46 protein-coding genes and 1 riboswitch (2 of these 47 cut by a window edge) are annotated in these 57,222 nt (G+C 73.2%); of the genes, 19 read left to right on the plus strand and 27 right to left on the minus strand.

What is annotated here, in order from left to right:
- A protein-coding gene (locus ACZ42A_RS08635) for a hypothetical protein (RefSeq protein ID WP_468526443.1) crosses the window boundary here: on the plus strand, positions 1-470 show its 3' portion. The gene continues 271 nt to the left of window position 1, outside the view; only the last 470 of its 741 coding nucleotides appear in the window; the start codon falls outside the window, past its left edge; it ends in the stop codon at positions 468-470.
- Between the two features lie 13 nt (positions 471-483).
- On the opposite strand, the gene ACZ42A_RS08640 is transcribed toward ACZ42A_RS08635, so the two are convergent.
- A complete protein-coding gene (locus ACZ42A_RS08640) occupies positions 484-1,938 on the minus strand; it encodes a glycine hydroxymethyltransferase (RefSeq protein WP_468526444.1) in 1,455 nt (484 codons plus the stop codon).
- Positions 1,939-1,970: 32 nt separating this feature from the next.
- A riboswitch (ZMP/ZTP riboswitch) is annotated at positions 1,971-2,064 on the minus strand.
- Positions 2,065-2,167: 103 nt separating this feature from the next.
- Here ACZ42A_RS08640 and rocD point away from each other — a divergent pair.
- Entirely contained in the window at positions 2,168-3,376 is a 1,209-nt protein-coding gene (gene rocD, locus ACZ42A_RS08645) for an ornithine--oxo-acid transaminase (protein ID WP_468526445.1), read from the plus strand.
- A gap of 54 nt (positions 3,377-3,430) precedes the next feature.
- Here rocD and ACZ42A_RS08650 read toward each other — a convergent pair whose 3' ends face one another.
- The 3 genes from ACZ42A_RS08650 to pdxR all read right to left on the minus strand — a co-directional run bounded on the left by ACZ42A_RS08650 (position 3,431) and on the right by pdxR (position 6,488).
- Positions 3,431-4,615: a glutathionylspermidine synthase family protein gene (locus ACZ42A_RS08650; RefSeq protein WP_468526446.1), complete on the minus strand. Its 1,185-nt coding sequence runs from the start codon at positions 4,613-4,615 to the stop codon at positions 3,431-3,433.
- Between the two features lie 12 nt (positions 4,616-4,627).
- Positions 4,628-4,999 carry a hypothetical protein gene (locus ACZ42A_RS08655; RefSeq protein ID WP_468526447.1) on the minus strand — a complete coding sequence of 124 codons (372 nt, stop codon included), beginning with the start codon at positions 4,997-4,999 and terminating at the stop codon, positions 4,628-4,630.
- 106 nt (positions 5,000-5,105) lie between these two features.
- Positions 5,106-6,488: a MocR-like pyridoxine biosynthesis transcription factor PdxR gene (pdxR, locus tag ACZ42A_RS08660; protein WP_468526448.1), complete on the minus strand. Its 1,383-nt coding sequence runs from the start codon at positions 6,486-6,488 to the stop codon at positions 5,106-5,108.
- A 47-nt stretch (positions 6,489-6,535) separates the two neighbouring features.
- Here pdxR and ACZ42A_RS08665 point away from each other — a divergent pair, with 47 nt between their 5' ends.
- The 3 genes from ACZ42A_RS08665 to ACZ42A_RS08675 are packed head-to-tail and all read left to right on the plus strand — an operon-like array spanning position 6,536 to position 8,195.
- Positions 6,536-7,030 (plus strand): carboxymuconolactone decarboxylase family protein, encoded by a 495-nt coding sequence (locus ACZ42A_RS08665; RefSeq protein ID WP_468526449.1) that lies wholly within the window; start codon positions 6,536-6,538, stop codon positions 7,028-7,030.
- A complete protein-coding gene (locus ACZ42A_RS08670) occupies positions 7,027-7,479 on the plus strand; it encodes a carboxymuconolactone decarboxylase family protein (protein ID WP_468526450.1) in 453 nt (150 codons plus the stop codon). The genes ACZ42A_RS08665 and ACZ42A_RS08670 overlap by 4 nt, the downstream gene beginning before the upstream one ends.
- Positions 7,473-8,195, plus strand: a complete 723-nt coding sequence (locus ACZ42A_RS08675) for an isocitrate lyase/PEP mutase family protein (protein ID WP_468526451.1) — start codon at positions 7,473-7,475, stop codon at positions 8,193-8,195. Before ACZ42A_RS08670 ends, ACZ42A_RS08675 begins: the two co-directional genes overlap by 7 nt.
- A 3-nt stretch (positions 8,196-8,198) precedes the next feature.
- Here the strand turns inward: ACZ42A_RS08675 and ACZ42A_RS08680 are convergent, their stop codons facing one another.
- Genes ACZ42A_RS08680 through ACZ42A_RS08700 form a run of 5 tightly spaced genes read right to left on the minus strand, consistent with a single transcriptional unit; the run spans position 8,199 to position 15,387 of the window.
- Positions 8,199-9,155, minus strand: a complete 957-nt coding sequence (locus ACZ42A_RS08680; RefSeq protein ID WP_468526452.1) for an ABC transporter substrate-binding protein — start codon at positions 9,153-9,155, stop codon at positions 8,199-8,201.
- Between the two features lies 1 nt (position 9,156).
- A complete protein-coding gene (locus ACZ42A_RS08685; protein ID WP_468526453.1) occupies positions 9,157-11,097 on the minus strand; it encodes an ABC transporter permease in 1,941 nt (646 codons plus the stop codon).
- A complete protein-coding gene (locus ACZ42A_RS08690) occupies positions 11,097-12,275 on the minus strand; it encodes a quaternary amine ABC transporter ATP-binding protein (RefSeq protein WP_468526454.1) in 1,179 nt (392 codons plus the stop codon). Before ACZ42A_RS08690 ends, ACZ42A_RS08685 begins: the two co-directional genes overlap by 1 nt.
- Positions 12,272-13,804, minus strand: a complete 1,533-nt coding sequence (locus ACZ42A_RS08695) for a GMC family oxidoreductase (protein ID WP_468526455.1) — start codon at positions 13,802-13,804, stop codon at positions 12,272-12,274. The genes ACZ42A_RS08690 and ACZ42A_RS08695 overlap by 4 nt, the downstream gene beginning before the upstream one ends.
- 56 nt (positions 13,805-13,860) lie before the next feature.
- Entirely contained in the window at positions 13,861-15,387 is a 1,527-nt protein-coding gene (locus ACZ42A_RS08700) for an aldehyde dehydrogenase family protein (protein WP_468526456.1), read from the minus strand.
- A 146-nt stretch (positions 15,388-15,533) separates the two neighbouring features.
- Between ACZ42A_RS08700 and ACZ42A_RS08705 the strand changes: the two genes are divergently transcribed.
- On the plus strand, positions 15,534-16,316 hold the full coding sequence (locus ACZ42A_RS08705; RefSeq protein WP_468526457.1) for a hypothetical protein: 783 nt from the start codon (positions 15,534-15,536) through the stop codon (positions 16,314-16,316).
- A gap of 117 nt (positions 16,317-16,433) precedes the next feature.
- On the opposite strand, the gene ACZ42A_RS08710 is transcribed toward ACZ42A_RS08705, so the two are convergent.
- From ACZ42A_RS08710 to ACZ42A_RS08730, 5 genes are all read right to left on the minus strand, one after another.
- The gene (locus tag ACZ42A_RS08710) at positions 16,434-16,994 is read right to left on the minus strand and encodes a mycothiol transferase (RefSeq protein ID WP_468526458.1); all 561 of its coding nucleotides are present in this window, start codon (positions 16,992-16,994) and stop codon (positions 16,434-16,436) included.
- A 152-nt stretch (positions 16,995-17,146) separates the two neighbouring features.
- Complete coding sequence (locus ACZ42A_RS08715; protein WP_468526459.1) at positions 17,147-18,136, minus strand: malate dehydrogenase; 990 nt, start codon at positions 18,134-18,136, stop codon at positions 17,147-17,149.
- Between the two features lie 407 nt (positions 18,137-18,543).
- Positions 18,544-19,728: a helix-turn-helix domain-containing protein gene (locus ACZ42A_RS08720; protein WP_468526460.1), complete on the minus strand. Its 1,185-nt coding sequence runs from the start codon at positions 19,726-19,728 to the stop codon at positions 18,544-18,546.
- Positions 19,729-20,151: 423 nt separating this feature from the next.
- A complete protein-coding gene (locus tag ACZ42A_RS08725; RefSeq protein ID WP_468526769.1) occupies positions 20,152-20,586 on the minus strand; it encodes a DUF3017 domain-containing protein in 435 nt (144 codons plus the stop codon).
- 175 nt (positions 20,587-20,761) lie between these two features.
- On the minus strand, positions 20,762-21,619 hold the full coding sequence (locus ACZ42A_RS08730) for a bifunctional methylenetetrahydrofolate dehydrogenase/methenyltetrahydrofolate cyclohydrolase (RefSeq protein WP_468526461.1): 858 nt from the start codon (positions 21,617-21,619) through the stop codon (positions 20,762-20,764).
- 244 nt (positions 21,620-21,863) lie between these two features.
- On the opposite strand from ACZ42A_RS08730, the gene ACZ42A_RS08735 reads away from it, so the two are divergent.
- The 6 genes from ACZ42A_RS08735 (at position 21,864) to ACZ42A_RS08760 (ending at position 27,805) form a co-directional block, all read left to right on the plus strand.
- Positions 21,864-22,520 carry a hypothetical protein gene (locus ACZ42A_RS08735; RefSeq protein ID WP_468526462.1) on the plus strand — a complete coding sequence of 219 codons (657 nt, stop codon included), beginning with the start codon at positions 21,864-21,866 and terminating at the stop codon, positions 22,518-22,520.
- A gap of 146 nt (positions 22,521-22,666) precedes the next feature.
- Positions 22,667-23,419 carry an FHA domain-containing protein gene (locus tag ACZ42A_RS08740; RefSeq protein WP_468526463.1) on the plus strand — a complete coding sequence of 251 codons (753 nt, stop codon included), beginning with the start codon at positions 22,667-22,669 and terminating at the stop codon, positions 23,417-23,419.
- Positions 23,416-24,951, plus strand: coding sequence for a protein kinase domain-containing protein (locus tag ACZ42A_RS08745; RefSeq protein ID WP_468526464.1), 1,536 nt, complete (start codon positions 23,416-23,418; stop codon positions 24,949-24,951). Before ACZ42A_RS08740 ends, ACZ42A_RS08745 begins: the two co-directional genes overlap by 4 nt.
- 131 nt (positions 24,952-25,082) lie before the next feature.
- Positions 25,083-25,442 carry a hypothetical protein gene (locus ACZ42A_RS08750; protein WP_468526465.1) on the plus strand — a complete coding sequence of 120 codons (360 nt, stop codon included), beginning with the start codon at positions 25,083-25,085 and terminating at the stop codon, positions 25,440-25,442.
- Positions 25,443-25,577: 135 nt separating this feature from the next.
- Positions 25,578-26,318 (plus strand): FHA domain-containing protein, encoded by a 741-nt coding sequence (locus ACZ42A_RS08755; RefSeq protein WP_468526466.1) that lies wholly within the window; start codon positions 25,578-25,580, stop codon positions 26,316-26,318.
- The gene (locus tag ACZ42A_RS08760; protein WP_468526467.1) at positions 26,315-27,805 is read left to right on the plus strand and encodes a protein kinase domain-containing protein; all 1,491 of its coding nucleotides are present in this window, start codon (positions 26,315-26,317) and stop codon (positions 27,803-27,805) included. The genes ACZ42A_RS08755 and ACZ42A_RS08760 overlap by 4 nt, the downstream gene beginning before the upstream one ends.
- Positions 27,806-27,809: 4 nt before the next feature.
- Here the strand turns inward: ACZ42A_RS08760 and ACZ42A_RS08765 are convergent, their stop codons facing one another.
- Positions 27,810-29,939 (minus strand): FG-GAP-like repeat-containing protein, encoded by a 2,130-nt coding sequence (locus ACZ42A_RS08765; protein ID WP_468526468.1) that lies wholly within the window; start codon positions 29,937-29,939, stop codon positions 27,810-27,812.
- 31 nt (positions 29,940-29,970) lie between these two features.
- Complete coding sequence (locus ACZ42A_RS08770) at positions 29,971-30,453, minus strand: hypothetical protein (protein WP_468526469.1); 483 nt, start codon at positions 30,451-30,453, stop codon at positions 29,971-29,973.
- A 128-nt stretch (positions 30,454-30,581) separates the two neighbouring features.
- Here ACZ42A_RS08770 and ACZ42A_RS08775 point away from each other — a divergent pair, with 128 nt between their 5' ends.
- Positions 30,582-33,920 carry an ALF repeat-containing protein gene (locus ACZ42A_RS08775; RefSeq protein ID WP_468526470.1) on the plus strand — a complete coding sequence of 1,113 codons (3,339 nt, stop codon included), beginning with the start codon at positions 30,582-30,584 and terminating at the stop codon, positions 33,918-33,920.
- A 259-nt stretch (positions 33,921-34,179) separates the two neighbouring features.
- Complete coding sequence (locus ACZ42A_RS08780) at positions 34,180-34,761, plus strand: peptidoglycan-binding domain-containing protein (RefSeq protein WP_468526471.1); 582 nt, start codon at positions 34,180-34,182, stop codon at positions 34,759-34,761.
- A gap of 68 nt (positions 34,762-34,829) precedes the next feature.
- Here the strand turns inward: ACZ42A_RS08780 and purH are convergent, their stop codons facing one another.
- Positions 34,830-36,395 carry a bifunctional phosphoribosylaminoimidazolecarboxamide formyltransferase/IMP cyclohydrolase gene (gene purH, locus ACZ42A_RS08785; protein ID WP_468526472.1) on the minus strand — a complete coding sequence of 522 codons (1,566 nt, stop codon included), beginning with the start codon at positions 36,393-36,395 and terminating at the stop codon, positions 34,830-34,832.
- On the minus strand, positions 36,392-37,030 hold the full coding sequence (purN, locus tag ACZ42A_RS08790) for a phosphoribosylglycinamide formyltransferase (RefSeq protein WP_468526473.1): 639 nt from the start codon (positions 37,028-37,030) through the stop codon (positions 36,392-36,394). The genes purH and purN overlap by 4 nt, the downstream gene beginning before the upstream one ends.
- 293 nt (positions 37,031-37,323) lie before the next feature.
- On the opposite strand from purN, the gene ACZ42A_RS08795 reads away from it, so the two are divergent.
- Positions 37,324-38,079 (plus strand): hypothetical protein, encoded by a 756-nt coding sequence (locus tag ACZ42A_RS08795; protein ID WP_468526474.1) that lies wholly within the window; start codon positions 37,324-37,326, stop codon positions 38,077-38,079.
- A 59-nt stretch (positions 38,080-38,138) separates the two neighbouring features.
- Here the strand turns inward: ACZ42A_RS08795 and ACZ42A_RS08800 are convergent, their stop codons facing one another.
- The gene (locus tag ACZ42A_RS08800) at positions 38,139-39,929 is read right to left on the minus strand and encodes a cell division protein PerM (RefSeq protein WP_468526475.1); all 1,791 of its coding nucleotides are present in this window, start codon (positions 39,927-39,929) and stop codon (positions 38,139-38,141) included.
- A 96-nt stretch (positions 39,930-40,025) separates the two neighbouring features.
- On the opposite strand from ACZ42A_RS08800, the gene ACZ42A_RS08805 reads away from it, so the two are divergent.
- Positions 40,026-41,147 (plus strand): helix-turn-helix domain-containing protein, encoded by a 1,122-nt coding sequence (locus ACZ42A_RS08805; RefSeq protein WP_468526476.1) that lies wholly within the window; start codon positions 40,026-40,028, stop codon positions 41,145-41,147.
- Between the two features lie 91 nt (positions 41,148-41,238).
- Here ACZ42A_RS08805 and sucD read toward each other — a convergent pair whose 3' ends face one another.
- From sucD to ACZ42A_RS08840, 7 genes are all read right to left on the minus strand, one after another.
- The gene (gene sucD / locus ACZ42A_RS08810) at positions 41,239-42,123 is read right to left on the minus strand and encodes a succinate--CoA ligase subunit alpha (protein WP_468526477.1); all 885 of its coding nucleotides are present in this window, start codon (positions 42,121-42,123) and stop codon (positions 41,239-41,241) included.
- 27 nt (positions 42,124-42,150) lie between these two features.
- Positions 42,151-43,332: an ADP-forming succinate--CoA ligase subunit beta gene (gene sucC, locus ACZ42A_RS08815; protein WP_468526478.1), complete on the minus strand. Its 1,182-nt coding sequence runs from the start codon at positions 43,330-43,332 to the stop codon at positions 42,151-42,153.
- Positions 43,333-43,768: 436 nt separating this feature from the next.
- Complete coding sequence (locus ACZ42A_RS08820) at positions 43,769-46,078, minus strand: hypothetical protein (RefSeq protein WP_468526479.1); 2,310 nt, start codon at positions 46,076-46,078, stop codon at positions 43,769-43,771.
- A 150-nt stretch (positions 46,079-46,228) separates the two neighbouring features.
- Positions 46,229-47,185: a hypothetical protein gene (locus ACZ42A_RS08825; RefSeq protein ID WP_468526770.1), complete on the minus strand. Its 957-nt coding sequence runs from the start codon at positions 47,183-47,185 to the stop codon at positions 46,229-46,231.
- A 196-nt stretch (positions 47,186-47,381) separates the two neighbouring features.
- Positions 47,382-48,563: a VWA domain-containing protein gene (locus tag ACZ42A_RS08830; RefSeq protein ID WP_468526480.1), complete on the minus strand. Its 1,182-nt coding sequence runs from the start codon at positions 48,561-48,563 to the stop codon at positions 47,382-47,384.
- Entirely contained in the window at positions 48,560-51,046 is a 2,487-nt protein-coding gene (locus ACZ42A_RS08835) for a DUF5682 family protein (protein ID WP_468526481.1), read from the minus strand. Before ACZ42A_RS08835 ends, ACZ42A_RS08830 begins: the two co-directional genes overlap by 4 nt.
- 126 nt (positions 51,047-51,172) lie before the next feature.
- On the minus strand, positions 51,173-52,303 hold the full coding sequence (locus tag ACZ42A_RS08840) for an ATP-binding protein (protein ID WP_468526482.1): 1,131 nt from the start codon (positions 52,301-52,303) through the stop codon (positions 51,173-51,175).
- A 145-nt stretch (positions 52,304-52,448) separates the two neighbouring features.
- Here ACZ42A_RS08840 and ACZ42A_RS08845 point away from each other — a divergent pair, with 145 nt between their 5' ends.
- Together ACZ42A_RS08845 and ACZ42A_RS08850 are read left to right on the plus strand one after the other, a co-directional pair.
- Positions 52,449-53,801 (plus strand): SWIM zinc finger family protein, encoded by a 1,353-nt coding sequence (locus ACZ42A_RS08845; RefSeq protein WP_468526483.1) that lies wholly within the window; start codon positions 52,449-52,451, stop codon positions 53,799-53,801.
- Positions 53,802-53,921: 120 nt separating this feature from the next.
- Positions 53,922-55,574 carry a DUF5691 domain-containing protein gene (locus ACZ42A_RS08850; RefSeq protein ID WP_468526484.1) on the plus strand — a complete coding sequence of 551 codons (1,653 nt, stop codon included), beginning with the start codon at positions 53,922-53,924 and terminating at the stop codon, positions 55,572-55,574.
- A 199-nt stretch (positions 55,575-55,773) separates the two neighbouring features.
- Here ACZ42A_RS08850 and ACZ42A_RS08855 read toward each other — a convergent pair whose 3' ends face one another.
- Positions 55,774-56,190, minus strand: coding sequence for a cobalamin B12-binding domain-containing protein (locus ACZ42A_RS08855; RefSeq protein WP_468526485.1), 417 nt, complete (start codon positions 56,188-56,190; stop codon positions 55,774-55,776).
- Positions 56,191-56,777: 587 nt separating this feature from the next.
- Here ACZ42A_RS08855 and ACZ42A_RS08860 point away from each other — a divergent pair.
- A protein-coding gene (locus ACZ42A_RS08860; RefSeq protein WP_468526771.1) for an esterase/lipase family protein crosses the window boundary here: on the plus strand, positions 56,778-57,222 show its 5' portion. The gene runs 425 nt beyond the window's last position; only the first 445 of its 870 coding nucleotides appear in the window; the start codon lies at positions 56,778-56,780; the stop codon falls past the right edge of the window.

A 57,222-nucleotide genomic window follows, 5' to 3' on the forward strand; every position in this document is an offset into this window, starting at 1 on the left:
CACGGCAGATCAACGTGACGTGGCTGCTGCACGACGTGGACCCCTGGCGCATGGACCAGGTCTATCCGGACGCCGACTCCACGGCGGTCTGGATCCACACGGCGACGAACCTGCCGGCATCGAGGAACGGCCACTGGCATCGCGCCGAGCGGCCGACCGCGCTGCGCGCCCTGCTGAAGGAGCTGGGCGTGATGGGCCCCGGGGCCGAGGGTGATCGGCGTGCCGTGCCCGCCGTGCCCACGGTGGGCGAACCCGACACGCAGACCGACGGGGGCGGCGAGTCGCCCGCCGTCGCCCGCGCCGCCTCCTCGCCGTCGGACGCCGACAGCGGCTGGAGCTGGGCGATACCGGGGCTGGCCGCCGGGCTGGCTCTGGGGGCGGGCGGTTCGCTGCTGATACGCCGCGCGGCGGCCCGGCCGGAAGCCGGACCGCCGCGAGGGGAGCCACGTCAGGAGCTGATCGACCTCTGAGCCGGAGGCCGGGTCAGCCGAGGTCGATCTCCGGGTACAGCGGGAAGCCGGCCACGAGGTCGGTGGCGCGGCGGGAGATCTCGTCCGCGACCTTCGGGTCGAGGACGTGGGCGGCCTTGGAGGGCGCGCCGGACTTGGTGGTGCCCGGCTCGGTGGTGGTGAGGACGCGGTCGATGAGACCGGCGACCTCGTCCATCTCGGCGGTGCCCAGGCCGCGGGTGGTCAGGGCGGGGGTGCCGATGCGGATGCCGGACGTGTACCAGGCGCCGTTGGGGTCGGCCGGGATGGCGTTGCGGTTGGTGACGATCCCGGACTCGAGGAGGGCGGCCTCGGCCTGGCGGCCGGTGAGGCCGTAGGAGGAGGCGACGTCGATCAGGTTGAGGTGGTTGTCGGTGCCGCCGGTGACGAGGGTGGCGCCGCGGCGCATCAGGCCTTCCGCGAGGGCGCGGGAGTTGTCGACGATGCGCTGGGCGTAGTCGCGGAAGGAGGGCTGACGGGCCTCGGCGAAGGCGACGGCCTTGGCGGCCATGACGTGCGGGAGCGGGCCGCCGAGGACCATCGGGCAGCCGCGGTCGACCTGGTCCTTGAGGGAGTCGTCGCACAGGACCATGCCGCCGCGCGGGCCGCGCAGCGACTTGTGGGTGGTCGTGGTGACGATCTGGGCGTGCGGGACCGGGTCGAAGTCGCCGGTGAGGACCTTGCCGGCGACGAGACCCGCGAAGTGGGCCATGTCGACCATCAGGGTCGCTCCGACCTCGTCGGCGATCTCGCGCATGATGCGGAAGTTCACCAGACGGGGGTAGGCGGAGTAGCCGGCGACGATGATCAGCGGCTTGAACTCGCGGGCGGTGGCGCGCAGGGCCTCGTAGTCGAGAAGGCCGGTGGCGGGGTCGGTGCCGTAGGAACGCTGGTCGAACATCTTGCCGGAGATGTTCGGGCGGAAGCCGTGGGTGAGGTGGCCGCCGGCGTCCAGGGACATGCCGAGCATGCGCTGGTTGCCGAAGGCCTGGCGCAGTTCGGCCCAGTCGGCGTCGGAGAGGTCGTTGACCTGGCGGACGCCCGCCTTCTCCAGGGCGGGGAGCTCGACGCGCTGGGCGAGGACGGACCAGAAGGCGACGAGGTTGGCGTCGATGCCGGAGTGCGGCTGGACGTAGGCGTGGCGCGCGCCGAAGAGTTCCTTGGCGTGCTCGGCGGCGAGCGACTCGACGGTGTCCACGTTGCGGCAGCCCGCGTAGAAGCGGCGGCCGATGGTGCCCTCGGCGTACTTGTCGCTGAACCAGTTGCCCATGGCCAGCAGGGTGGCCGGGGAGGCGTAGTTCTCGGAGGCGATCAGCTTGAGCATCTCGCGCTGGTCGGCGACCTCCTGGCCGATGGCGTCGGCCACGCGCGGCTCGACGGCGCGGATCACGTCGAGGGCGGCTCGGAAGGCGGTGGACTCGGTGGAGAGGGGCGCAGACGTGTCAGACATCAGGGACCTCCGGACGTGGCGTTCGGCGTACACGGTTCGGCCCAGGCGCACGGCACAGTTTCTTCTCGCTCGGGCCGCTCCCCGATGGTCGGTCCCATCCCAAGCGCGCCAGTCACGGCCCGTGGCTCAGCCTACCGGGCGCGCCGGAGAGCGAAGTTCCCGCGTCCACCATGCGAGCGACGATAGGAAGGAGGGCGCCTCAGCTTCTGGTTCACCTTCTGGAGGTGCCATGACCGCCACGGACGACCTGATCGCCGCCGCAGAAGCCCACAGCGCGCACACCTACCACCCGCTGCCGGTGGTGGTCGCGGACGCCGACGGGGCGTGGATGACGGATGTGGAGGGCCGCCGCTATCTGGATCTGCTGGCCGGTTACTCGGCGCTCAATTTCGGCCACTGCAACCGGCGGCTGGTGGAGGCGGCGAAGGCGCAGCTGGACCGGGTGACGCTGACCTCACGGGCGTTCCACCACGACCGGTTCGGGGCCTTCTGCGCGCAGCTCGCCGAGCTGTGCGGAATGGAGATGGTGCTGCCGATGAACACCGGGGCTGAGGCGGTGGAGACGGCGGTGAAGACGGCGCGGAAGTGGGGGTATCGGGTGAAGGGGGTGCCCGCGGAGATGGCGAAGATCGTGGTCGCGGGCGGGAACTTCCACGGGCGGACGACGACGATCATCAGCTTCTCCACGGATCCGGAGGCGCGGGCGGACTACGGCCCGTACACGCCGGGGTTCGAGATCGTGCCGTACGGGGATCTGACGGCGATGCGCCAGGCGCTGACGGAGAACACGGTCGCGGTGCTGATCGAACCGATCCAGGGCGAGGCGGGGGTGCTGGTGCCGCCGGCCGGATATCTGCCGGCGGTGCGGGAGCTGACGCGGCAGCGGAATGTGCTGCTCGTCGCGGACGAGATCCAGTCGGGGCTGGGGCGGACCGGGCGGACGTTCGCCTGTGAGCACGAGGGGGTGGTGCCGGACGTGTATGTGCTGGGGAAGGCGCTGGGCGGCGGGATCGTGCCGGTGTCGGCGGTGGTGTCGTCGGCCGAGGTGCTGGGGGTCTTCCGGCCCGGGGAGCACGGGTCGACGTTCGGCGGGAATCCGCTGGCGTGCGCGGTCGCGCTGGAGGTGATGGCGATGCTGCGGTCGGGCGAGTACCAGGCGCGGGCGGCGGAGCTGGGCGAGCATCTGCACCGGGAGCTCGCGGCCCTGGCCGGGACCGGGCGGGTGACGCAGGTGCGCGGGCGGGGGCTGTGGGCGGGGGTGGATGTGCATCCGCGGTACGGCACGGCGCGGCAGGTGTCCGAGAAGCTGATGGACCGGGGTGTGCTGGTGAAGGACACCCATGGCGCGACGATCCGCATCGCGCCGCCGCTGGTCATCGGGGAGGAGGACCTGGACTGGGGGCTGGCGCAGCTGCGGGCGGTGCTGGACGTCCGGTGACCGCTGCCTCGGCTCCGGTCCCGGTCCCGGCTCCGGCTCCGGCTCCGGCTCCGGCTACAGGATCACGTGCGGCAGGAAGCGGGCGTACTCGTCCGTGATCAGGCCGGAGGACTCGCGGATGCCGAGGCCTGCCGCCTCGCCCTCGACGACCCAGGTGCCGAGGACGACGTGGTTGCCGTCGAAGTCGGGGAGCGGGGCGAGTTGCTGGTAGCAGCAGGGCTCGTCGCGGACAACGGGGGCGGTGCCGGGCTGGTGGACGGTCACGCCGGCGCCCTCGCGGCCGAGCAGGGGCTTGGCGACGTAGCCGGTGGTGGCGGCGAGGTCGCGGGGGCCGTCGAGATAGGCGGGGAGGAGGTTGGGGTGGCCCGGGTAGAGCTCCCAGAGGATGGCGAGGAGGGCCTTGTTGCTGAGCAGCATCTTCCAGGCGGGCTCGATCCACAGGGTGGTGCCGGTGCCGCCGCCGTTGTCGAGGGTGTCGAGGACGTGGTCGGCGAAGCGGTCGGTGGTGAGCCACTCCCAGGGGTAGAGCTTGAAGCAGCTGCGGATGAAGCGGAGCTGCTGGTCGACGAAGCGGCCGGAGAGACGGTCCCAGCCGATCTCCTCCATGGAGATCCAGCCGGTGTCGAGGCCGGCCTGTTCGGCGGTCTCCTTGAGGTAGGCGACCGTCATCAGGTCCTCGCCGAGTTCGTCGGCGCTGGAGTAGGCGAAGTAGAGGGGGCTGCCGGGCGGCAGCAGGGGGGCCTGCTTGCGCCAGGCGTCGACGAGGCGTTCGTGGAGGGAGTTCCACTGGTCGGCGCCGGGGAAGCGCTCCTCCATCCAGAACCACTGGGGGGAGGCGGCCTCGACGAGGGAGGTGGGGGTGTCGGCGTTGTACTCGAGCAGTTTGGCCGGGCCGCGGCCGTCGTAGCGGAGGTCGAAGCGGCCGTAGACGGAGGGGAGTTCGGCGCGGCGGTGCCAGGCCTCGGCGACGGCGCGGGCGATCCGCGGGTCGGTGATGCCCAGGTCGGCGAAGCGGTCGGCGCTGACGATGTGGTCGGCGGCCGCGAGGCACATACGGTGCAGTTCCTCGACGACGTCCTCCATGGCCTCGATCTCCTCCAGGGAGAAGACGTAGTAGGCGCTCTCGTCCCAGTAGGGGCGCAGGGAGTCGTCGGGGTAGCGGGTGAGCGGGTAGATCAGGCCCTGTTCCTCGACGGTCTGCTGCCAGCCGGGGCGGGGCTCGATGGTGCGGCGTTCCATCGGTACGTCTGCTCAGCCGCCGCCGCTGCCGGATCCGGAGCAGCCGAAGCCGCCGCGGTCGACGGCCTCCTCGCGGCTGAAGGTGCCGTAGTCGGCGTAGCCGCCGCTGACTTCGGCGTCGTAGTACCAGGCGGCGTCGACGCGCGTGCCGCCGCTCGTCTTGCCCTTGCCGGACTTCCCGGACTTGCCGTACGACGACGAGGAGGAACCGGACTTGCAGTTCTTGTCGGCGATGACCTTGTAGCCGTTGATGTAGTCGTAGCTGTCGCGGTCGACGCAGCGGCGGTCGGGGTCGGAGCCGCAGGAGGTGAGGGCCGCGGCGATCACGCCCATCCCGCCGAGCACGACGGTGCTGGAGCGCAGCCGTCGCCGGTTGTCTGCCATGTCGTTCTTCTCCCCGTTCCCCGTGCGCCGCGGTGCCCCTGGCATCCGCTGCCGTGTCCGTGGCATCGGCCCGCGATCATACGGGGCGTGACTGAGCACGGTCACTCTAGGGCAGGACGCTGCACAGGGCCTCCAAGGTTCCCGCCCATGCGTGGTCGGGTGGGGTGCCGTAGCCGACGACCAGGGCGTCGACGGGACGGGCGGGGGCGGAGGGGTGACGGTAGCGGGAGAGGCCGTGCACCGCGAGCCCGTGCCAGGCGGCCGCGCGGACCACGGACTGTTCGGTGCCGGGCGGGAGTTGGAGCAGGGCGTGCAGTCCGGCCGCGATGCCGGTGACGGTCACCTCGGGGGCCCGGGCGGCGACGGCGGTGACCAGGGCGTCCCGGCGGCGCCGGTAGCGCAGCCGGGCGGCGCGGACATGACGGTCGTAGGCGCCGGAGGTGAGGAACTCGGCGAGGGTGAGCTGGTCGAGGACGGCCACGGAGGAGTCGCCGAGTCCGCACATCTCGTCCACCAGCGACGGCGGCAGCACCATCCAGCCCAGGCGCAGTCCGGGGGCGAGGGACTTGCTGGCGGTGCCGAGGTAGACGACGTGGTCGGGGTCGAGGTTCTGGAGGGCGCCGACGGGCTGGCGGTCGTAGCGGAACTCGCCGTCGTAGTCGTCCTCCAGGATCAGTCCGCCGGTGCGGCGGGCCCAGTCGACGACGGCCGCGCGCCGCTCGGGGTGCAGGGCCACGCCCATCGGGAACTGGTGGGAGGGGGTCAGCAGGACGGCGCGGGCGTCGGTCAGGCCGCCCGGGTCGGTGCCGGACGCGTCGAAGGGCAGAGGCTCCGTCCGCAGCCCGGCCCGCTCGACCAGCTCCCAGTGCACATCGAGGCCGTACGACTCCACCGCCAGGGTGCGCAGCCCGCGCGCGTGCAGGACCTGGGCGAGCAGCCGCAGCCCGTGGGCGAAACCGGCGCTGACGACGATCCGGTCCGGGTCGGTGCGCACGCCCCGGGCGCGGGCCAGGTAGCCGGCGAGGGCGGTGCGCAGTTCGACGCGGCCGCGGGGGTCGCCGTAGTCGAGGGCGTCGTTCGGGGCCGCGGTCAGGGCGCGGCGGGCGGCCTTGAGCCACTGGGTGCGCGGGAAGGAGGCGAGGTCGGGGGTGCCGGGGATCAGGCTGTACGCGGGGCGTCCGGTGCGGCTCGGGGAGGGCGTCGGGCGCTGCGCGGGCGGCGGTACGGCGCGGTCGGCGACCCGGGTGCCGGAGCCCTGGCGGGCGGTGAGCCAGCCCTCGGCGACCAGGTCGGCGTAGGCGCCGGCGACGGTGTTGCGGGCGAGGCCCAGGTCGGCGGCGAGCGAGCGGGAGGACGGCAGCCGGGTGCCGGGGGCGAGGCGGCCGGTGCGGACGGCGTCTCGCAGGGCGTCCGTCAGGCCTCGGCGCACTCCGCCGCCGGCCGGTTCGAGATGCAGGTCGATGCCCAGAGTGGCCCATGGTTTCGGCATGGAAATGGACCATACGCCTGGGCAGCCTGGCTCCTAGGGTCGAGGGCATGACCACAGAGACCGTTGACTACGCCCCCGAGCCCACCGCCCGCCTCGACTGGGCCGCTCTCGCCCCCGATGTCTTCAAGGCGATGGTCCGGCTCGACGCGGCCGCCCAGCAGGGCCTGGACCCGAAGCTGCGCGAGCTGGTGAAGATCCGCGCCTCGCAGCTCAACCACTGCGCGCTCTGCCTCGACATGCACAGCAAGGACGCGCTGGCGGCGGGCGAGAGCGCCGAGCGGATCATCCAGCTGAGCGCGTGGGAGGAGTCGCCGCACTACTACACCGAGAAGGAGCTGGCGGCGCTGGAGCTGACCGAGGCGGTCACCGTCCTCACGGACGGCTTCGTCCCCGACGAGGTGTACGAGAAGGCGGCGAAGCACTTCGAGGAGGCCGAGCTGGCGCAGCTGATCGCCTCGATCACAGTGATCAACGCGTGGAACCGGTTCGGTGTGACCTGCCGCCGGGTGCCCGGCCACTACCAGCCGGGCGGCCACAAGTGACCACCGTGCGCACCACCCACCTCTCCCCCGACGTCCGCACCACGCTGCAGTCCCTGAGCGCCGCCGCAAGGCGGGGCCTCGGGGACCCGGCCCTCGCCGAACTGGTCCAGATCCGCGCCTCGCAGCTCAACCAGTGCGCGTTCTGTCTGGACATGCATCTGGAGATCGCCCGCGAGCATGGAGTGAGCGAGCGGCAGCTCGACCTGCTCGCCGTCTGGCGGGAGGCCGGGGACGAGGTCTTCGACGAGCGCGAGCGGGCCGCCCTCGCGCTGACCGAGGCGGTCACCGTCCTCACGGAGGGCTTCGTCCCGGACGAGGTGTACGAGACAGCGGCCAAGCACTTCGACGACGGCCGGCTCGCCCACCTCATCGCCCTGATCACCGTCATCAACGGCTGGAACCGGCTGATGGTCAGCCGGCGGATCCCCGCGGGGAGTACGGCATGGTGACCAAGGCGGAGACCTTCCGCGCGCTGCACCACGACCGCGCCCCCGGCGACCCCCTCGTCCTGCCAGGCCCCTGGGACGCCGCGTCCGCCCGCGCCCTCGTCGACGCCGGTTTCCCGGCCCTGGCCACGCCGAGCGCCGGTGTCGCCGCCTCCCTCGGTTACGCCGACGGCGAGACCCCGGCCGACGAGATGTTCGCGGCGGTCGCACGGATCGCGCGGGCGGTGGACGTGCCGGTGTCGGCGGACGTGGAGGACGGTTACGGGCTGGCGCCGAAGGAGCTGGTGGAGCGGCTGCTGGAGGCGGGTGTCGTGGGCTGCAACCTGGAGGACTCCGCGGACGGGGTGCTCAAGGACCCGCACGAGCAGGCCGGGTTCCTCGCCGAGGTGCGGGCCGCGGCGGGCGACCGGCTGTTCGTCAACGCGCGCGTGGACACGTTCGTACGGCAGGTCCCGGACGTGGCGGAGACGATCGAGCGGGCGCGGCTGTACGTCGCCGCGGGTGCCGACTGTGTGTACCCGATCTTCGCCCCGGTGGACGTCCTGCCGCTGCTGCGGGCCGGGATCGAGGGGCCGCTCAACGCCGTCGCGCAGGTGGGCGAGGGCCCCTCGTTCGCCGAACTCGGCGCACGAGGGGCCACCCGTATCACCTTCGGGCCGGGTCTCCAGCGGCGGGCGACGGCGGCCCTGAGGGAGATCGCAGCCGAACTCACCGGATAAGGGTCACGGCAGCCACGCCTTCCACGTCGACTCGTGCCGCTCCGCCCACTTCTTCGCCGCCTCCTCGGGGCTGAGCTTCTGCTCGGCGATCATCAGGGAGACCTCGTTCTGGTCCTCGGTGGTCCACTTGAAGTTCTTCAGGAAGGCCGCCGCGTCGCCGCCCTTCTCGGCGAAGTCGGTGTTCAGGTACTTCTGCAGCGGGGTGTGCGGGTAGGCGCAGGCGACCTTCGCCGGGTCCGCGTCGCAGCCCTCCTTGTAGGGCGGCAGCTTCACCTCGGTCATCGGGACCTTCTCGAACAGCCACTGCGGGGAGTACCAGTACGTCAGGAAGGGCTTCTTCTCCTTGGCGAACTGCTTGATCTGGGTGATCTGCGCGGCCTCGGAGCCGGCGAAGACGACCTGGTAGTCCAGGTCCAGGTTCTTCACCAGGGCCTTGTCGTTGGTGACGTAGGACGGCGAGCCGTCCATCAGCTGGCCCTTGTCGCCGCTCTCCGCGGTGCGGAAGTCGTCGGCGTACTTGTCGAGGTTCTTCCAGTCGGTGACGTCCGGGTGCTGCTTGGCGAAGTACGTGGGGACGTACCAGCCGATGTGTCCGGTCACGCCGAGGTCGCCGCCCCGGGTGACGGTCTTCTTGTCCTGGACGTACCGCTGTTCCTGCTCCGGGTGTCCCCAGTCCTCCAGGAGCGCGTCGACGCGGCCCTGGCTGAGCGCGTCCCAGGCGGGGACCTCGTCGACCTGGACGGTGTCGACGCGGTAGCCCAGTTCGTGCTCCAGCAGGTACTGGGCGACGGCCACATTGGCCTGGGCGCCCACCCAGGACTGCACGGACAGGGTCACCGTCTTCGCGCCCTGGGCGTTCGCGAACGGCGAGGCCTGCTTGGTCATGTCGGCGGCGCCGCAACCCGTCAGCAGCAGGAGTGCCGACGCGCCGGCCACCGCGGTGGTCGTACGCAGTCGCATGTCACGCTCCCTTCGTCGTACGGCGGTCGGTGGGCTGGGTCACCCGGTCGAGCATCAGCCCCAGGCAGACGATCGCGGCACCGGCGACCAGGCCGGTCGCGAGGTCGCCCTGGGCGAGGCCGAAGACGACGTCGTAGCCGAGCGCGCCGCCGCCGACCAGGCCGCCGATGATGACGACGGCGAGGACGAGCACCACGCCCTGGTTCACGGCGAGCAGCAACGAGCGGCGGGCCAGCGGCAGTTGGACCTGCCGCAGCTGCTGGCCGCTGGTCGCGCCGAGCGAGCGGGACGACTCCAGCGCGGCCGGGTCCACCTGGCGCAGGCCCTGGGCGGTGATACGGACGACGGCCGGCAGCGCGTAGACGACGGCCGCGGCGACGGCCGGCGCGCGGCCGACACCGGCGAGCGCGACGACCGGGATCAGGTACACGAACTGCGGCATGGTCTGGCAGACGTCCAGGACCGGCCGCAGCAGCCGTTCGACGCGGTCGCTGCGCGCCGCCGCGACACCGGTCGCCACGCCGAGGACGAGGGTGACGGCGACCGCGGCCAGCACCTGCGACAGCGTGTCCAGCGACGGCTCCCACACGCCGAGGACGCCGATCGCGGCCATGGCGAGCACGGCGGTCAGCGCGGTGCGCCAGGTGCCGATCAGCCAGGCGAGCGCGGCGACCACCAGCAGCACCGACCACCAGGGCAGCCACTGCAGGCCGTCGCGGAGCGGATCGAGTACCCAGGTGGTGAAACGGGCCGCCCAGTCGGCGGTACCGCCGATGACGGGCACCCCGGAGTAGAGGTGCGCGGTCATCCAGTCCACGGCCCGGTTGACCGGCTCGGCGATGTTCGCCGTCCATGCCTCGGGCCATTCGGCACGGCCGGTCAGCCGCCCGGCGACGGCCACGGCGACGGCGGCGGCCGCGGCCAGGGCGTACGGCAGGACGCCGCGTCGAGGAGCCGCGGCACCGGCGCCGGCCGCGCCCGTCACCCGGTCCAGCACGACCGCCAGCAGCACGATCGGGATGCCCGCGGCCAGCGCCGCGCCGACGTCGACCGAGGCCAGCGCCTGGTAGACGCGGTCACCGAGGCCGCCGGCGCCGATCACCGAGGCGATCACGGCCATGGACAGCGCCATCATGATCGTCTGGTTGACGCCGAGGAGGAGTTCCTTGCGGGCCAGCGGGAGCCGGGCGGTCAGCAGGCGCTGACGCGCGGTCGCGCCGAGCGACTCGACCGCCTCGAGGACGCCCGTGTCGGCACCGCGCAGGCCGAGCGCGGTGAGACGGGCCATGGGCGGGGCGGCGTAGACGACGGTGGCGAGGACGGCGGCGGGCACGCCGATGCCGAAGACCAGGACGACCGGCAGGAGGTAGGCGAAGGCCGGGAGCACCTGCATGGTGTCCAGGACGGGGCGCAACATGCGGTCCATCCGGTCCGACAGGCCTGCCGCGAGGCCCAGCAGGGCGCCCACGATCACCGACGCGAGCACCGCGACCGCCATCAGGGCCAGCGTCTGCATGGTCGGCACCCACATGCCGAGCAGTCCGCAGGCCAGGAACGCGGCCGCCGTGCCCAGCGCGAGCCGCGCGCCCGCGACCCGCCAGGCGACGAAGGCACCGAGCGCGGTCACACCCGCCCAGCCGACGGCGAGGAGGGCGAGGTAGACGGCGCGCACGGAGAGTACGACCGCGTTGCTGACGTGGCCGAAGAAGTACAGGAACAGCGGGTGGCTGTCCCGGTTGTCGATGATCCAGTCGCTGGTGTTCGTCAGCGGGCCGGAGAGGTCGACGGTGAGCGCGTCGGGCCAGGTGCCGCTGGCCCAGCGGGCGTGGGCGAGCGGGACGAGGACCGCCGCGACGAGGGCGAGCAGGGTGAGCTTGGCCGCCGCGCGGTTCTTCAGGAGTGCGGGGAGGGTGCGTGGGGGTGTTGCGGTGAGCGTTGCCATCAGACCGCCTCCGCGTGGGGGTCGGCGTCGGGGTGCGTCGTTCGCCCGCGCCGGCGTGGTGCCGCCGCCGTTGCGCCCACCCGTGCCGCCCCAGCGGCACGACTGCCCGCAACCGCCTGGGCCGTGGTCACGCCCGCCACGACATCCAGCAGCGCCTCCGAGTCCACGACGCCCACACAACGCCCCTCGTCCATCACCCGGGCCGGAGTCCCCGCGCGGGCGACGGCCTCGATGGCCTCCGCCACCGTCGCGTGCGGGGCGACCGCCGGGCCGGTGGCCGCCTCGTCCGCGGACGTCGGCCGCATGGCCGTACGGACGGTCATGACCTGTTCGCGCGGGACGTCCCGGACGAACTCACGGACGTAGTCGTCGGCCGGGGAGCCGACGATCTCCTCGGGGGTGCCGAGCTGGACGATGCGGCCGTCGCGCATGAGGGCGATGCGGTCGCCGAGCTTCAGGGCCTCGCTGAGGTCGTGCGTGATGAAGACCATCGTGCGGCCCTCCTCGCGGTGCAGCCGGACGACCTCCTCCTGCATGTCCCGCCGGATCAGCGGGTCGAGGGCGCTGAACGGCTCGTCGAACAGCAGCACTTCGGGGTCCACGGCCAGTGCCCGGGCGAGGCCCACGCGCTGCTGCTGGCCGCCGGACAGCTGCCCTGGGCGCCGGTGTTCCATGCCCGCCAGGCCGACCTTGGCGACGACCTCGGCGGCCTTCGCGCGCCGCTCGGCCTTGCCGACGCCCTGGATCTCCAGGCCGTAGGCCACGTTGTCGAGGACCGTGCGGTGCGGCAGCAGGCCGAAGTGCTGGAAGACCATCGCCGCGCGGTGGCGGCGCAGTTCGCGCAGCCGTGCCTTGTCCATGGCGCGGACGTCCTCGCCGTCGATGGCGATGGTGCCGGCCGTCGGCTCGATCAGCCGGGTCAGACAGCGCACCAGCGTGGACTTGCCGGAGCCGGACAGGCCCATGACGACGAAGACCTCGCCCTTGCGGACGTCGAAGGTCACGTCCCGGACGGCCGCCGTGCAGCCGGTGCGGGCGCGCAGTTCGGCGGGGGCGAGGGCGGTCAGCTCGGGGTCGGCCGGGACGCGGTCGGCCTTGGGGCCGAACACCTTCCACAGGCCCTCGACCGAGAAGACGGGAGGCGTGAGGGTTTCGGGGGTGGGGTTGGCGGTACTCATCGCGCATCACCACCGATCAGGTCGACGGCCCGCTCCCCGACCATGAGCACGCCGATCATCGGGTTGACGGCGGTCATGGTCGGGAACACGGACGCGTCGGCGATCCGGATGCCCTCCAGGCCGCGGATGCGCAGCTCGGGGTCGACGACGGCCAGTTCGTCGTCGGCGGCGCCCATCTTGCAGGTGCCGGCCGGGTGGTAGACGGTGTGCGCGACCTTGCGGGCGTACTCGCTCAGCTCGGCCTCGCCCACGACCTCGGGGCCGGGGCAGACCTCGCGCTTGAGCCAGCCGGCCAGCGGCTCGGCCTTGGCGATCTCGCGGGCGATGCGGATGCCGTCGACGAGGGTGCGGCCGTCGTAGTCGTCCTCGTCGGTGAAGTAGCGGAAGTCGAGGGCGGGCTTCACGGCCGGGTCGGCGCTGGTCAGGTACAGCCGGCCGCGGCTCTTCGGCTTGGGGATGTTGGGGGTCATCGACACCCCGTACCGCGGCCGCTCGTAGCCCAGTCGCTCGGGGTTGTCCGTGAAGGGGATCTGGTAGAAGTGGAACATCAGGTCGGGGCCCTGGTGTTCGGGGTCCCGCCGCACGAACAGCCCGGCATCCGAATCCATCGCGGAGTTCTCCGGGATCGGGCCGTGGGTCTCCCAGACGATCACCGACTCGGGGTGGTCGAGCAGGTTCTCGCCGACGCCGGGCAGATCGTGCACGACCGGTATGCCCAGCTCGGCGAGGTCGTCCTTCGGGCCGATGCCGGAGTGCAGCAGCAGCCGCGGGGAGTCGACCGCGCCCGCGCACAGCACGACCTCGTTGCGGGCCCGGATCAGCAGCTCCTCGCCGTCCTTGGTGCGCACGTGGACGCCCTCGGCGCGGGTGCCGGCCAGCTCCAGCTTGTACGCCCAGGTCTCCAGCAGGATCGTGAGGTTGGGGCGCTCGTCCATCACCGGGTGCAGATACGCCACCGACGCCGACGAGCGCTTGTTGTTCTCCGGGTGGTAGGCGAGGTCGAAGAAGCCGACGCCCTCGGTGAACGGCTTCTTGTTGAAGCCCTCGACGCGGGGGACGCCGAGCGCGGCCTGCGCGGCGTCGACGAAGTCGCGGGCGATGGCGTTCCGGTCCTTCTCGTCGACCGGGACGATGTTGTTCTTCAGGCGCGCGAAGTACGCCTCCATCTGGACCGCGCCCCACCCCTTGGCGCCCGCCTCCTCCCACTCGTCCCAGTCGGACGGCAGCGGCTTGAAGGCGATCAGGGTGTTGTGGGAGGAGCAGCCGCCGAGGACGCGGGCGCGGCTGTGCCGGATGTGCGAGTTGCCGCGCGGCTGCTCGGTGGTCGGGTAGTCGTAGTCCAGCTCGCCGCCGAGCAGGCCCATCCAGCGGCGCAGGGTGAGCACGTCGTCGCGGCCGACGTCGCTGGGGCCGCCCTCGATGACGGCGACGGTGACGTCGGGGTTCTCGGTGAGGCGGGAGGCTATGACGGAGCCTGCGGTGCCGCCGCCGATGACGACGTAGTCGTAGACAGGGGTGTTCTGGGACATGGGGGGTTACTCCAAGGAGGCTTGCGAAGTCTTGTGTGCCGGGCGGGAGTTGCGGATCAACCGGCGAACCAGCGGACCGGCTTCGGCGCCAGGTTCTGGTAGACGTGCTTGCTCTCGCGGTACTCGGCGAGTCCGGCGGGGCCGAGTTCGCGGCCAACTCCGCTCTTGCCGAAGCCGCCCCACTCCGCCTGCGGGAGGTAGGGGTGGAAGTCGTTGATCCAGACGGTGCCGTGGCGCAGGCGGCCGGCCACCCGGCGGGCCCGCCCGGTGTCGGCGGTCCAGACGGCGCCCGCGAGGCCGTACTCGGTGTCGTTGGCGAGGGCGACCGCCTCGTCCTCCGTGCGGAAGGTCTCGACGGTGAGGACGGGGCCGAAGACCTCCTCGCGTACGACGGTCATCTCGCGGTGGCAGCGGTCGAGGACGGTCGGCTCGTAGAAGTAGCCGCTCTCCGGCCGCTCGGGGGACGGCTCGGGGCGCTTGCCGCCGGAGCACAGCACCGCGCCTTCCCTGAGCGCGGACTCGACGTACGCCTCGACCTTGGCGCGCTGCTGCTCGGAGACGAGCGGCCCGCACTCGACGCCCTCTTCGGTGCCACGACCGGGGCGGATCCTGCCCGCCCTGCGGGCCAGTTCGGCGACGAAGCGGTCGCGGACGGACTCCTCGACGATGAGGCGGGCGCCCGCCGAGCAGACCTGGCCGCTGTGGATGAAGGCCGCGTTGAGGGCCTGGTCGACGGCGGTGTCGAAGCCCTCCTCGGTGGCGCAGGCGTCGGCGAAGACGACATTGGGGTTCTTGCCGCCGAGTTCGAGGGCGACCTTCTTCACGGTCGGGGCCGCCGCCTGGGCCACCTTGGTGCCGCTGACCAGGCCGCCGGTGAAGGAGACCAAGTCGACGTCGGGGTGCTCGGCGAGGCGGGCGCCGACGGTGTGGCCCGGGCCGGTCACGAGGTTGGCGACGCCGGCGGGCAGTCCGGCCTCTTCCAGCAGCCCGATGAGGGCGATCGTCGTCATCGGCGTGATCTCGCTCGGCTTGACCACGAAGGTGTTGCCGGCCGCGAGCGCCGGGGCGATCTTCCAACTGGCCTGGAGAAGGGGGTAGTTCCAGGGGGTGATCAGCGCGCAGACACCGACCGGCTCGTGGACGACGACGCTGTGGATGTCGGGCGAGCCCGCGTCGACGACCCGGCCGGGGGCCTCCGCGGCGACGAGGTCGGCGAAGTAGCGGAAGGCGTCGGCGACACAGTCGATGTCGATCCGGCCCTCCTCCACGGTCTTGCCCGCGTCGCGGCTCTCCAGGAGCCCCAGCTCCTCGCGGTCGCGCACGAGGAGGTCGGCGACGCGGCGCAGCAGGGCGGCGCGCTCGGCGACGGGGGTGCGCGGCCAGGCGCCGGCACCGCCGTCGAAGGCGCTGCGGGCGGCCTCGACCGCGAGGTCCGCGTCCTTCTCGTCACCCTCGGCGACCAGGGCGAACGGTGCGGCGTCCGCGGGGTCGAGGATCGCGCGCGTGGCTCCCGAGACGGCGTGCCGCCACTCGCCTGCCGCGTGGATGCTCTTCCGAGCCTGGAGTTCCGTACTGTCCGCCATGCCTGGTGTTGCCTCTCGTTCCTGTGTGTCCCCCCTCAGGACCGTGAGCGCCTGCCCCTGCCCCCCGGATGCATGCGCGATCCATGCCCGAAAGTGCGCTGCGTCACTGAACATGCGGGCATTTCGGGCAAAACCTAGGCTGGAAGGTGACGCGCACCACGGAGGTGACGCCCATGGCCCGGAAGGCGCTGATCTGCGCGCTCGCAAGCGCGGGCCTCCTTCTCTCCACCGTCCCGGCGGCCGTGGCGGGCGACGCCGACGACCTCTCCGCCCAGGAGCTCTCCGAGCAGGCCACGGACGGCCTTCTCGACGCGAAGTCCCTGCGGATGCGGATGACGGACCGGAGCACGGAGGCTACGGAAAGCAAGACGCTGCCGGTCTCGGCGGATCTGGCTCTGGACCGCAAAGGCAACTGCACCGGCAAGCTGAGGATGGGCGACGGCGGCGGCAGCCTGGAGATCGTCAAAAAGGGCGACAAGGTGTGGATGAAGCCGGACGCCGGGTTCTGGAAGGCGCAGCTGCCCGGCCCCGATGGCGAGGCTGCGGCCGATCTGTTCGAGGACCGGTATCTCCACGGCTCCACCAAGAACGAGATGCTCAAGGACATGGCCGGCGCCTGCGACCTGAAGGTCATCCAGGACGAGATCGAGGCCCTCGACACCGGCGACGCCGCGGTCACCAAGGGCGACGAGACGACCCGCGACGGACAGAAGGTGGTCCCGCTGACGGAGCGGACCGACGGCGAGACGGCCACCGTCTACGTCACCGCGGACGCCCCGCACCGCCCGGTCGAGGTGACCCTGAAGGGCGCCGGCATCGACTCGACCCTGCTCCTCTCGGACTACGACAAGCCGGTCCGGGCGGAGACCCCGTCCCCGGAGGACACGGTGAACGTCGACCGCCTCGAGGAGGAACTGCCGGAGGTGTGACCAGAGGCGGGGCGACGTGACCGGAGGCGGGCCGGCGCGACCGGAGGCAGGCCGGTGTGACCGGAGGCGGCCGGTGTGACCGGAAGCGGGCCGGTGTAACCGGAGGCAGCCGGTGGATCAGAAATCGGCCGGCGGATCCTCCCCCACCCGTCCGTCCACGAACTCCCGTATGAGATCCGCCTGCCCCACATGGCGCGCGTACTCCTCGATGAGGTCGGCCAGGATCCGCCGCAGGCTCGGCGACTCCCCCGTGGACGTGGTGTACGCCGCGAGGTGACCGGCGTCGCCGCCGCCGTCCAGCACCTCCCGCACGGCGGCCCTGGAGCGGGCCACGGCGGCCTCCCACAGCCCGCGCAGTTCCTCGGGGCTGTCCCCGGCGGCCGATGTCCAAGGCCAGTCGGGCTCGGCCTCCCAGTCCACGCCGTCCCACGGCGCGCCCGGCTGCCGCCCGAGCAGCCGCCGGGTGAAGTACTCGTCCTCGACCAGCGCCAGGTGCTTCAGCAGCCCGCCGAGCGTGATGGCCGAGGGCGCGAGCCGGGTGTTCAGACCGGCGGAGTCCAGGTCCGCGCACTTCCACGCGAGCGTCCTTCGCTGGCGCTCCAGGGAACCGATGAGGGTGTCGATCTCACTGCCGGCGATGGGCGGTTCCACCGGAACCGGCCGAGTGTCCAGAGTCATGGGCGAGAGGCTAGACCCCGGCACTGACAACGGCGCCGCCCACGCGATGCTGACGGAGGCTCAGACGATGTACCGGGCGGGCGGGACGACCCTGGAAACGCCGAAGGCCCCGTACGGGACGGGGCCTTCAAGCGAAGAAGCAGGACAGGGGCTCAGATGAGGCCGAGGGCGCGGACCGCCTCGCGCTCCTCCTCCAGCTCCTTGACGGAGGCGTCGATGCGGGCGCGGGAGAACTCGTTGATCTCCAGGCCCTGGACGATCTCGTACTTGCCGTCCTTGCAGGTGACCGGGAAGGAGGAGATCAGGCCCTCCGGGACGCCGTAGGAGCCGTCGGACGGGATGCCCATGGAGACCCAGTCGCCGTCGGCGGTGCCGTTGACCCACGAGTACACGTGGTCGATGGCGGCGTTGGCGGCGGAGGCGGCCGACGAGGCGCCGCGGGCCTCGATGATGGCGGCGCCGCGCTTGGCGACGGTCGGGATGAAGTCCTCGGCCAGCCACTTCTCGTCGTTGACGACCTCGGCGGCGTTCTTGCCGGCGACGGTGGCGTGGAAGATGTCCGGGTACTGGGTGGCGGAGTGGTTGCCCCAGATGGTCAGCCGCTTGATGTCGGCGACCGTCGAGCCCGTCTTCTTCGCGAGCTGGGTCAGCGCGCGGTTGTGGTCCAGGCGGGTCATCGCGGTGAAGCGCTCCGCCGGTACGTCCGGGGCGGCGGCCTGCGCGATGAGCGCGTTGGTGTTGGCCGGGTTGCCGACCACCAGGACGCGGATGTCGTCCGCGGCGTGGGCGTTGATGGCCTGGCCCTGCGGCTTGAAGATGCCGCCGTTGGCCTCCAGCAGGTCACCGCGCTCCATGCCCTTGGTGCGCGGGCGGGCGCCCACCAGGAGGGCGACGTTGGCGCCGTCGAAGGCCACGTTCGGGTCGTCGGTGATGTCGATGCCCTGGAGCAGCGGGAACGCGCAGTCGTCCAGCTCCATCGCGGTGCCCTCGGCGGCCTTCAGCGCCGGGGTGATCTCCAGGAGGCGCAGGCGGACCGGCACGTCCGCGCCGAGCAGCTGGCCGGAGGCGATGCGGAAGAGCAGGGCGTAACCGATCTGGCCGGCCGCGCCGGTGACGGTGACGTTCACGGGAGTGCGGGTCATGGCGTTCTCCGTATGACAGCTGGCGGTGGGGCGTCCCTGCCCCGGGGGTTCGGATGATCGATCTCTTGGCGTCAAGAGATATCCGCGGGTCAGGCTATCGCGCATCCGGGATGCCGGACGGCCGGGTCCGTGTGGCCCAGCCCACAGACCGCCCGACTGCCACAGACACACCATCCGACCCACGAGCAGACACACGAAAAAGGCGGCCGCCCGTCCGGGAGAGGGGAGACGAAGGCGGCCGCCGTGCGGGGGTACCGAATCGTGCCGGACTCCCGTGGGGGTACCTTCCGCCTGCCCCGGATCCGGGCGGCCATACCTGTTCTCCCCGGCCGATTTCCACCGGCCGGGATCCGCCGCCGTCCGCCCCGCCCGCCGGCGGTGCGGTTACCGGGTGCAGCCCTTCTCGCCTACTGGGTGCAGCCCTTCTCGCCCGAGGCCAGCGTGGCGCACGCGACCGCGTCGCCTGCGTCCTTGACGGCCACCATCGGGGTGTACGCGATGGTGTCGCCGACCGCGGTGATCGAGCCGTTCTCCCGGGCCTTGCCCGCGGTCACCTCGACCTGGTCGCCCTGGGCGGCCTGGGTGATGCGGCCCCAGGCGGCGCCGCAGGTCTCGCTGTAGCGGACCTCGACGACCGTGGTGCCGATGGTCGCGGTCTGCGCGGTGGTCACCAGGTCGCCGCTGCACCCCATGCTCTCCGCGTCCTTGCCGGTGCAGCTGTCGCCGCTGCACTTCACGCCCGGCGGCAGCGCGGCGTCGCTGGTGACGGAGGGCGAGGGAGAGACCTTCGCCCCGGCGTTGTCGCCGTCCCCGCCGGCCTGGGTGAGGTAGAAGGCGCCGGCCACCACGACCAGCACGCCGACGACACCCGCGGCGAACATCGACAGCCGGCGCTTGCCGCCACCGGCGGGCGCGGCCGGTGCGGCGGCCGGGGCCGACGGGCCTCCGGACGCTCTGCCACCCGCTCCCGCTCCGGCGCCGCCCGCTCCCGCTCCCGCGCCGGCCGCTGCCGCTCCCGCGCCGGCCGTGCGGCCGCCCGCCGGGGACGGTCCGGCGTATCCGGCGACGTTCCAGGAGTTGCCGCCGGAGGAGCGCTGCCCGGCCGAGGGCGCCGACGGCGTCCGTACGTCCGCGTCCGACGCGGTCGGCTGCTGCGGCACCGTCGGGGAGACACCCGCCGGACCCGCGATGCCCGGCGTCGCCGTGGCGGTGCGGCGGGCGGTCTTGCCCTTGGCGTTCGCGGGCGGCGGGCCGAACTCGCTGAGCGCGGCGCGCGCCTGGGAGATTCTGATGGCCTCCATGGTCATGTCGTGGCGCATCTCCGAACGGCTCCAGGCGCGTTCGGCGAGCTCCCACATGGTGGTCAGATGGATCGGATTGGTGCCGGTGACCTCGGCCAGGGCCACGATCGCGCCCTTGGGCGCGAGCAGCCGGCCGCCCAGGTAACGTTCCCAGGACGTCTTGCTGTATCCGGTGCGGTCGGCGACCGCGGCGACGCTCAGGCCGCTGCGGTCCACGAGCCGCCGCAGCTGACTGGTGAACTCCCTGATCTGCGGATCGAGTTCATCCGGCAAGGCCTTCCAACGAGGCATTGCTTCCCCCCTCTTCCCCCCGGGTAGTGCTGGCTGTTCCCCCGCCCACTGGGATGCGCGTCGTCAGGATCTCAGTTCCCCCGGCGGCGGCGCACCCCCGCACCGCCCTGATTGCCCGACCTTGTGGCCCGATGGGACACATTAGCCCCGCCGTGCCGTGCCTTGGCCGCACATCCCCGAACTTGTCAATACATCGACACAACGGGGACACATGGGCGGTCTCGTCCGTATCAGTCGTTTTCCGGTCGCTCACCGGCACCACCGTGTCGATGTGCGACAACGCGCGGACACCGTAGCGGAACGGTCACTTCCGTGCCACAGCGAACTGACAGACGTTGAACAGGCTGTTCGGGTACGGGAGGTTGGTCGTGGGCGGCGGCCCGTCTTCTCACGGGGGTGAGGACGGGCCGCCGTACCGCGGGGTCAGCCGCTGACCGTGAAGTGCAGCGCGTCGTTCAGGAACGGGATCCTCAGCAGCGGGTCCGGCTGCGCCATCAGCGCCAGCAGGACGATGGCGAGACCCAGCGCGCCGTAGGTCGCGATGTCCGTGAAGCGGGAGCGTACGGCGAGCATGCCGACGCTCGGCAGGAGCCAGCGCATCACGGCCCCGGCCAGCAGGGCACCGCCGATCACCAGCGTGCCGGCCCGGAACACGTCGAGCGCGGTGATCAGCAGGCCGAGGGCGACCGTGGCCAGCACGGCGAGCATCGGCCACTGCCGGGCGGGCGCCGGGGCGGCCCCGGAGGCGGCCCGGCCGCCGCCCTCCGGGCGGGCGGTGTCCCGGGTGAACAGCGGAAAACGACGGGTGACCCGGCGCGGCCGGCCCTCGGCGTCCGGCGCGCTGACCGGATCCCGCACCTCGACGGTCTCGGGCGTGTTCCCCGTGACCCGCGGCTCGACGGTCTCGGGCGTGTCACCCGCGATCCGCGGCTCGACGGCCTCGGGGGCGTCACCTGTGACCCGCCGCTCGACGGCCTCGGGCGTGCTGCCCGTGGCCCGCGGCTTCTCACCTGCGGCGTGCCCCGCGCCGCGGTTATCGGCCGACACTGCGCTCCGCCGCCTCGACCACGTTGACCAGCAGCTGCGCCCGGGTCATGGGGCCGACGCCGCCCGGGTTCGGGGAGATCCAGCCGGCCACTTCCGCCACACCGGGGTGGACGTCGCCGACGATCTTGCCCTCGGCGTTGCGGGAGACGCCGACGTCGAGGACGGCCGCGCCCGGCTTGACGTCCTCTGGGCGGATCAGATGGGCGGACCCGGCGGCGGCGATGATGATGTCCGCGCGGCGCAGGTGGGCCGACAGGTCACGGGTGCCGGTGTGGCACTGGGTCACGGTCGCGTTCTCGCTGCGCCGGGTGAGCAGCAGCGGCATCGGGCGGCCGATGGTGACACCGCGGCCGACGACCACGACCTCGGCGCCCTTGATCTCCACGCCGTAGCGGCGCAGGAGGGTGAGCACGCCGTTCGGGGTGCAGGGCAGCGGCGCCGGCTCGTTGAGGACCAGCCGGCCGAGGTTCATCGGGTGCAGACCGTCGGCGTCCTTGTCCGGGTCCATGAGTTCCAGGATCCGGTTCTCGTCGATGCCCTTGGGCAGCGGCAGTTGCACGATGTAGCCGGTGCAGGCCGGGTCCTCGTTCAGCTCCCGGACGACCGCCTCGATCTCCTCCTGCGTCGCCGTGCCCGGCAGTTCGCGCTGGATGGAGGCGATGCCGACCTGGGCGCAGTCCCGGTGCTTGCCGGCGACGTACTTCTGGCTGCCGGGGTCGTCCCCGACCAGGATCGTGCCGAGGCCGGGCGTGACGCCCTTCTCCTTCAGCGCCGCCACGCGGGCGGTCAGATCGGACTTGATCGCGGCTGCGGTGGCCTTGCCATCGAGAATCTGGGCGGTCATGGCCCCCATCCTCCCGGATGACCGGCCCCCGGTTCCAATCCGGGCCCCCCGTTCCCGAGCCGTGACCTTGTTGCACTTGCACAACACATGAGAAAGGCGGCTGGACAATCCACCCGTGGCTGAAGAACGATTGAGGCCACAGTGCCGCGGGCAGTACCGGGGGGACGAACCGCATCTGTAGAACATTCCTCCGCATCGCGCCGCGCGTCGTCCCCGCACTTCGGCAAACGGAGGAAAGACCGCCATGAGTTTCGGCGACCCGAACAACCCCTACGGGCAGCCGCCCCAGCAGCCGCCGGCCGGCGCTCCGGGCTACGGCTACCCGCAGCAGTCCCCGCCCCCGCCCGGCGTACCGCCGCAGCAGAACTACGGCTACCCGCAGCAGCCGGCGTACCCCGGCTACCCGGGCGCCAACATGATGGCTCCGCAGTCGATGCCGGGCCTGCTGGTCACCGCCCGGGTCTTCCTGTTCATCATCTCGGCGGTGCAGATCCTGGCGGGCCTCGCCTGGCTGTACGTCGCGGCCTTCGTCAACGACGTCACGGACGCCGCGGACGACCTGTCCACGTCCTCGGACGACCCGTTCAGCGTGATAGGCGACGGCGGTGACGCGGCGGCCGGCATGCTGGTGTTCCTCGCGCTCGTCGCGCTGGGCCTCGCCGCGCTGTCCATCACGCTGGGCGTGAAGTTCGGCAAGGGCGGCCAGGGCATCCGCATCACCACGGTGATCTACGGCGCCCTCGGCACCATCGTCGGTCTGATCGGACTGTTCGTCGGCCTGGACTCCGGGATGGCCTCGGCGGTCATCTTCCCGCTGCTGTGGGTGATCTTCGGCGCCATCATCACGGCCGCCCCGGTCGTCCCCAGCGGCACCGCCTGGTTCGCCCGCCCGCGCTACTGAGCGCACGGTTCGCGCCATTCACACCCAAGGGCCGTGTCTCACCCGATCGAGGGGGGACACGGCCCTGGTGCGTCGCCCTGACCTGGCCTGGGTAGCTGTCGAGGCCGACGGGCTGTCGGGCACGGGTCGGGCACGGGAGACGCACCTTGTACAGCATCATCGTGGTACCTCCGCCGGCCGAGGGGGACGCACGCCGCGACCGCCGGTTCCGGCTCGCCCCCGGCGAGCGGCTGGCCTTCGGGCGCGGCAGCGGCAACGACCTGGTGATCGCCCACGACGGGGTGTCCCGCAGAGCCGGTGAGATCGCCGCGCAGGGCGCGTTCTGGATACTGAGCAACCTCAGCCGGGAGCAGACGTACGTCGTGGAGAACCCGGAGGGGGCCGGCGAGCACATCAAGGTCGGCCCGGGGCGGCTGGACGCGCCCGTGCCCTTCGAGTTCTCCCGGATCGTGCTGCCCGCCGCCGGTGATCTGCTGCCGGTCGAGGTGTGGGCGCCGCGCCACGACTACCTGCGTCCCGAGTCCGGGCTCGACGGCGTGACCACCGCGCCCGCCTTCTCCCTGGACCGCACCAAGCGCTACTTCGCGGTGCTGGCCGCGCTGTGCGAGCCCCGGCTGCGCGGCGAACCGCACGCCCCGCTGCCCACCGTCGACCAGGTCGTCGACCGGCTGCGCCCCGGCTGGCCGGCCGCGTCGCGCACCTCCGTGCAGTGGAACATCGACTATCTCGCCGTGAAGCTCCGGCTGAAGCCGGGCCCGGAGACCGCCGACACCGGGCCCCGGCTCAACGGCAAGAAGGAGTCCCTGGTGTCGCTGGCGCTCCGCTTCGACCTGGTGCGGGAGGACGACCTGCGCGTTCTCGCCGCCGGGCGCACGGGCGCGGACCGGGCGGCCGGGTGACCGGACGGGACGGACCCTACGCGGTACCGGTGCCCCGCGGATACCGGGTGGGCGCGTGGGAGGTGCGGGGGCCGATCGCGACCGGGGCGTTCGGCAGCGTGTACGAGGGCCGGCGGACCGGCGGCGACGACGCCCTCCCCCGCACCGCCGCCCTGAAGTTCCTGCCCACCGGCACCAGCACCCCCCGACAACTGGCCCATCTGCGCGAACTGATCGACCGCGAGGTCGAGTTGCACCGCCGGGTGGCCCGGCCCCGGCTGATCCGGATGTACGAGACGCTGACCGTGGACGACCCCGGCCGCCCCGGGCTCGACGGCGCCACCGTCCTCGTCCTGGAGAGGGCGGAGGGCTCCCTGGCGGCCCTGATCGCCCGGACGCCCCGCCCGCCGTCCGGCCCGGCGCTGCTGGCGCAGATCTGCGAGGGCCTGCACCAGCTGCACTCGGCGAACTGGGTGCACGGCGACCTGAAGCCGGCCAACGTCCTGCTGATGAAGGACGGTTCGGCCCGGCTCGCCGACTTCAACATGGCCGCCGAGCTGGAGGGCACCCACGCCTACACCCCCGCCTTCTCCACCCCCGACTACACCCCGCCCGAGCTCCTCTGGTCGGAGATCGGCGAACGCGGCCGCCGGATCCGCCCCTCGGCCGACATCTGGGCCTTCGGCGTGCTCGCCCATCTCGTCCTCACCGGCACCTTCCCGCTGCCCGGCGGTACCCCGACGGCCCGCCGCGACGCGGCCGCCGCGTACGCGCGCGGCACCGACGAACTGCGCCTCTCCCCCGAACTGCCGGAGCGGTGGCGGGAGATCGTGCGGTCCTGTCTGACCCGTACGCACGAGGAACGGATCGGCGGGGAGGCGCTGCTGCGACGGGTGCGGGAGGCCGCGGGCGAGGCGGGACCGCGCCGCCTTCGCCGCCGTACCGCCGTCCTGACCGCGGCGGCCTCCACCGCGGTGGTGGCCGCGCTCGGCTACGGCATCGCCACCTGGGCGGGGGACGACGGTCCCGGCCCCGGGCGCCCGGGCGCCGCCGCGTCGGCCGCGGCGTACGGCGCCGAAGAACTCCGTACCGACAAGGGCATCCCGGTCGCCTACCGCCGGCTCATCGTCGACTCGGCGCACTCCTGCACGCAGCCGGAGATCACCCCGGCGCTCATCGCGGCGATGCTGAAGGCGGAGAGCGACTTCGACCCCGACCTCGCCGACCCGGAGCGGGACGAGTACGGCATCGCCCGCTGGACCCCGCGGGTGCTGCGCTGGTGGATCCGCGAGGACGGCCTCCCGGCCTCGGAGACGCCCAGGCCACCCATCACCCCAGCCGAGTCGATCCCGGCGATGGGCCGCTACCTCTGCTTCGTCGAACCGCGGCTGAAGTCCTCCCTCCCCGGGGACCGGCGGGTGCTGGTCGCCGCCGCGTACCGGACGTCGTACGGAACGGTGAACGAGACGGGCGGCGTCCCCCCGAAGTACCGCGACTACGCATACCGCGTCGCCCACTACCTCAAGGAGTACACGCCGCCCGGCCGGACGTGACCCTCAGAGTTCCGAGGTACCGGCGCGGCCGGGCAGGCGGCACGGTGGAGCACGACCGAGGACGGGCCCCGACTCCCTCGGGGGAGAGCCGGGGCCCGCCGCACCACCGGACCACGACTGGGGGAACAGTCATGACCACCGCGCTCCGCAAGGCCCTCGCCCTCGGCGCCGCCACCGTCACCGCCGGCGCCGCGCTCACCCTCTCCACCGCGGGCAGCGCCCAGGCCGCCGCGCCCTGCTGGCAGGACGGCTCCGTCTGGTACTGCAACAACGCCACCGGCGCCAACGTCTACGCGGGTGCGAACAGCAACCGGGTCGTCGGCCGGATGTACTCCAACCCGTCCTTCTTCGTCTGCAAGTTCGACGGCGGCCAGAACCACGGTGGCCCGCACCCCACCCGCTGGGTCTACACCCAGGCGGACAACGGGGAGTGGGGCTGGATGAGCGACAACGACATCATCTCGGAGACGGACCCGCTGCCGTCCTGCTGAGGCACCGACAGGGCTGTTCGGCCACTCGTACAGGATGCGGGTGGCCGACTCGCCATGACCGGCGAAAGCCTCGCGATCGGGGCGCGGGGCAACCTAACCTTCCCCCTCACGGTATGGAGGGGGAGGGGACGATCGGTGTACAGCATCATCGTCGTGCCGCCGGCCTGCGGCACACCCGACGACCAGATCAGAATCGCGACAGGGGACCGGCTCGCCTTCGGCCGGGCGCGTATCGACGGGGGACTCGCCCTCGCGCACGACGGAGTGCCCCGGATCGCCGGCGAGATCACCGCGCACCGCACCTACTGGCTGCTGAGCAACCTCAGCGAGAACCAGACCTACGTGGTCGAGAATCCCGAAGGCGCCGGGGAACACATCAAGATCGGCCCGGGACGGCTGGACGCGCCCGTCCCCTTCGAGTTCTCCCGGATCGTGCTGCCCGCCGCGGGGGACCTGCTCGCCTTCGACGTCTGGGCGCCGCGCCACGCCTTCCGCAGCGCCGGCCGCGCCGGGCTCTCCGGAGCCGCCACGGCACCGGCGTTCGCCCTGGACCGCACCAAGCGGTACTACGCCGTACTGACCGCCCTGTGCGAACCCCGGCTGCGCGGCACACCGCACGCCCCGCTGCCCGCCGTGGAGGAGCTGGTGGAGCGTCTGCGCCCGGTGTGGCCCACGGTCAGCCGGTCCGCGGTCTACTGGAACATCGACTACCTGGCCGTGAAGCTCCGCCTCCGGCCGGGCCCCGAGACGGCGGAACCCGGCCGGCGCGTTCACGGCAAGAAGGAGTCGCTGGTCTCCCTCGCACTCCGCTTCGACCTGGTGCGCGAGGACGACCTCATCGTGCTGGCCCCGCCCGTCGGCGAGGTGGCCCGATGACCGAGGAGCACCGCGAGGCGTACGCGGTGACCGTCCCCAGGGGCTATCGCGTCGGCCCCTGGGAGGTCCGCGAACCCCTCGCGTCCGGCGCCTTCGCCACCGTCTACGCCGCTCACAACGCCGCCGGGGACGACGGACTGCCGGCCCGGGCGGCCCTGAAGTTCCTGCCCACCGGCACCCGCACCCCGCGCCAGCTCAGCCATCTGCGAGAACTGGCCGAGCGGGAGGTGACGCTGCTGCGGCGGCTGCGCGCGCCGCGCCTGATCCGGATGTACGCCACCCTGACCGTCGACGACCCGGCCGACCCCGAACTGGACGGCGCCACGGTCATCGTCCTGGAGCGGGCCGAGCGCTCCCTGCAGCAGTCCCTGGACCGGATTCCGCAACCGGGTGTCCTGCTCACCCAGATCTGCGAGGGACTGCACCAGCTGCACGACGCCGGCTGGGTCCACGGTGACCTCAAGCCCGCCAACGTCCTGCTGATGAAGGACGGCTCGGTACGCCTCGCCGACTTCTCCCTGGCCGCCGAACTGGAGGACACCCACGCCTACGCGCCCGCCTTCGCCACGCCCGACTACACCCCGCCGGAACTCCTGTGGCCCGAACTCGACGAACGGGGCACCCGCGTCCGCCCGTCGGCCGACATCTGGGCCTTCGGCGTCCTCGCCCACCTGGTCCTCACCGGCACCTTCCCTCTCCCCGGCGCCACCACGGAGGCCCGGACGGACGTGGCGACGCGCTATGCGCGCGGTACCGAGGAGCTGCGTCTGTCGGGCGAACTCCCGGATGCATGGGCGGAGATCGTGCGGGCGTGCCTGGCCCGCGAGCAGGCCGACCGGATCGACGCCGGGACGCTGTTGCGTCGGGTGAAGGAGGCCTCCGGGGACGCCCGTCCATCCCGCCCGTCCAGACGGAGCAGGCCCCGCTTCCGGCGCAGGCACCCCGTTCTCGCGGGGTGCCTCGCGGCCGTGCTGCTGGTCACGTCGGGCCTCGCGGTCGCGGCTGTCGCGGCCCACCAGTGGGCGACCCGGCCCGACGGGACGCCGGTGTACGAGGCCCTGCCCAGCGCGTCGGCGTTCCCCACGGGCGCCGCGGGCGAGGTGGTCTACGGCTACCACCGCTGTCCGGCGGACCATGTGTGCTTCTTCAGCGAGTACAACGGCAACGGGAAGATCTGCCGCTGGCGGGAGAGCGACGCGAACTGGCAGGCGGGGAAGGTGACCTGTCCCTGGGCGGAGAGCAGCCCCGTCCGCTCGGTGTTCAACAACATCGCCGGCGAACGGGGTCTGCTCGGTGTCGTGTACTACCGCGGCACCGACTTCGAGCCCGCGGGTTACGACCGCCGCCGTCCGGCCCAGCGGACCGGCTGCAGCAACATCAACAGCCAGGGGAACCTGGCGGGGACGTACGCGCCGCTCTCGCACAAGCTGGTGGAGAGCTGTTCCTTCAGTCCCTCGGTGTGGGGGCTGCTGTCGTCGCTGTGGTGATCCGTCACGGCTGGGGGTAGCGGTCCACGGCCTGGACCCGGCTGAAGGTCCACGTTCCGCTCCAGCTGCCGGTGTGGGCGCCGAAGGTGCCGTCGGACTTGGCGAGCATGGTCCACATCCGGACGCTGCCGTTGGAGTAGCCGTACAGGAAGCCGATGTCGTCGCGGCCGTCGCCGTCGTAGTCGCCGGTGGCGGGCTTCAGGTCGGCGCGCTGGACGCTGCCGGCGGCGATCTTCGGGGACACCTTGCGGGTGGCGAGGGTGCCGTCGGGAGCGGACAGGAAGGTGTGGAGGCCGTCGGAGCCGTCGGAGTACTCGTACCAGGCGGCGAGGTCGTCGCGGCCGTCACCGTCGTAGTCGCCGGACTGGACGCTGGTGGCGGCGCGGGAGCCCCAGTTCACGGCCTCCCAGCCTCTGACGGGGGCGGCGAAGCCGCCGCGCGCGTCGGCGAGGAAGGTGAAGGCCGTGGCGCCGCCGTCGGCGTGGTTGTAGAAGGCGGCGAGGTCGTCGCGGCCGTCACCGTTGTAGTCGCCGGTGGTCAGGTTCGAGTTGGCGTACGTCCAGCTGCCGGACGGGCTGGAGTGGGAGGCGAAGGGGTACGTGAAGCCGCCCCTCGCGTCGGACAGGAGGGTGAAGACCTTGTCCTCGCCGCCGCTGTAGTCGTACCAGATGGCCATGTCGTCGCGGCCGTCGCCGTTGAAGTCGCCGCTGACCGGGTGGCTGCGGGACGCGGTCCAGTTGCCGGGCACGGACCGCCAGGAGGCGAACGGCGTGTCGTACGAGCCGTCGCCCTTGGCGAGCCAGGTCCACATGCCCACGGTGCCGTCGGAGTAGCCGTACTGCGCGGCGATGTCGGCGCGGCCGTCGCCGTTGTAGTCGCCGGTGGTCAGCTTGGCGTTGGACGCGGTCCAGTTGCCCGCGGGGGCGATCCAGCCGGAGGCGGGTGTCGGGAAGGAGCCGTCGGCGGCCGCGAGGAAGCGGTTGATGGCGTCGCGGCCGTCCGCGAGGTCGTACCAGACGGCGAAGTCGGCGCGGCCGTCACCGTTGATGTCGTTCCGGACGACGGTGTTGCTGGACCAGCGGGACTCGCCGGAGGCGGTGCGCACGACCAGGTTGCCGTGGTCCTGGAGGACGAGGCTCCCGCCGGACGCGGAGGTCTTGGACTCCCACAGGGTGGTGCCGTCGGCCGCCTTGACGGCGAGGTTTCCGGCCGCGCTGAAGGTGGCGGTGGCGCCGGGGTGGCCGGCCGTCTTCGACGACCACAGGGTCTTGCCGGCGTTGGACGCCACGGTCAGGTTGCCGTCGGTGCCCATGGTGACCTTGGCGGACTTCGAGACGAGCGAGTCGCCGGAGCGCAGGCTCTGGCCGGGGGCGAGGGACATGCCACCCGGTGAGCCGTCGGTACGGGCGGCGATCGCGCCGGTGCGGGTCTCGGTGGTGCCGTAGCAGCCGCCCTGCCAGGAGCGGGAGTTGACCGCGACCAGTTCGTACGCCCCGCTGCCGGTCCGGCGCAGCACCGGACCACCGGTGTCGCCCTTGCAGACGGAGTCGTCGGCGGTCTTCCCGGTCATGGCGAGGGTGCCGGCGGCGGCCGAGTCCAGCGTGTAGTTCGCCTGGTGGAGCCTGCCGGGCACCCATTCCGTCTTGGTCCGGCCGTAGCCGAGCACGGTCAGGTCGTCACCGGCGGCGGGCGCGGTGGCGGCGAGCTTCACCGGGGTGATGCCGGGCGCCGGGGCGGCGAGGCGGGCGAAGACCAGGTCACGGCCCGCCCTCGGCACGATGTGAGTGACCTCGCTGACGTGGCCGCCGGTGCCGTTCAGATCGGTGCGGCCGACGGTGGCCACGGTCTTCAGCGCGGGCTTGCCGGCCGCCGGGGCGGTGCCGGACTGCGGGTCGGCGGCGAAGCAGGAGGCGGCGGTGACCAGCCACTCCGCGTCGACCAGGGCGCCGGAGCAGGCGCGGGTGCCGTCGCCGATGTCGAGGTGGGCGGCGTAGGTGTGGGTGCCGTCGGGGGTCGGAGTGCCGACGACGGCGTGCGCGGCGGGTATGGGCGCGGCGAGGACGAGGCCGGCGGCGAGCAGGGCGAGGGCACCGGCTCGGGTGACGCGGTGCGGGCGTCTGTCGTACGAGGACATGGGGTGTCTGGGGTCCCTTCGAGGCGGAGGCCTACTTGGTGGCGTGGAGTTCTACGAGGGTGTGGTCGCGTCCCTCGGGGTCCGCGCTCTCGCCGACCGCTCCCCAGGAGTTCGCGGCGACGGTGTAGGAGGTCTCGGTGCCGTCCACCGTCATGTCGGCGACGATCTTGTAGTCGGTGGTCTTGATGCCGTAGACCTGCGGCAGCTCCATGGCGACCCGGCCGGACGTGCCCTTGGCGGCGAAGCAGAACGGGTCGGCGTGGCCGCGTGCCCAGACGTGGATCTGGTTGGCGGCCGAACCGCACTCGGCGAACAGGATGTTCCCGTCGCCGGTGAGCAGACGGATGCCGTGCTCGGCGTAGATCTTGTCGGCGTCGGGGTAGGCGAAGTCCTCGACGGCGACGGGCGGCAGGTCGTCGGCGGCGGCGGAGGGGGCGCCGGTGAGCGACAGGGCGGCGGCGACAGCGGCGGAAGCGGCAAGGGCCGGCGCAAGCAGGCGTCTCAGGGATCTCATGGGCTCTCTCTATCAACCGGTTTGCGCCACGTGTCCCTCAAAAGTTCGAGGGTGTGCGCTCCCGTCCGCAGGGTTACGGTGCGTCGCTCAAAGCCCAACTCCCCTGCCGCACGGGAAGGATGCCCGTTTTGTCGCCCTCGCTCTGGAGCAGACGCCGCTTACTGACCACTCTCGCGGGAGTCACCGCCGCCCCCGCCCTGCCGTCCGTCCTCACCCTCACCGCCGCCCCCGCGCACGCCGCCGAAACCGACGGCACCTACAACGGCCTGCCCGACACCGAACGGGGCCGGGCGGTCTGGGCGTACAAGACGGGAGGCAGGGCGGTACGCGACGCCGCGGCCGTCGCCCTCGCCGGTCCGCCGGCCGCCGTGACCGCCTTCCTCACGAACGAACTGCCCGTCGCACAGGCGGAGGACAACCGCTTCGCGGTCATCTCCAGCCTCCCCTACGCGGGCAAGGCCACCCGCGCGTCCGCCGGTACGGCCCTGTCGGCCGGGGACGACGCGATCAGCGCGTTCCTGAGCGACGGCTACGAGGCGCCCGTGCACGAGGACCTGCGGGTGGCGGTCCTCACCGTCATGAACCATGGCGGTACGGCCGTGAAGCGCGAGGCCAACAAGGCGCTGACGGCGGGCACTCCGGCGGCCCTGCGGACGTTCCTGGAGACGACCCAGTACACCGCGCAGCACGAGGACGACCGGGCCGCGGTCTTCACGATCCTCGCCACGGCTTCTCCGGAGGTGAAGAAGTACGCCGAGCGGGCGCTGAACGACGGCTCGCCCGAGGCGATCGGCTGGTTCCTCGCGTCCGGGCAGTACATAGCCCGCGCCCGGGACGAAGAGGCCGCGAAGATCGACCAGTTGGTCGCGATCGTGCAGCGCGAGGGCCGACGGGCCAAGCTCAAGACGGAGCAGGCCGTCGCCGCCTCCACCCGCGCCAAGGAGGCCGCCGAGAAGGCCAAGGCGGCGGCGCTGAAGGCGGCGGCGGAGGCGGCGGCGGCCAAGGAGGACGTCGCCAAGTCGGCCAGGGCGGCGAACGACGCGGCGAGCGCCGCGCGCGGGGCCGCCGACGCCGCCAACACCGCGATCGCCGCGTCCCGCACCGCCCAGGCCGCCTCCGGCCGCGCCGCCCGTGCCGCGCAGGCCGCCGCGGCAGCCGCTGCCGCCGCCGGGAACGCCGCCTCCCGCGCCTACAACGCCGCGATCGCCGCGTCCGCGGACGCGTCCAAGGCCGCCGCGGCCCGCCAGGCGGCGCAGAACGCACGGGCCGCCGCCGGCCAGGCGCGCACCGCCGCCGCGGCGGCCGACCAGGCCGCCGTCGCCTCGGCGGAAGCCGCCGGCGCCGGAGACGCCGCCGCGAGCGCCGCCACGAACGCGGCCGCTGCCGCGAACGCGGCGGCCGACGCCGCGGCCTCCGCGGGCGTCGCCCAGTCCCAGGCCGCGAAGGCCCGGCAGGCGGCGGCCGAGGCGAATGCCGCCGCCGCGCGGGCCACCCGGGCCGCGAACACCGCCCAGACCCTGGCCAACCGGGCCGCAGCCGCCGCCCGCGTGGCCCGCGACGCCGCGAACAGCGCCGCCGCGCACGCGGAGAAGGCCGCCGACGCGGCGGACGAGGCGGCGGCCCACGCGGGCCAGGCGGTGGAGTACGCCAAGCGGTCCACCGCCTACGCGGCCGCCGCGGTGGAGGCGGCCACCACGGCGGCCAACGCCGTCAAGGAGGCCCAGGAGGTCGAGAAGGCGGCCCGCGAGGCGGAGACCGCCCGCATCGCCCAGGACACCCAGACCGGCATCGAACTGGCCCGCCTGGTGGCACAGGCGGAGACCGCCGAGGCCGAGCGCGCGAACAGGGCGCGGACGCAGGCCGACCAGACCTCAGCGCAGACCAAGGACCTCATCGCCGCCGCCGAGGCGGCCCTGAAGTCCGGGGACACCGCCACCGCCGTGACCACCGGCCGCAAGGCCGCCGTACGACTCCTGGACTCGACCGGAACCTGGACCCGCGAGGCCGCCGAGTTCGCCCTCGCCGGCACCGACGAGTCCGTCCTCAACTGGATCGACGCGGACCGGGTGCTGGCCCAGCGGCAGGACGACCGCGAGACGGTCCTGGCCGTCGCCAAGGCGGCGAAGGCGTCCGTCGCCGACGCGGCACACCGGGCCCTGGCCAGTGACGACCCCGAAGCCGCCGCCGCCTTCCTCACGACCGGGGCCATCGAGGCGGCGAAAGTGGACTATCGGGTCGCCGTGCTCAGGGTCCTGGACGACAACCCGGGGCCCGCCGTCCGGGCGAAGGCCGAGGCGGCGCTCGACGACGGCAGCGCGACGGCCCTGCACCACTTCCTCACCCTGGGGGTGACGGAGGCCGTCAAGGAGGACGACCGCGTCGAGATCCTGCGCCTCCTGGACTCCGGCGGCCCCTACATGCAGTCGGCGGCGCAGATCGTCCTGGAGGGCTCCGCGCGGATGCGGCGGCACTTCGTCGTCCACGACAAGTACGACGTCGCCCGCCTCGACCAGGACCACGCCACCCACGTCGCCGCGATCCGCGCGGCCATCGCCCACGCCGCGAGGATCGCCGCGAAGGCGCTGGAAGACGCGGCACTGGCGTCCAAGGCGGCGGCGGAAGCCCGCCAGGCCGCGGCCGAGGCGACCGAGTGGGCGGCGAAGGCGAAGGGCTACGCCGCCGACGCCGCGAACTCGGCACAGCAGGCGAAGGAGAACGCGGACGCCGCCGACAGGTCCGCGGCCGAGGCGGCCCAGTCGGCGGAGAGCGCGAAGCAGGCCGCGTCGGTGGCGCAGAGCGCGGCCCGCAGCGCCAACTACTCGATGCGGCAGGCGATGGCGTCCGCGCAGCAGGCCACGACGCACGCGTCGAACGCCCAGAACTCCGCCGCTCAGGCGCAGGTATCCGCGGACCAGGCCGGTCAGGACGCGCAGGCCGCGGCCGACGCCGCGAGCGAGGCGCAGCAGATCGCCGCGGACAAGCGGCAGGCGGAACTCGAGGCCGAGGCGCAGGCAGCGGCCGAAGCGGCGGAGCAGAACGAGCAGGACGGGACGGACCCTTCGCAGGGGGCTGACCAGGACAAGCCCTGGTACGTGGACGCGGGGCTCTGGCCCGAGGACGTCGACGACCCCAAGGACTGGGCGAGCGTCACCAGCCATTGGGCGACCATCGTGGGCACCGCCGGGACGATCGCGTCCCTCATCCCGGGAGGCCAGGGCGTGGGCCTGGTGCTCGGCGGCATCGCCCTGGGCCTCTCGGGAACGAGCGCCGTCCTCAACGGGGTCGGTCACGGCTGGCACAGCGCCGAGTTCAAGAGCTCACTCGGCCAGTTCCTGGTCGGCGGCATCTTCTACGGCCAGGGATGGATGTTCCGTGGCGCCGGTTTCAGCGACGAGATCGGCGTCAAGGTGGCGGAAACGGCACGTGGTGTCGTGGACTCCGCCATCGGCGCACTCACCTGGTGGTGAACGACTCCGCCCCGCCCGTGCCTAGAGTGCCCGTACGAAGGGCGCCCAGGCGCGGGCGAGGGCGTCCCCGTGTCCGTACGACTGAGTCGTACCCGTGAAGGGCGTGCCCGGCTGGAGGTCACCGACCCCGACCCGTACACCAAGAACCGTGTGGTGCGTGTTACGGCCCTGAGACCGTCGAGGGACCGGCGCGTCGCACCGCCCCTGCGATCATGGTCTCTGCTACGGCACCACATCCTCAACGGGGAAAAGGACCTACATGAACTTGCGTACATCCCGCGCCCGTATAGCCACCGCCGCGGTGAGCGCCGCCGTCGCGGGCGCGCTCGCGGTGAGCGCATCGCCGGCCTCGGCGGCCGCGTCCAACGGCTACGTCAGCGGCGCCGGCTCGTTCTACGACGACTTCGCGGACGAGGGCACGCTGTCGACCCTGTCGCACAACGACACCAACGCGACCTGCCTGTGGCAGATCATCCTCTACGCGGAGGGTGTCAAGGAGAGCAACGGTACGCAGTTCGACTACGCCGACATCACCGGCAAGTACACGTCGAACACCGCGTATGCCACCAAGCAGCTGCAGAAGGCCTGGGGTCTGACGCAGGACGGCAAGGTCGGAAAGAACACGTTCGGCTCGGCCGACGACAAGTGGAACCCCACCACCCGCGCGGGTGAGCTGGAGTACCGGAGCACCGGCTCGACCAACGCCACCAAGTACAAGATCCGGTACCACGGAGAGCGGTACTACTTCGACATCTTCCGCACCGGCGACGGCAAGTACCGCTTCTACCACAAGAGCGTCTGGCACTACGCGTCGTACAAGAGCAACAGCGGCTGCAGCTGACACCTGCCCGCGACACGCGGTGGCCCGCCGGTCGGTGACCGGCGGGCCATCGCCCGTTCTACGGCCCGTCAGTGGAAGAAGTGCCGCGTCCCCGTGAAGTACATCGTGATGCCCGCCTTCTGCGCGGCCTCCACGACCAGCTCGTCGCGGACCGAGCCGCCCGGCTGGACGATGGCCTTGACGCCGGCGGCACCCAGGACGTCGATGTTGTCGGGGAAGGGGAAGAAGGCGTCGGACGCGGCGTACGAGCCGCGCGCCCGCTCCTCGCCCGCCCGCTCGACGGCCAGCTTGCAGGAGTCGACGCGGTTGACCTGGCCCATGCCGACGCCGACGGATGCGCCGTCCTTGGCGAGCAGGATCGCGTTGGACTTGACCGCGCGGCAGGCCTTCCAGGCGAAGGCCAGGTCCTTCAGCTCCTCCTCGCTCAGGGCCTCACCCGTCGCCAGGGTCCAGGTCGACGGGTCGTCGCCGGGGGCCTGGAGGCGGTCGGTCTCCTGGAGGAGGGCGCCGCCGTCGACGGGCTTGATCTCGACGGGGTTGGCCGGGCCCTCGGGGCAGCGCAGGACGCGGATGTTCTTCTTCTTAGTGAGGGCTTCGAGGGCGCCCTCCTCGTAGTCCGGCGCGACGATGACCTCGGTGAAGATCTCGGCGACCTGCTCGGCCATCTCCTTGGACACCGGGCGGTTCACGGCGATCACACCGCCGAACGCGGACAGCGGGTCGCAGGCGTGCGCCTTGCGGTGCGCCTCGGCGACGTCCGCGCCGATCGCGATACCGCACGGGTTGGCGTGCTTGATGATCGCCACGCACGGCTCGTCGTGGTCGTACGCGGCACGGCGGGCGGCGTCCGTGTCCGTGTAGTTGTTGTACGACATCTCCTTGCCGTGCAGCTGCTCGGCCTCGGCGAGGCCGCCGCCCGTGCCGGTCACGTAGAGCGCGGCGGGCTGGTGCGGGTTCTCGCCGTAGCGGAGGGTGTTCTTGCGCTCCCAGGTGGCGCCCAGGAAGTCGGGGAAGGACGAGTCGTCGACGGGGGCGTAGTCGCTCGCGAACCAGCTCGCCACCGCGACGTCGTACGCCGCCGTGTGCTGGAAGGCCTCCGCGGCGAGCCGCTTGCGGGTGGCGAGGTCGAAGCCGCCGTTCTTCGCGGCGTCGAGGACGTCGGCGTAGCGGGCCGGGCTGGTGACCACAGCCACGGACGGGTGGTTCTTGGCGGCGGCGCGGACCATGGAGGGGCCGCCGATGTCGATCTGCTCGACGCACTCGTCGGGGGAGGCTCCGGAGGCGACGGTCTCGCGGAACGGGTAGAGGTTGACGACGACGAGGTCGAACGGCTCCACGCCCAGCTCGGCGAGCTGCCGCTGGTGGTCCTCCAGGCGCAGGTCGGCGAGGATGCCCGCGTGCACCCGGGGGTGCAGGGTCTTGACGCGGCCGTCCAGGCACTCGGGGAAGCCGGTCAGCTCCTCGACCTTGGTGACGGGGACACCGGCGTCGGCGATACGGGCGGCCGTGGACCCGGTGGAGACGAGGGCGACACCCGCCTCGTGCAGGCCGCGCGCGAGGTCTTCGAGGCCCGTCTTGTCGTAGACGCTGACGAGCGCCCGGCGAAGGGGCCGCTTGTTGCTCTCGGCGGTCACTGGATAACTACCTTTCGTCCCTCAATGCGATAGCCGTTGCGGGCGAGCCGCCCCACGACCTCGACGAGCAGCCTGCGCTCGACGTCCTTGATGCGCTCGTGCAGAGCGCTCTCGTCGTCCTCGTCCCGGACCTCCACCACGCCCTGCGCGATGATCGGCCCGGTGTCGACGCCGTCGTCGACGAAGTGGACGGTGCAGCCGGTGACCCTGACGCCGTACGCGAGCGCGTCACGGACGCCGTGGGCGCCGGGAAAACTGGGGAGCAGGGCGGGGTGGGTGTTCACGAACCGTCCGCCGAAGCGGGACAGGAACTCCTTGCCCACGATCTTCATGAACCCGGCGGAGATCACGAGATCGGGTTCGTACGCGGCGACGGCCTCGGCGAGCGCGGCGTCCCACTCCTCGCGGGTGGCGTGGTCCTTGACCTTGCACACGAACGTGGGCAGCCCGGCGCGCTCGGCCCGCGCCAGCCCCTCGATGCCGTCACGGTCGGCGCCGACGGCCACGATCTCGGCTCCGTACGCCTCGGCGCCGAGGTCGGCGATGGCGTCGAGGAGCGCCTGCAGGTTGGTGCCGGATCCGGAGACCAGCACGACCAGGCGCTTGGCGCGCTGGGCCACGGGCTTGGCGGCCACGGTGGGGGCCTTTCTCGGGGGTACGACGGTACGGTCGGCCGGGTACGGCGCCGTATGTGCGTTCGTACGAATGCTTCGCGCCCCCGAATACGGGGAAGCCTACGAAGCGGCCGACCGTCAGCAACGATACCGGCACTCCGGGCGGCCCCCACGGGACGGGGGCGTGGCCGGAAGGTAGCGTCTGGGAGGAGCCGGGTCGGGAACGCGTCGCGCGCACGGTGCGTTCGTCTAGTGACGGGCCTGGCCCCAGTCGTATTCGTCAGCCGTACTCACCAGGGGAAGACGCTCACTTGATGCCGGACCGCAGCCTGCGACGCCTCACGCTCACCCCGCAGTCGGCGCAGGGAGGGCGGGCCAGCGGCGTACTGCTGCGGGAGCGCCCCACCTCACCCCCCGACAGCGACGAGCGCGCCGGAGCAGGGCAGGACGACAACCCGTTCGCGCCGCCGCCCGAGGGCGCGCCCGACCGGCCCTGGCAGCCGCGCCGGCCGGCCGACGGCGAGGGCTCGCGGGGCGGCGAGGGCGACGGCCGCTCCCGGTGGGGCAGCCAGTGGAGCGACCGGCAGCCCGGCCGCTCCTCCGGCGGCTTCGGCGAGCGGCCCCGCGGCGGCCCCGAGGGACCGGGCGGACCCGGCCCCGCCGGTATGCGCTGGGACCCCACGGACCCGGTCCAGCGCCGCGCGCGCTATGCCCTGCTGTCCGGCATGTGGGCCTTCTTCTTCGCCCTGTTCTCCTGGGCGTATGTTGCGTTGCTGCTCGGCGCGCTCGCCCTCTACTGGGGCGTCAGCGCGCTGCGTGCCAAGCCCCGCACCCCCGACCCCGACTCCCCGGCCCCCGTGACGAACGCCCGACCACAGACCGCCGCCGCGGTCAGCGGCCTCGTCACCGCGTCCCTCGCCATCGCCCTGGTCGCGGCGTCCTTCACTGCCCAGCTCGTCTACCGCGACTACTACACCTGCACCAACGACGCCCTCACCAACGAGGCCAAGCAGGCGTGCACCCAGCTGCTGCCGGAGGAGCTGCGCGGGGTGCTCGGCGGCAACGGCTGAGGTCGGGGCGGCAAGGGCCGCGGTCTGTGCGGCAGTGTTCTGTGCGGCGTCGGTGCGGTTCAGCGTGGCGGCGATGAGGTTTCCGGGGCGTCCGGTTCCGGCTGGTCGGGCTCTGGCTGGTCCGGCTCCAGTGAGTCCGCCAAGGACGCCTCCAGGGCCGCCCAGCGGGCCTCGCGTGCGGTGTCGTCGTCGCGCCAGCGGTCGGTGGGCAGGAAGTCGTACGACTCGAAGTCGAGGTCGTCGGCGGGCGGGCCGAGGGTGAGCTCGTCGTCGTCGCGGAAGTCGGCCGGTGCCTGCCGGCGGGAGGGGCGGGGCGGGTCGTCCTGGTCGTAGGGCTCGTCGTGCTGGTCGAAGGGCGGGGCGTCCTGTTCGTAGGGCGGCTGGTCGTCCTGGTCGTAGGGCTGGTCGTCCGGTTGGTCGTGCGGCTCGTCATAGCGCTGGTCGTGCGGATGACCGTAGGGCTGGTCGCTCGGCTCGTCGTGGCGCAACGAGACGGGGGCGGACGGCGCCGGGACCGACGCGCCGGTCTCCGTGTCCCGCACCGCCCAGGGCTCCCGGGAGCCGCTCGGCTCGGGGTGGCGCTCCCGCCACGTGCGCACCGCCAACGCCACCGGCACCGCGACCCCCGCCGTCCACACCAGGCCCGCCGCCCCGACCTGCCACCACACCGGCCCGAACCGGGCCAGTGCTCCGGCGCCGAGCGGGCCGCCCGCCAGCCCGGCCAGGACGGCGAGCGCTCCGGCGCACAGCCCGGCGGCGAGCAGCGCGCCCAGCGCGGCCCGGCCCCGGGACCAGCCGTCCCCCGCCGCCCGGCCCACGAACCAGCCCACCGTCACCCCGGCCGCCACCGGCACCGCCCCCGCCGCCCAGTGGAGGGGCGTCCCGGGACCGGGCTCCGGCACGGCCGCCAGCAGCGGAAACGGCGGCAGCAGTGGCGCGGGCGCGGCGGACAGCGGCCCCGTGACCTGGCCGACGCCGAGGGCGAAGCCGGGGCCGAGGGCGTAGGCCACGCCCCAGACAGCCGCGTTCGGCACCAGCGCCAGGCACAGCAGCAGCACCGCGAAGCGGCCCGACCAGCCCTCCGTGAGCTGCGCGAACGCCACCCGGGCCGCCCCGCCGTGCCACACCAGCGACACCGCCACCAGCAGCGCCCCACCGCCGACGTACGCGGCGGTCCCGGCCGCGGCGGCCCGCGCCGCGACCTCCAGCCGCCCCCGGCCCGGCCTCTCCCCGGACCCGGACCCGACGAGGAGGCCGCGTACGCCGTCCAGCGGGCCGCGGGGGTACCCGTACGCCGTCCACACCCCGGTCCCGGCCATGACCGCCGCGACCAGCGGCAGGGACAGCCCCGTCCACAGCCACTGGGGCCGCAGCGCACCGCCCGCCGCGTACAGCACGGCACCGCTCCCGACGGCCAGATAGCCCAGCACCACCCCGGCCCACGCGGTCCGCGCCCCCACCGCCGGGCCCGTGTCCTCCTCCGGTTCCCCCTCCACGGCGTCCCGCGCCGCCCGGTGCAGCAGCCAGGCCGGCAGCACGAGCAGCAGCAGCGGGGTGACGCCGACCGGGGCGGGGACGCCGGAGAGGGTGTCGGTGCGGACCAGTTCGGCGCCGTGCGCCAGCAGCCACAGCGCGGCGGCGACATGCAGCGCGCCGCCGGGCCCGCTGTCGGGGTAGGGCGAGCTGATCCACAGCAGCATCACCAGAACGGCGAACGAGCCGAGCCCCAGCCCGGCCGCGAGGGCACCGCCCAGCAGGCCCGCTGCGAGCCCGGGCGAGCGGCCCCGCAGCGGGGTGAGCAGGGGCGACGACGACAGTCGGCGGTCGGTCATCCGGTTCACGCCCGTCATGCTCCCAACGACACGCGCTTTTCCGTCGTAACAGGCGAACCCCCGCTGTGTCGCTCAATATGTGCTTATGTGCTTTTTCGTACGGAGGGGCTACCGGTGACGCAGCGTCCTGCAACCCCGCTTCCCCCGCCCAAGGAGCGCCGACGTCTGCGCGAGGCCGCGTCCCTGACGCAGGCTCAGCTGGCCGCCCGGGTGGGCGTCAGCCGGGAGACCCTGCGGGCGTGGGAGTCCGGCCGCACCGCGCCACGCGGCCGGAGACGGGAGGAGTACGCGCAACAGCTGGCCGAGCTGGCCACGCCGGCCCTCGCGCAGGTGTCCGCCTCCCGGGAAACTCCGGCCGCCGAAGGGTCCGTGACGGTGAGTCAGGACGAGCCGGTGAGCGAACTGGCGCCCCTCGCCGTACCGGGCGACCACCCTGCCCCGCTCACCCCCGCCCAGGCCTTCGACGCCCTCTACGCCTTCTGCGCGCCCGCGCTCGTCCGGCAGGCCTATCTCCTCACCGGGCGGCGGGAACTCGCCCGGGAATCCGTGGAGCGGGCGTTCGAGCAGGCCTGGCAGCGGTGGCCGGAGGTGGCCGTCGACCGGGATCCGGCGGGGTGGGTGCGGGCGGCGGCGTACGAGTACGCCCTCTCCCCCTGGCACCGCTTCCGCCCCCGCTACCGCCACCCCGAACCACCGCCCGCGGACGCCTCCGACCGCGCCCTGCTGGACGTCCTGCTGACGCTTCCGCCGCCGTACCGCCGCACGCTCGTGCTCTGCGACGGGGTCGGCCTCGGGCTGCCGGAGACCGCGGCGGAGACGGAGGCGAGCACCCGGGCGGCGGCCGGCCGGCTGCTGCACGCGCGCGAGGCGGTGGCCGAGCGGCTGCCGGAACTGGCGGACCCGGCCGTACTGCACCGGCGGCTCGCGGAACTGGCGTCCACGGAGCGGCTGCGCGCCGCCCGGCCGCCCACGGTGCGCGGCGGCAGCGAGCGCCGGGCACGGTTCTGGACCCGGGCCGCCATCGCCTTCACGGTCACCCTGATCGGCGCGACCGCCCTGACGCTGCGGACGGCTCCCACGCAGTACGAGCCACCGGTGGCGCCCGGCGAGACGGTGCGCGGGGTCCCGCCACGGGCGGCGCCGGGGCCGTTGTCGGAACGCGAGCAGAAGCTGCGGAAGAAGCTGCGCGAGGAGACGGCGAACGGCCCGGAGAGACTGGTGCCGGACACCCGTTAGCCGTCGGCAGCCGCCGACGCGGCGAGCGGAAACGCCGGTAGGCCCGCCCCCACCCAGGGGACGGGCCTACCGGCGTTCAGTCGAAGAGACCTCAGCCGGCGAGGATCTCCCGCGCCAGCTTCGCCGTCTCGGTCGGCGTCTTGCCGACCTTGACACCGGCGGCCTCCAGGGCCTCCTTCTTCGCCTGGGCGGTGCCGGACGAGCCGGAGACGATGGCGCCCGCGTGGCCCATGGTCTTGCCCTCGGGCGCGGTGAAGCCCGCGACGTAGCCGACGACCGGCTTGGTCACGTTCTCCTTGATGAAGGCCGCGGCCCGCTCCTCGGCGTCGCCGCCGATCTCACCGATCATCACGATGAGGTCGGTCTCCGGGTCCTCCTGGAAGGCGGCCAGAGCGTCGATGTGGGTGGTGCCGATGATCGGGTCGCCACCGATGCCGACGGACGTCGAGAAGCCGATGTCACGCAGCTCGTACATCATCTGGTACGTCAGCGTGCCGGACTTCGAGACCAGGCCGATACGGCCCGGCTTGGTGATGTCGCCCGGGATGATGCCGACGTTCGACTGGCCCGGGGTGATGATGCCGGGGCAGTTCGGGCCGATGATGCGGGTCTTGTTGCCCTTCTTGCCGGCGTACGCCCAGAAGGCGGCCGTGTCGTGCACGGCGATGCCCTCGGTGATCACGACGGCCAGCGGGATCTCGGCGTCGATGGCCTCGACGACCGCGTCCTTGGTGAACTTCTCCGGCACGAAGATGACGGTGACGTTGGCGCCGGTCTTCTCGATGGCCTCCTTGACGGTGCCGAAGACCGGTACCTCGGTGCCGTCGAAGTCCACGGTCTGACCCGCCTTGCGCGGGTTCACGCCGCCCACGACGTTGGTGCCGTCACCCAGCATGAGCTTGGTGTGCTTCATGCCGGTGGCGCCGGTCATGCCCTGGACGATGACCTTGCTGTCCTTGTTGAGCCAGATAGCCATGGTGTTTGGTGTCCTCGTCCTGAGTGCTTACTTGGCGGCGTGGGCCAGCTCGGCGGCCTTGTCGGCCGCGCCGTCCATGGTGTCGACGCGCTGGACCAGCGGGTGGTTGGCGTCGGTGAGGATCTGGCGGCCCAGCTCGGCGTTGTTGCCGTCGAGACGGACGACCAGCGGCTTGGTGACCTCCTCGCCGCGGTCCTCCAGCAGCTTCAGGGCCTGGACGATGCCGTTGGCGACCTCGTCACAGGCGGTGATGCCACCGAAGACGTTGACGAAGACGGACTTGACGTCCGGGTCGCCGAGGATGATCTCGAGGCCGTTGGCCATGACCTGGGCGGAGGCGCCACCGCCGATGTCCAGGAAGTTGGCCGGCTTGACGTTGCCGTGCTTCTCACCGGCGTACGCGACGACGTCCAGGGTGCTCATCACGAGACCCGCGCCGTTGCCGATGATGCCGACCTCGCCGTCGAGCTTGACGTAGTTGAGGTTCTTCTCCTTGGCGGCGGCCTCGAGCGGGTTGGCCGCGGCCTTGTCGTGCAGCTCCTCGAACTCCGGGTGGCGGAACTCGGCGTTGTCGTCGAGCGACACCTTGCCGTCGAGGGCGATGACCTCGCCGGAGGCGACCTTCGCGAGCGGGTTGACCTCGACGAGGAGGGCGTCCGACTTGATGAAGGTGTCCCACAGCTTGACGAGGACGTTCACGACCTTGTCGGCGACCTCGGCCGGGAACTTGGCGGCCTCGACGATCTCACGGGCCTTGGCCTCGTCCACGCCGTCGATGGCGTCGATCGCGATCTTGGCGACGGCCTCCGGACGGGTGGCCGCCACCTCCTCGATCTCCATGCCGCCCTCGACGGAGGCGATGGAGAGGAAGGTGCGGTTGGCACGGTCGAGGAGGAAGGAGACGTAGTACTCCTCGAGGATCTCCGGAGCGGTCTCGGCGATCATGACCTTGTGGACCGTGTGGCCCTTGATGTCCATGCCGAGGATGTCCGTCGCACGGGCGACGGCCTCGTCCGCGGAGGCGGCCAGCTTCACGCCACCGGCCTTGCCGCGACCACCGACCTTCACCTGCGCCTTGACGACGGACTTGCCGCCCAGACGCTCGGTGATCTCGCGCGCCGCCTCAGGCGTGTCGATGACTTCACCGGCCAGCACCGGTACATCGTGCTTGGCGAAGAGGTCCCTCGCCTGGTACTCGAACAGGTCCACGCGCTTCCGTCCCTATCAGTGATCTCGCGGTTCGTTGGATGCGTGGGCGTGCCGCGAAGGGCAACGTGACGTCCGCTGTCACAAGGGAGGCGCACACGGTGTCCGAGCGCGCGGCATGTCCGTCTCGCAGGTTATCGCCGGTTGCGGGGGCTATCTAAATCGCGGGTCACACCCGAGCGGTGATACCTGTCACATGATGCCGGGATCTGTGGCACGGGGTGTCGGGACGTGTGCGACCGGGACGGAAAACTCACCGGGTTGGGGTCGGCCCGGTGAGGTTCCCTGTTCGGGCCCCAACGGGGACAAACGGGTGCCCCGCGCGGGGCTCGGGCCCGGCGATCCCCACCCCAATGGGGACCGCCGGGCCCTCTCCGCCGGGCTACGGCCGGAACCGCCGACGGCTTTCGGCAGTCGTCCGGGCCGGGCCCTGCGGAGGTCAGACGCCGTACGAGCCGTAGGAGCCGTACGAGCCGTTCTGCGGGGTGTGCAGGTCACCGGCGTCCGGCGCCCAGCCCGGGGTGGCCGACCCGGCCACGCCCTCGGCACCGGTGACCGCGTGACCGGCGAGGGAGCCGCCGGTGGAGTGGACGGTTCCGGTCAGGTTCCCGGCGAACGGGGCCACGTCGCCCGCCACGCCCTGCGCGAACGGGGCCGTCTCGCCCGCCACGCCGTACGCGAACGGGGCGACGTCCTCGGCGACGCCGTACGCCAGCCCGGTGGTGCTGCCGCCGACGCCGTCGACGACCGGCTGCACGGTCTCGTACACGGTGTCCACGACCGGCTGGACGGCGCCCGTGACGCCCTGCGCGAACGGCTGGACCTCGTCCGTGACGCCGTGCGCGAAGCCCCCGGCCTGCCCGGCCACGCCGTAGCCGAACGGCGCCACGTCCGCGGCGACACCCGCACCGAAGGAGTGCACGTTGCCCGTCACGCCGTACGCCAGGCCGCCCGCGTCCGCGACGGCCTGACCGGCGACCGGCACGACACCGTCCACGACGGTGTGCGCGACCGGCGGCAGCACCGCCCCGGTGGCGTCCGCGGCGGCCTTGCCGGCGAGTCCGGTGGCGTACGGCGGTACGTCCGCGACCACCCCGGTGGCGTAGCCGGGCACGTCCGCGACGACCCCGCCGACCACCGGCTGGACGCCGGAGACGGCGCCCCCGGCGACCGACCGGACGTCGGCCACGGCACCGGTGGCGACCGGCGCGACCCCGTGCACGGCCTGCCCGGCGACGGGCACGACGCCGTGCACCGCGCCGGTGACGACCGGCTGCACGCCGTACACCGCGTCCGTGGCGACCGGCTGGACGCCCTGGACCACGCCGTACGCGACGGGCTGGACGTCGGCGACGACGCCGTACGCGAGGGCGGTCGCGGCGTCGACCGCGTGCCGCGCGGTGCCCTCGACGCCCGCGACGGCGTCGCCGGCGACCGGGGCGAGGCCCGCGACGGCGTCCGTGACGACCGGCGTCACACCGTGCACAGCCTGGTCCGCGACGGGCACGACGCCGTGCACCGTGCCGGTGACGACCGGGGCGACGCCCGCCACGGCCTCACCGGCGACCGGCTGGACACCCTGGACGGCACCGGTGGCGACCGGCTGGACGCCGTGCACCGCGTGCGCGACGACGGGCTGCACACCCCGCACCGCGTCGGCGGCGACCGGCTGCACGCCGTGCACCGCGGAGGTGACGAGCGGCGGGGTCGCGGAGGCGGCGGTCTCCTGGACGACCGGGGTGACCTTGCCGGGCAGGCCGGCCACCGTGGCGGAGGCCGCGTCGACCGTGCCGGCCGCCGTCGCGCGGACGGTGCTCACCTTGCCGGAGGCGGTGCTGACCGTGCCGACGACCCGCTGCTCGACGCCGTCGGCGGTGCCGGTGACGTGGCCCGGCACGGAGGAGACGGAGGCCTCGGCGGCCGTCCGCACCTTGCCGGCCTCGGTCTGGGCGACGGTCGCCGCACCGCCGGCACGCGACTGGGCGCCGGAGAGCGTGGCCTGCGCGGCGCCCTGCGCACCGGCGGCCGTGCGGCCCGCGCCGGCGACCGCGTACTGCGCCTTCGTCCGTACGACGCCCTCGACGCCCTGCGCCTGGCTGCGCGCCGCCGACTGCAGGCCCTGCAGCCGCGTCTGGGCGGCGGCGAGGGCCTGCTCCAGCTCGGGCGCGAAGGCGGAGAGGGGGCCGAAGAGGTAGTCGATCGCGTCCTGGGGGGACATGGGGGCGTCGGAGAGCGCGTCGCGGCCCGTCTCGGCGGTCACCTCGACGGTGCCGCTCACCTCGGCCTGCGCGGTGGCGCGGGCGGCGTGGGCGCCCTGGATGGCCTGGGCGCCGCGGATCTTGTGGGCCTTGGCGGCCTTGCCCTTCGAGACGGAGACCTCGGCGTCGATGTAACGACGGGCCTGGTCGGCGGTGGAGGTGGCCGGGGCCTTCTGGGTGGCGGTGGTCGCCGTGGTGGCGGTCTTGGAGACCGTGCTCTCGAGGGCGTTCCCGGCCGTGCCGAGGGTGTCGGTGACCGTCGAGGTCACGCCCTGCACGGCGCTGCCGCCGGTGACACCGGAGACGGTCCCTTCCACCGTGTCGGTGAGCTCGCCGGTGACCGAGGCGAGGGTGCCCTCGGCGTCGGCCGCGTCCGGAGCGGAGAGGGAGGAGGCGGGCAGTTCGTCGGCGCTGGCGTACGTGGAGCCGAGCGCCCAGGCGCCGGTGACGCCGGCGGCTATGACGATCGATCGGCGGATGTTCTTGTTCATTGCGTGCGTCTGATCCTTTGGGGTGTTCGAGACGCCGGGGAATCCGTCGGGACTCCGGGCTTGGGGACATTCCGGAGATGGGAGCTCCGGGCGAATGGGCAGACCTGTTCCGCCCCCGCGCGGCAGGTCAGGCGGGGAAGGAGGCCTGCCCTAGCCGGGGAATACGGGAATGTCCTGATACCGGTCCCGCGACTCGCCCGCGTGGGCCCAGGCGAGGACGCCGGGCACGGGCCACAGCGGAGCACGGTGCTCCGCGGTCATCGCGTACGCGTCACCATGCCGCGAGCTGCCGCCGTCGGCGGCCGTCCGACTGCCGAGCACGCCGTTGTCGCCGCCCGCGGGTGCGGGCCGGGCGGGGGCGTGGCCGGTGCCGGTGCGAAGGCCGAGGCGGTGGTGGCTCGGGGCGGAGGCTGCGGTGGGGGTGAGGGGGTCGAGGGTGCGCTGCGGGTCGTGCTGGGCGCGCGGCGCCTTGAGGCCGGGCCCGGCTGCCGCGTGCGACGGCGACGAGGTGTCGACGTCGGCCGGGCGCTGCGGCTGTGCCTCCGGGAACGGGAGGGGCAGGGGCAGCGGGAGGGGGGTCGCGGTGTCCGGTGCCGGGAGGGTCTGTTCCGGGAGGCCGGGCAGGCCGGGGAACGCGGGGTCGCCTGGCAGGGCGGGGAACGCGGGGTCGCCTGGCAGGGCGGGGAGCGAGGGCAGCGACGGCATCGCTGTGTCCCGGCCCTCGCCCAGCCCCTGCGTCACCGTCTCCACCGTGTTCCCGACGGGCCGCACGACCCGGTCGCGCACGTCCTCGACGACCGACTCGGGTTCGAGGGCAGAGGTGGGCGCCGGAGTTGACGCGGGCTCGGCGGCGGAGCCGGGTGTGGTGGCGGAGCCGGGCGCGGCGGCGGACTTGGACTCGGTGGTGAGCGTGGACTCGGTGGACTGCTTCAGTCCGGAAGTCACCGACTCGGGCTTGGCCTCCGCCAGGGTCTCCGTGGCCGTCCCGGCCCCCAGAGGGGAGCCCTCGACCGCCTCGGCCCGCGCCCCGCAGAGCGTCCCGAGCACGAACAACCCGCCCACCAGCAGGGCCAGCTGAAGCGCACGCCGCCCGGCCGCCGCGCGCATCACACGCACAGCGGCACCAGGCAGGGCTGCTGACCGAGTCAAGAGGGGGAGGTTCCTCCGTGTGGCGGGACGTGGCGAAACAAGGCTCAAGAGGCGTCGATCCTTGCACGGGACTCCCGAGGTTACGCAAGCCCCCTGTTACCGATGGGTAGTCATGTCCCCTTTCGCGCTGGTCTCCTCCGGCGATTCCCGGTTCTCACGCGGTGTCCGGTATCGGCAGCGGGCGCTTCTCGATCGCCGCCGCCATCACCTCCGGGAACAGATCCGGCGTACAGGCGAAGGCCGGTGCGCCGAGCGCCGCGAGCGCCGCCGCGTGGTCCCGGTCGTACGCGGGCGCCCCCTCGTCGGACAGCGCGAGCAGCGTCACGAACTGCACCCCCGACGCCTTCATCGCCGCGACCCGCTTCAGCATCTCGTCGCGTATCCCCCCTTCGTAGAGGTCACTGATCAGCACCACCACCGTCTCGGTGGGCCGGGTGATCTGCGACTGGCAGTACGCCAGGGCCCGGTTGATGTCCGTGCCGCCGCCCAGCTGGGTGCCGAACAGCACGTCGACCGGGTCGTCGAGCTGGTCGGTGAGGTCGACGACGGCCGTGTCGAAGACGACGAGCCGGGTGCTGATCGACCGCATCGACGCCAGCACCGCCCCGAACACCGAGGCGTAGACGACGGATGCCGCCATCGACCCCGACTGGTCGACGCACAGGACGACGTCCTTCTTCACGGCCCGCGACGCCCGCCCGTACCCGATCAGCCGCTCGGGCACGACCGTCCGGTACTCCGGCAGGTAGTGCTTGAGGTTGGCCGCGATCGTGCGGTTCCAGTCGATGTCGTGGTGGCGCGGCCGCCGGACCCGGGCGCTGCGGTCGAGCGCGCCGGTCAGGGTGGCCCGGGTGCGGGTGGCGAGGCGCTTCTCGAGGTCCTCGACGACCCTGCGCACCACGGCCCGTGCCGTCTCCTTCGTCGTCTCGGGCATCGCCTTGTTCAGCGAGAGCAGCGTGCCGACGAGATGCACATCGGCCTCCACCGCCTCCAGCATCTCCGGCTCCAGCAGCAGTGCGGACAGCCCGAGCCGGTCGATGGCGTCCCGCTGCATCACCTGGACGACGGTGGAGGGGAAATACGTCCGGATGTCCCCGAGCCAGCGCGCCACGGCCGGCGCCGACGCCCCGAGGCCCGCCGTACGCTCCTTCCCCGCCGCCGGTTTGTCCCCCTTCCCGTACAGCGCGGTCAGCGCGCCGTCCATCGCGGCGTCGCGCCCGGCGAGCGCGTGCCCGGTGCCGTCGGCCGCCTCCCCGCCGAGCACCAGCCGCCAGCGCCGCAGCCGTTCCCGGGCCGCGTCGGTCACCTGGGCGGTGTCCCTCGCCTCGGTCGTCATGTGCCCACCCCCGCTGGTTCGTTGTCGTCGGCGTCGGCCCGGCTGCCGGCCTCGGTCAGCCCCAGCAGCAGCCGCACCACCGGCACCGCGGCGTCCGCCCGCGCGATGTCCGGTTCCGCGGCGAAGCCGGGAAGACCGGCGCCCGTCCCGGCGACACTCCCCCGCGCCCCGGGACCGCGCCGGACCAGCTCACCGAGCGTTCTGCGCACCCCCGCCTCGTACGCCGAGAGGGTCCGCCGCAGCAGCGGCAGCACATCCGTGAAGGCCTCGGCCGGCACCCGGGTCAGCCAGCCGTCGACCAGGCCGAGCAGCCGCTCGTCGTGCACGAGCAGCATTCCGCCACCGCCGCCCCCGACGAAGCCCTCGATCCACGCCGCCGCGTCACCCGGCGGCGTCCCCGGCGACAGCGCGAGCCCCATGAGCCGCGCCGCCTCCCCCTGATCCAGCACCCCGTCGTCCAGCAGCAGCCGCACGGACCGGCCCCGGATGACCCCGGGCACACTGTCCCGCCCGGACAGCGCTCGCAGCACGGCCTGCCAGCGTCCGCGGAGACCGGATGGGGAGACGGACGCGGAGGCCCCTGGTGAGGCGGGTGCGGGCGTGTCCGCCGTCGCCTCGCCGAGCAACCCCACCGCCCCGTGCACCGCGTCGATATGCCGCCGCATCTCCTCCGCCGCGTCCGCGTCGAGCGCGGCGCAGGCCGGGGGCAGGCCGACGAAGACCCGTTCGGCGAGGCCCGCGGCGACCTCGGCCAGCGCCCCGGTGTCCGTGCCGCGCACATCGCCGTAGCGCAGGGAGCGGACCAGGGCCGGGAGCGCCTGGGCGAGACGGCCGACGTCGGTGTCGAGCGCCGCGCGGTCGGCGAGGACCCGCATCACCGTCGGCAGCGCGTCCGGCAGTTCGGCCAGCAGACAGTGCTCGGCCAGCGAGGTGACGTCGGCGAGGCCCTGCGCGGCGACGGCGTCGGCCTCCACCCTGGCGTTCGCGGCCCCGAGCACCGTCGTCCCCCACACGCCCGCCTCGGCGACCCGCACCGCCAGCTCCGGCTCCCAGCGCAGCCGCCAGGTCTCCCGGAACGTACCGGTGCCGGCGCGCGAGACGGCCGGTTCCCCCCAGGGCACGCCCAGCAGTCGCAGCCGGTGCAGCAGCCGGCTGCGCCCGGCGTCGGTCTCCTTGCGCAGGTCCAGCTCCAGCTCGCGCTCCGGCGCCTCCGGCTTGAGCCGCAGTCTGCGCTGGAGCCGGGCGAGGTCCCGCTGCAACGGAACCGCCGGGGCGGACGGGGGCACCTCGCCCATGACGTCCCCCACCACCAGCCGGTCGCGCACCAGAGCGAGCGGCACGTCCGAGCCGTCGCACATCACCGCCCGTACCGCGTCGGTCGTCTCGCCGAGTCCGGGCAGCGGGCGGCCGCGCAGCGCGGCGAGCGTGTCCGCCAGCCGGACCGCCTCGATGACATGCGCCGAGGAGACCGCCTTTCCTTCCTCCCTGAGCAGACCGGCCACCTTGGTCATCCACCGTTCGACGGGTCGGTCGGGCGCGGCGAACAGATGCCCGTACCACCCCGGCGAGTCGATGCCCGCCCCGTACCCGCCGGCCCTCGCCAGCCGGCGGTACGTCCACGGCACCCAGGTCAGGTCCGCCTTGACCTTGGGCAGTCCCTTCAGCAGCGCCCGGTCGGCGGCGACGGTGGACTTCCGGCGCAGCGCGGGCACATGCCAGGCCCCGCAGACCACGGCCACGCCGCCCCCGAACTCCCGCTGCGCCGCGCGCACCTGGAGCCGCATATACGCCTCCCGCACGAGATCCCGGTCATGGCCTCCGCTGCCGTACACCTCCCGCAGCGACCCCATGGCCTCCTCCAGCGCGGCGAACGGCGCGAACGGATCCCCCTGGCCGGCCCCCCGGTGCTCGACCACGTCCTCCCACCAGCGCTCGGGATCGTCGTATCCGGCGGTCCGGGCGAGCACCGCGAGCGGATCGACCCGTACATCGGCATCGGCTCCCGGTTCCTCCCCCGACTCACCCTCCGGCTCCTCGGCGGAAGCAGCGGAAGCGGGGGAAGCGGGGGACTCCCCCTCGGGCTGCTTTTCGGCCGCCTCCTCGCCCCACGCCAGGGTGTGCGTGGCCGGCAGATCGATGAAACGGGCGGGAACACCGTGGTCCAGGGCCCAGCGCAGCGCCACCCACTCCGGGGAGAACTCGGCCAGCGGCCAGAAGGCCGACCGTCCGGGCTCGTCCACGGCGTGGGCGAGGAGGGCGACCGGCGGCCGCATCTCCTCGTCGGCGGCCAGCGGGACCAGCGCGTCGGCCTCGGGCGGACCCTCGATCAGGACCACCCGGGGCCGCGCCGCGTCCAGCGCCGCCCGTACGGCCCGCGCCGACCCCGGCCCGTGGTGCCGCACGCCGAGCAGCAGCGGCTCGGCGGCCCCGCCGCGCCCGCCCCCGGCCGGCTCGGCCCGCTCAGCCCGCTCGACGCCGGTCATCCCGTCCCCCTCGCCGCCGCGGCCATCCCAGGTCGTCGTCGGACACCGCCCGCGGGGTCGTCCCGTCCGTCCCGCTGCCCCAGGCGACGTTCCACCCGCTGTCGTTGCCGTTGCCGTTGCTGCCGTTCACGCGCTCACCTCCCGGCACGCCCGGTAGAAATCGGTCCAGCCGTCGCGTTCGCGGACCACCGCCTCCAGGTACTCCCGCCAGATGACCCGGTCGGCCGCCGGGTCGCGGACGACGGCACCGAGGACCCCCGCGGCGACATCGGCGGGCCGCAGCACGCCGTCGCCGAAGTGGGCGGCGAGCGCGAGGCCGTTGGTGACGACGGAGATCGCCTCGGCGGTGGACAGCGTGCCGCTCGGCGACTTCACCTTCGTCCGGCCGTCGGCGGTGACCCCGTCGCGCAGTTCGCGGAAGACGGTCACGACGCGGCGGATCTCGTCGATGCCGTCGGGCACGGCCGGCAGATCGAGGGAGCGGCCGATCTGGTCGACGCGCCGCGCGACGATGTCGACCTCGGCCTCGACGCTCTCCGGCAGCGGCAGCACCACCGTGTTGAAGCGGCGGCGCAGGGCGCTGGAGAGGTCGTTGACGCCGCGGTCGCGGTCGTTGGCGGTGGCGATCAGGTTGAAGCCGCGCACCGCCTGCACCTCCTCGCCCAGCTCCGGTATCGGCAGCGTCTTCTCCGACAGGATGGTGATGAGGGTGTCCTGCACATCGGCGGGGATCCGCGTCAGCTCCTCGACCCGCGCCGTCATCCCCTCGGCCATGGCCCGCATGACGGGGCTGGGCACCAGCGCGTCGCGGCTCGGGCCGTGGGCCAGCAGCCGCGCGTAGTTCCAGCCGTAGCGGATCGCCTCCTCCGGTGTGCCGGCCGTGCCCTGCACCAGCAGCGTGGAGTCGCCGCTGACCGCCGCGGCCAGGTGCTCGGACACCCAGGTCTTGGCGGTGCCGGGCACGCCGAGCAGCAGCAGGGCGCGGTCGGTGGCGAGGGTGGTGACGGCGACCTCGACGAGGCGGCGCGGGCCCACGTACTTCGGTGTGATCAACGTGCCGTCCGGCAGCGTGCCGCCCAGCAGATAGGTCGCGACGGCCCACGGCGACAGCTTCCAGCGGGCCGGGCGCGGACGGTCGTCCTGTGCCGCGAGCGCCGCGAGTTCGTCCGCGAAGGCGTCCTCGGCGTGCGGGCGCAACGCCTCGGCGGCCTCGTTCACGGTCGGTTGCACGGATGTCGGTTCCACGGACACGGACATGGCGAAGTCCCCCTCCAGCTCAGCCGGTTCGGTCTGGCATCCACCGTGCACCACGCCACTGACAATCCGTTCCGACCTGCGCAAACGCGCTTCCGGCGGTGTTCGCCGCGACCGATTGTCAGTGGTGGGATCTACCGTCGACGACATGACTCAGCAGGGGGTGCGCTGGACGGCGGACCAGGTGCTGGCACTGGCGCCTGATGCCGCGTCACGCAAAGCGGGCAGCAAACTCGGGGCGGCGGGGCCGTGGTCCGGGGCGGGGACGGACGAGGGGGCGGTGTGGGGACTGTGCAAGGGCGGCGGCAGCAAGCCGTATCAGACGGTCGTGGACGTGGCGGACGCGTCCGGTCCGGCGTACCGGTGCAGTTGTCCGAGCCGGAAGTTCCCGTGCAAGCACGCGCTCGGACTGCTGTTGCTGTGGTCCGCCGGGGAGGTCCCGGCGGCACCCGGGCAGGCACCGGACTGGGCCGAGGAGTGGCTGGCGGCAAGAAGAGAGCCTGCTGCCCGGCAGCGGACGGCGGACTCGGGCGGTTCCTCGCCGGGCTCCGCCGATCCCGAGGCGGCACGGCGCCGGGCGGAGCGCCGGGCCGAGCGGATCACCGCGGGTGCCACGGAGCTGGAGCAGCGGTTGGCCGACCTGCTGCGCGGCGGCCTGGCCGCGGCCGAGCAGGCGGGGTACGGCCTGTGGGAGGAGACGGCGGCCCGGATGGTCGACGCCCAGGCCCCGGGACTCGCCTCGCGCGTGCGGGAATTGGGGGCGATCCCGGGGTCCGGCCCGGGCTGGCCGGTGCGGCTGCTGGAGGAGTGCGCGCTGCTGCACCTCCTCGACCAGGGCTGGCTGCGGCGTGAGCACCTGCCGGACGACCTGGCGGCCACGGTCCGCTCCCGGGTCGGCCTGCCCGCCCCGGCGGACGGCCCGCCGGTACGCGACCGCTGGCTGGTCCTCGCCCAGTACGACCTGGCGGACACCCGCCTGACCACCCGCCGGATCTGGCTGTACGGGGCGGAGTCGCACCGCACCGCGCTGCTCCTGTCGTACGGCGCCGCCGGCCGCGCCCCGGAGCCGGCGCTGCCGGTGGGGCTCGCTCTGGAGGCTGAGCTGTCCGCCTATCCGGGTGCCGGGCAGCTGCGGGCGGCCTTCGGCGAACAGTTCACCGCACCCGAGCCGACGGCGATACGGCCGCCGGGGGTGACGACGAGCCAGGCGGCGGCCCGTTACGGCGAGGCACTGCGGGACGACCCCTGGCTGGAGGCGGTCCCGGTGACCCTGGACCGGGTCGTGCCGACGCCGGACGGCGAGTCCTGGCAGCTGGCGGACGCGGACGAGGACGCGGCCCTACCGCTGACGCCCGCGGCTCGCTCCCGGCCGGGCCTGTGGCGCCTCGTCGCGCTCTCGGGCGGAGCCCCCATCACGGTCTTCGGCGAGTGCGGCCACCAGGGCTTCACCCCGCTGACGGCCTGGCCGCAGGGAGCGGGCGGGGCGGTGCAGCTGCACTGACCCGGCAGGCCTCCGCCGACCCGGATACGCATCCGTCCCGCCTTACGGGACACCCGCCACGCGTGTCCCTTCCGCCAAACCTTCCGCCACACCGACCAGCGCTCGCCCGAAAGGAACCCCGTGACCAGGACTTCCACTCCTGCGCAACCGCCCGCCACGGGCGCCTGGGAGGAGCTCGTCACCGCCGCGCTGCTCGGCACGGACCGGCGTACGCCGCCCGGTGTCGCGCCGGGCGGCCAGGCACCGGCGGCGCTGCTGGACGCGGCCGCGGTGGAGACCGTACGGCGGCGTGCCGGGCTGCGCCCCGCGCGGGCGGCGCGGCGGCCGGAACCGGCGCCCGAGGATCCACGGCCGGCGCTGCCCGCCGCGGCGGCCCGCAGACTCGCCATGTTGCTGGCCGACCGGTCCGGCACGGCGGGCGGCGGGCGCAGAGGCACCGCACCGGATCTGATGGAGCTGCTGCCCCAGTGGCTGGCGCTGGCCAACGCCCGTGGCTTCGCGGCGCCTCCGCAGGCCCTGCCCGCACTGCTGGACGCGGCCCGGGGCCGGACGGATCTGCGGCCGGCGGCGCTGGCGTTCGCGGGCCCGCGCGCCCTGTGGCTCGCCCGGCTCAACCCGGACTGGCGGTTCGCGCTGCGCGCGGCACCGGGCGGCGACGCCGCGCTGCCGCGGCCGCAGGACACGGAGCGGGTGCGGAACCTGTGGCAGGAGGGCCTGTTCGCGGAACGGGTCGCCCTGCTGGCGGCCGTACGCGCGCACGATCCGGGCGCCGCCCGCGAGCTGCTGGCGGGCACCTGGTCGACGGAACGCGCCGAGGACCGGCTGATGTTCCTGGACTCGCTGCGCACCGGGCTGAGCCCGGACGACGAGCCCTTCCTGGAACAGGCGCTCGCCGACCGCAGCCGTAACGTCCGGGCGACGGCGGCGGAGCTGCTGTCGGCGCTGCCGGGTTCGGCTCTGGCGGGGCGGATGGCGGTCCGGGCGGCGGCCTGCGTCGCCGTCGACCACACCGGGGACGGTCCACGACTCGTCGTCGAGGCACCGCACGAGTGCGACGCGAGCATGGAGCGCGACGGTGTGGTCGCCAAGGCCCCGACAGGGCGAGGTGAACGGTCGTGGTGGTTGGGACAGTTGGTGGAGGCGGCACCGCTGACGGCCTGGCCGGCGCGGCTGGGCGGCCGTACGCCGCGGGAGATCCTCGCCCTGCCGGTGGCCGACGACTGGCGGAGCGAGCTGCACGCGGCCTGGTGCCGGGCGGCGGTGCGACAGCGGGACGCCGAGTGGGCACGGGCGCTCCTCGGTGCGCCGTCGTCGCCCGAGGCGGGCGGTCCGGGAGCGGTGTCCCTGGCCGAGCGGGCCAAGCTGCTGGGCACGCTCGGCGCGGACGAACGGGCCGTGTGGGTCGCCGGGTTCATCGCGGCGCACGGCCTGTCGGAGGCGTTTCAGCTGCTCGGGGTGTGCGCGGTGCCGTGGGCCGCACCGCTGGGGCGGGCGGTCGTCGACGCGCTCAACATCGCGCGGGACGCGGGGAGTTACCCATGGAGCTTCAGTGGCGTGATGGGACTGGCCGAGCGCTGCCTGGACCCGTCCGAGGCGAGCCGCCTCGACGGTCTCCTGGCCGCGCCGGAGGAAGCGGAGGACGCGTCACCGGGCGCGGGCGGGTACTGGGCGGAGGCGTTCCAGCGCCTGGTGACCACGCTGCGCCTGCGGGCGGCGATGGCCGAGGAGCTGGGTCAGGCACCGATCGGCGGCACCAACTCGTCCGGTGTGTGAGGCCGAGGCCCGTTCAGGGCCGAAGCGAGGCAGCGGTCCGGGCGCGGCAGCCCCCGCACGGCGCCCCCGACACGCCGGGCCCGCGGAGCCCACCGACACCGGCGGCACCCAACGCACCACCGACACCGGCGGCACCCACCGCACCAGCGACACAGGTGGCACCAGCGACACCATCAACCGCGGCACACCCGCCGGAGGCCTACGCCTCGGCCGGCTGCCGCACGTTGGCCCGCACCCACTCCACGATCGACGCGGTCGTCGCACCGGGCGTGAAGATCTCGGCGACGCCCTTCTCCTTCAGCGGCGGAATGTCGCCCTCGGGGATGATCCCGCCGCCGAAGACCAGGATGTCCGCCGCGTCACGCTCCTTGAGCAGGTCGATCACCGCCGCGAACAGCGTGTTGTGCGCGCCGGAGAGGATGGACAGGCCGATCGCGTCGGCGTCCTCCTGGATCGCGGTGTCGACGATCTGCTCGGGGGTCTGGTGGAGCCCGGTGTAGATGACCTCCATACCGGCGTCGCGCAGCGCACGCGCGATCACCTTGGCCCCCCGATCGTGGCCGTCGAGCCCCGGCTTGGCGACCACCACGCGGATCGGACCGGCTGCCACACCCATCACTGCCTCCATGAAGCGATTACATCCATCCGTACCGACAAGTACCGCACACATCACACATGCCGTACATGTGGCGCGTATCACATATTCGTTGCGCGCGTACCGCGCGGTCCGCCGCCCACCTTCCGGGGGCGCCACCACGGCACGGACACCCCCGTCCCGCACCGACCGGGGAAGTGAACGAACGTTATCGCCAGCATCCCGCAACCGGCAGTTTCACGGTGGAGAGCGAGGGGGAAATCACACGTGGGACACATTCGCAGCGCACCGTTCCGAGCCCTCGCGGCCCACGCGTCAGCTCAGCCGCCGGCCCACGGACCGGCCCGGAACCCTGCGCGACGGGAGCCGTCACGAGGACGCCGCACCCTCGCGCCGCAGGCCGCACGGCCCGGCGGTGCGGCACATCGACGTACGGACGAAGACCATGCGCGGCGGGTGAGGCCGCCCGGGCTCGCTCCGCCGCCGACCTCCTCCGCCACGGCCTCCCTCGAGAGCACACGGGGGACAGAGCCGTCCTCCCGTGTGCCGACAGGAGGTCGGCCATGAAGGCCTTGCAGCTCACCCGGGCGCTGCCGCCCTTTCCTTCACTGCCCCTCCCCCTGCCCTCACTGCCCCTCCCCCTGCTCTGCCGACGTCTGCTCCCGGGCGGCCTGGCCGGGCTCTCCGTGGCCCTGCTGAAGGCGACCGCCCTCGAGGCCGTGATCCTCGCGGGCCACCTCCTGCTCTACCCGTCCGGCATCACCCAGGAGCGCCGGCTCCCCGCCCCGGCCGCACCGGACCCGGAGTCGGCGCCGCGGCTGCCGGCCCGGTCCCGGCCGCCGGTCGTCCTGCTGCACGGCTTCATCGACAACCGCTCCGTGTTCGTGCTGCTGCGCCGCACCCTGGCCCAGCACGGCGGACAACGGGTCGAATCGCTCAACTACTCGCCGCTGACCTGCGACGTCCGCACCGCCGCCGCGCTGCTGGGCCGGCACATCGAGGAGATCTGCGAACGCACGGGCAGCGAACGGGTCGACGTCGTCGGCCACAGCC

The organism is Streptomyces sp. NPDC030838, from assembly GCF_055572035.1.

Bases quoted from the DNA above. Each gene is read 5' to 3' on its own strand.
- ACZ42A_RS08835 (WP_468526481.1), bottom strand. From the start codon at position 51,046: ATGACCGGCGTCGAGCGGGCTGAGCGGGCCGAGCCGGCCGGGGGCGGG.
- ACZ42A_RS08800 (WP_468526475.1), bottom strand. From the start codon at position 39,929: ATGACGGGCGTGAACCGGATGACCGACCGCCGACTGTCGTCGTCGCCC.
- ACZ42A_RS08640 (WP_468526444.1), bottom strand. From the start codon at position 1,938: ATGTCTGACACGTCTGCGCCCCTCTCCACCGAGTCCACCGCCTTCCGA.
- ACZ42A_RS08735 (WP_468526462.1), top strand. From the start codon at position 21,864: ATGAGTTTCGGCGACCCGAACAACCCCTACGGGCAGCCGCCCCAGCAG.
- ACZ42A_RS08680 (WP_468526452.1), bottom strand. From the start codon at position 9,155: ATGCGACTGCGTACGACCACCGCGGTGGCCGGCGCGTCGGCACTCCTG.
- ACZ42A_RS08825 (WP_468526770.1), bottom strand. From the start codon at position 47,185: ATGCGCGCGGCGGCCGGGCGGCGTGCGCTTCAGCTGGCCCTGCTGGTG.
- ACZ42A_RS08760 (WP_468526467.1), top strand. From the start codon at position 26,315: ATGACCGAGGAGCACCGCGAGGCGTACGCGGTGACCGTCCCCAGGGGC.
- ACZ42A_RS08685 (WP_468526453.1), bottom strand. From the start codon at position 11,097: ATGGCAACGCTCACCGCAACACCCCCACGCACCCTCCCCGCACTCCTG.
- ACZ42A_RS08650 (WP_468526446.1), bottom strand. From the start codon at position 4,615: ATGGAACGCCGCACCATCGAGCCCCGCCCCGGCTGGCAGCAGACCGTC.
- ACZ42A_RS08820 (WP_468526479.1), bottom strand. From the start codon at position 46,078: ATGAACAAGAACATCCGCCGATCGATCGTCATAGCCGCCGGCGTCACC.
- ACZ42A_RS08840 (WP_468526482.1), bottom strand. From the start codon at position 52,303: ATGTCCGTGTCCGTGGAACCGACATCCGTGCAACCGACCGTGAACGAG.
- sucD (WP_468526477.1), bottom strand. From the start codon at position 42,123: ATGGCTATCTGGCTCAACAAGGACAGCAAGGTCATCGTCCAGGGCATG.
- ACZ42A_RS08695 (WP_468526455.1), bottom strand. From the start codon at position 13,804: ATGTCCCAGAACACCCCTGTCTACGACTACGTCGTCATCGGCGGCGGC.
- ACZ42A_RS08780 (WP_468526471.1), top strand. From the start codon at position 34,180: ATGAACTTGCGTACATCCCGCGCCCGTATAGCCACCGCCGCGGTGAGC.
- ACZ42A_RS08715 (WP_468526459.1), bottom strand. From the start codon at position 18,136: ATGACCCGCACTCCCGTGAACGTCACCGTCACCGGCGCGGCCGGCCAG.
- ACZ42A_RS08845 (WP_468526483.1), top strand. From the start codon at position 52,449: ATGACTCAGCAGGGGGTGCGCTGGACGGCGGACCAGGTGCTGGCACTG.
- ACZ42A_RS08730 (WP_468526461.1), bottom strand. From the start codon at position 21,619: ATGACCGCCCAGATTCTCGATGGCAAGGCCACCGCAGCCGCGATCAAG.
- ACZ42A_RS08720 (WP_468526460.1), bottom strand. From the start codon at position 19,728: ATGCCTCGTTGGAAGGCCTTGCCGGATGAACTCGATCCGCAGATCAGG.
- ACZ42A_RS08665 (WP_468526449.1), top strand. From the start codon at position 6,536: ATGACCACAGAGACCGTTGACTACGCCCCCGAGCCCACCGCCCGCCTC.
- ACZ42A_RS08750 (WP_468526465.1), top strand. From the start codon at position 25,083: ATGACCACCGCGCTCCGCAAGGCCCTCGCCCTCGGCGCCGCCACCGTC.
- ACZ42A_RS08710 (WP_468526458.1), bottom strand. From the start codon at position 16,994: ATGACTCTGGACACTCGGCCGGTTCCGGTGGAACCGCCCATCGCCGGC.
- ACZ42A_RS08830 (WP_468526480.1), bottom strand. From the start codon at position 48,563: ATGACGACCGAGGCGAGGGACACCGCCCAGGTGACCGACGCGGCCCGG.
- ACZ42A_RS08655 (WP_468526447.1), bottom strand. From the start codon at position 4,999: ATGGCAGACAACCGGCGACGGCTGCGCTCCAGCACCGTCGTGCTCGGC.
- ACZ42A_RS08855 (WP_468526485.1), bottom strand. From the start codon at position 56,190: ATGGGTGTGGCAGCCGGTCCGATCCGCGTGGTGGTCGCCAAGCCGGGG.
- ACZ42A_RS08795 (WP_468526474.1), top strand. From the start codon at position 37,324: ATGCCGGACCGCAGCCTGCGACGCCTCACGCTCACCCCGCAGTCGGCG.
- ACZ42A_RS08770 (WP_468526469.1), bottom strand. From the start codon at position 30,453: ATGAGATCCCTGAGACGCCTGCTTGCGCCGGCCCTTGCCGCTTCCGCC.
- ACZ42A_RS08765 (WP_468526468.1), bottom strand. From the start codon at position 29,939: ATGTCCTCGTACGACAGACGCCCGCACCGCGTCACCCGAGCCGGTGCC.
- ACZ42A_RS08700 (WP_468526456.1), bottom strand. From the start codon at position 15,387: ATGGCGGACAGTACGGAACTCCAGGCTCGGAAGAGCATCCACGCGGCA.
- ACZ42A_RS08675 (WP_468526451.1), top strand. From the start codon at position 7,473: ATGGTGACCAAGGCGGAGACCTTCCGCGCGCTGCACCACGACCGCGCC.
- rocD (WP_468526445.1), top strand. From the start codon at position 2,168: ATGACCGCCACGGACGACCTGATCGCCGCCGCAGAAGCCCACAGCGCG.
- pdxR (WP_468526448.1), bottom strand. From the start codon at position 6,488: ATGCCGAAACCATGGGCCACTCTGGGCATCGACCTGCATCTCGAACCG.
- ACZ42A_RS08690 (WP_468526454.1), bottom strand. From the start codon at position 12,275: ATGAGTACCGCCAACCCCACCCCCGAAACCCTCACGCCTCCCGTCTTC.